This is a genomic window from Azospirillum griseum, from assembly GCF_003966125.1.
Lineage (GTDB): Bacteria > Pseudomonadota > Alphaproteobacteria > Azospirillales > Azospirillaceae > Azospirillum > Azospirillum griseum.
This window is the reverse complement of record NZ_RXMA01000033.1, coordinates 1-47,384: the sequence shown is the minus strand read 5'-3', so window position 1 is coordinate 47,384 and position 47,384 is coordinate 1. Positions and strand designations below refer to the sequence as shown.

The following is a 47,384-nucleotide window of genomic DNA, read 5'->3' as shown; positions in this document are numbered from 1 at the left end:
GGATAACCGGTTCTTTGCGTCGGGCCATTCAGGGTCTCCTTCTGCTTCAGGATAACCCCGCCGAGCACGAAATTCCGGATAGTCCCTGGAAATCGTCCTGCCCGACTGGTTCTATCGCGGCGTCATCGACCGCTCCCTGATCCTGAGCATCGATCCGGCCTATTTCCGCCTCACCGGCGGCATCGAACGCTGGCTCTACCGCGTCGCCCGCAAGCACGCCGGCCACCAGGCGCAGGGCTGGCGGTTTGACATCGCTCACCTGCACCAGAAATCCGGCAGCCTCGCCCGTTTGGCGGACTTCGCCTGCGACATCCGCCGCATCGTCTTGCGGCAGGCTCTGCCCGGCTATCGGCTCGGTCTGAAGCGCGATGGCCAGCGTGACGTGCTGCGCATCCTACCGACCGATTTATCCACAGGATCGGTGGATAACCCGGTGGACAAGTTTCGTGACCCTGTGGACGGCATCGGGACTTCGGGCGTGCGAACACCAGTTAACCCTCTGGCCTGATATGGGAATTCGCCCTCGTAATATAGAATCTAATACAGAGTCTAATAAGAGTCTTTGTTGTGGTCCGGTCGAACGCACGCCCGGAGATACGGAATGACCGGCCAAACCCTCTCCCATCCGCAGGATGCGACCACGCCACCGGATCGTCTGACGCATGTCAACCTGATCTGGATCGAACAGCGGGTCGAACACTGGATCCGATTTGGCGACGAGGCCGAGGAACGGATCATCGACCGCCGCCGCCGCGTCCTGTCCTTCTCCCCGGACAGCGTCTTCGCCTTCGTCCACTGGGTCGCCAACGAGCATGGCTCCGTCCTGTCCCGCGTCACCATCCTGCGCGCCGTCACGCCCGGACAGCCCTATCAGACCGTGCCCTCGGTGCGGCCCGGCGGCGAAATCCTGCTCGCCATCGGCGGCTGGCCGAAGGTCGAGCGGGTGCTGCAAGCGATCGACGCCATCGAAGCCATCGGCATCGATCCGACCGAGGTTTCCCTCGATCATTGGCGGCATCTCCACAACCGCCTGACCGCTGGTCAGGAGCCGCGCGCCTACAGCCGCCTCCAGCACCGGGCCTTCCTCCTGCGCCGGAGGGCCGCGCCATGACCCGTTTCGGTTATGCCGTCACCACGTGTCTTTCCGTCCTCGCCATCGGCGGCCTGTCTCCGCTGTCGGTGACGCCCCGGCTGCTGTGGAACGCCACGGCCAGCGCGCCGGTCGGTCTCTACGCCTTGAGACCGGATGTCACTCCGGCGCTCGGCGATCTGGTCGCCGTCCAACCGACCGAACCGCTGGCCGCTTTCCTCGACCAGGGCGGTTATCTGCCCCATGGCGTGCCGCTGCTGAAGCGGATGGCGGCGTTGCCGGGACAGACCGTCTGCCGCACCGGCGTCACCGTCACCATCGACGGAACCACCGCCGCCACGGCGCGGCACCACGACCGTCTCGGGCGCCCGCTGCCGACCTGGAGCGGCTGCCTGACGCTGCGGCCCGGCGACGTTTTCCTGCTCAACCGTCATCCCGACAGCCTCGATGGCCGCTATTTCGGGCCTGTCCCGGCGGCCACGCTGCTCGGTCGCGCGCAACCGCTGCTCACCGACCAAGCTGGAGACGGCGCCTTCCACGGACAGGCGGCGGCGCACTGAACGCCGCCCCTGTGGCGTCCGCCCATCCCCATCCCCCCGTCATCACTGTCGCATCAGGAGCACGCGTCATGTCCCAGATCGGTCACTTCACCCGCAGCCCATCCGGCTTCGACGGTCGTTTGCGCACGCTCACCCTCGACGTCTCCTTGGTCCTGGTTCCGGCGACGGCGTCGGACGCCGAGAACGCGCCCGACTACCGCGTCCATCTCGACACGGAAGACGGGCCGGAGGTCGGCGCTGGCTGGAAGCGCAGCAGCGAAAAGGCCGGACACTTCGTCTCGCTGCTGCTCGACGACCCCGCCTTCAGCCAGCCGATGCGCGCCAATCTGTTCCAGTCGCCCAACGACAAAACGCTCTGGACGCTGCACTGGAACCGTCCGTCCAAACGCGACGACCGGGGGTGACGTCATGCCATCGCCATCCCATCTCCTCACCGCCAAGCGGGCCGCCGTCAACCGTGCCGTGACGTGGTCGCGCACCGCCCGGCGCTCCCTCCCCTTTCTCCTTTCCGGCCTGACCTGCCTGCTCGGCCAGCCCGCCTTCGGCCAGGCGGGCGACGCCGCGCAAACGGCGTCCATGGCGCCGCTGGACCGCCATCCGCCGGACGATCCGGTGGCCGCCGCCATCGCCGAGGCGTCGCGGCGGTTCGGTCTTCCCACCACCTGGATACGCGCCGTGATGCGGGCGGAAAGCGGCGGCGATCCGCGCGCCGTCTCGCCCACCGGGGCCATGGGCCTGATGCAGATCATGCCCGCCACTTGGGAGGAACTGCGCGTCCGCCATGCCCTGGGCGACGACCCGTTCGATTCGCGCGACAACATCCTGGGCGGGACCGGCTATCTGCGCGACCTGCAGGACCGCTACGGATCACCGGGCTTCCTCGCCGCCTACAACGCCGGTCCCGGACGCTACGAGGAGCGTCGCAGCGGACGTCCCTTGGCGGACGAGACGCGCGCCTATCTGGCGACGCTTGCCCCTCTGCTTGACGGCGCCGGGCAGCCGGTCCCGATGGAAACAGAAGGCGCGACGCATCCCCCGACCTGGACCGCCGCGCCGCTGTTCGTCGTGCTGGCGGACCGCAGACCGACCGTCAATCCGGCGCGGTTTGGCCAACCGTCCAACGGCCTGCCAGCGGTCTCCGCCGCGCGCGATCCGTCCGCCATCCCGCCGCAACCGGAGGGGCTGTTCGTCGTTCTGTCCCGTGCCGATCTGTCCGCAAGCCGTCCCCGCGCCCTGGCGAACCCTGGCGCGCCACCGGATGGGACGGACGGTCAGGCGGGAGGATCGGACGACCACGACCACCGGACGGCAAGATAAAAGCCGGTCGCCGCGATCATCGCAAGCCCTTGACAGGACTTGCAATTTCGCGAGCCGGTCGGTTGGAGCGGGGCCGCTTCCGCCAAATTTCCCCATGATGTCAACGGCCCAACCGGCTCCCGGCGAGCAAACCGAAGCGAAAGCCCCCCGATGAACAAAGACGACGGTGGCGTCAATGTCCGCCCAGGACGCATCCGCTCCACCCGCTCGCCGCAAGCCAAGAGCTTTCTCAATCAGGTGCTGCACGCCGCCAAAACGGCGGGGCATGTCTCCGGCCAGACGGGCGGCGGCAAAGGCTCCGCTGGGCGTTCGGGCTTCGGGCGCGGACGGATCCGCTTCAGCCGATCCCGCCTGTTCACCCCAACCCGGCGCGTCGTCGTCAAGGCGCGCGTCGTTCGCCACCAGGGCAAAGCCTTCCGCTCGGCCCCGCTCACCGCGCATCTGTCCTATCTCAAGCGCGAGGGCGTCACCCGGGACGGCGAAAAGGGCGTGATGTTCGACGCCGGGTCGGAGCGCGCCGAGGACGCCGCCTTCGCCGAGCGCTGCCAGGACGACCGCCACCATTTCCGCTTCACCGTCTCGCCCGAAGACGCCGGCGAGATGGTCGACCTCAAGGCCTTCACCCGCGATCTGGCGCGGCAGATGGAGGCCGATCTGGGAACCACACTGGATTGGGTCGCCGTCGACCACTGGAACACCGACAACCCGCATGTCCACCTGCTGGTGCGCGGCGTCGATGATGCCGGGGCCGATCTGGTCATCGCCCGCGACTACATCAGCCACGGCCTGCGCTCGCGCGCCGAGGATCTGGTGTCGATTGAACTCGGCCCACGCCCCGAACACGCCATCCGCCACGCCCTGGAACGGGAGGTCGGCGCCGAACGCTGGACCCGCCTCGACGCCGAGATCCGCTTCGCCGCCGACGAGTTGGGCGGCATCGACCTGCGGCCCGACGCCTCCGGCGAATCCGATTCCGACATCCGCCGCCTGATGGTCGGTCGGCTTCAGCGCCTGGAACGGATGGGGCTGGCCACGCAAAGCCGCCCCGGCGAATGGGTGGTGGCGCTGGAGGCCGAGCAAAAGCTCCGCGACCTCGGCCTGCGCGGCGACATCATCAAGACCATGCACCGCGCCTTCACCGAACGGGGCCAGGACCGTGGCGTCGCCGATTACGCCATCGACTGGATCGGCGGCGACACGCCGATCATCAGTCGGCTGGTGGACCGGAGGCTGCACGACGAACTGACCGGCGAAGCCTACGCCGTGATCGACGGCATCGACGGTCGCGCCCATCATGTCCGCTTCCCCAGCGTCGCGGCCTTCGCGCACGCCCCGCCGCCGGGCGGCATTGTGGAGGTGCGCCGCTTCAGCGACCCGGAAGAGGAACGCCCCACCCTGGTCCTGGCCCACCGCTCCGATTTCGATCTGGACCGCCAGATCGCCGCGCCCGGCGCCACCTGGCTCGACCACCGTCTGTTCGAGCGCACGGCGACGCCGCTGGCCATGGGCGGTTTCGGCGCCGAGACGCGCGCGGCGCTGGATGCCCGCGCCGAGCATCTGATCGCCGAGGGATTGGCCCGGCGCCAGAAGGACCGGATCGTCTTCCAGCCCAACCTGCTGGCCACCCTGCGGCGACGAGACCTGGACGCGGCGGGCGCCGAACTGGCCGCCAAGACCGGACTCCCCCACCAGAGCGCCGACGCTGGCGCCCCTGTTTCAGGCGTCTACCGCCAACGCCTGACGCTGTCGTCCGGGCGCTTCGCGATGATCGACACTGGACTGGGCTTCCAACTCGTCCCCTGGTCGCGCGAGATCGAAACCAAGCTCGGCCAGCGCGTCTCCGGCGTCGCCAAAGCCGGTGGCGGCATCGAATGGAGCATCGGGCGGAAACGCGACCTGGGACTTTGAGGCTCAGAAAATGGCGATGCGGCAGCGATCAAGAACCGGCGCCAGTTCGGGACAGGCGGACAGCTTGCGCCGTGACCCGGCGGCGAGCTTGAACAGAGCGCGGTCATAGACCGCGATGTTGTACCGCCGAACATCGCGTTGCGCAGCCCGTCCCCGTCCTTCTCCTGTATCTGCGCCCTCCTGCATCCGGTTCCACGACACGCGACCGTCACGGCTTGAAATCACGGTTTCCTTCGGTCGATGTCATGGTCTGTCGTGATGGAGGCGATCATGTCCGCCACCAAGATCCTTTGGGGTCAGATCATCGCCGTCCTGCTGATCGTGCTGGCCGCCACCTGGGGCGCCAGCGAATGGACGGCGTGGCGGCTCGGCTTTCAGGCTGAACTCGGCTCTCCCTGGTTCACCCTGCTCGGCTGGCCGGTCTATCACCCGCCGATCTTCTATTGGTGGTGGTACGCCTACGACGCCTACGCGCCCGATGTCTTCACCGAGGGGGGCTGCATCGCCGCGTCGGGCGGCATCCTGGCGGTCATCGTCGCGATCACCATGTCGGTCTGGCGGGCGCGGGAAATCAAAAAGGCCGAAACCTACGGCTCCGCCCGCTGGGCCGACCGGAAGGAGGTGAAAGCCGCCGGTCTTCTCGGTCGGGACGGTTTGGTGCTGGGAAGGCTGGAGCGCGCTTATCTGCGCCATGACGGGCCGGAGCATGTGCTGTGCTTCGCGCCCACACGCTCCGGCAAAGGCGTCGGCTTGGTGGTGCCCTCGCTGCTGACCTGGCCCGGATCCGCCATCGTCCATGACATCAAGGGCGAGAATTGGCAGATCACCGCCGGTTTCCGCGCCCGCCACGGTCGGGTGCTGCTGTTCGATCCGACCAACCCGCGCTCCGCCGCCTACAACCCATTGCTGGAGGTGCGGCGCGGCGCTGGGGAAGTCCGCGACGTGCAGAACGTCGCCGACGTCCTGGTCGATCCCGAGGGATCGCTCGACAAGCGGAACCACTGGGAGAAGACCAGCCATTCCCTGCTGGTCGGCGCCATCCTGCATGTCCTTTACGCCGAGGCGGACAAGACTCTGGCCGGTGTCGCCGCCTTCCTGTCCGACCCCAAACGCCCCATCGAGAAAACCCTGCGGGCGATGATGACCACCCGCCATCTCGGCGAAGTCGGGCCGCACCCGGTGGTCGCCTCGACGGCGCGGGAATTGCTCAACAAATCGGACAACGAACGCTCCGGCGTGCTGTCCACCGCCATGTCGTTCCTCGGCCTCTACCGTGACCCGGTGGTGGCCGACGTCACCCGGCAGTGCGACTGGCGGATCGCCGATCTGGTCGCTGACCGCGCCCCGGCCACCCTCTATCTGGTGGTGCCGCCGTCCGACATCAGCCGCACCAAGCCGCTGATCCGTCTGGTGCTCAACCAGATTGGCCGCCGTCTGACCGAGGATCTGCACGCCAAGGACCATCGCCACCGCCTGCTGATGATGCTGGACGAGTTCCCCGCCCTGGGCCGTCTCGATTTCTTCGAAAGCGCCCTGGCCTTCATGGCGGGCTACGGGATCAAGGCGTTCCTAATCGCCCAGTCGCTCAACCAGATCGAGCGGGTCTATGGCCCGAACAACGCGATCCTCGACAACTGCCACGTCCGGGTCAGCTTCGCCACCAACGACGAGCGCACCGCCAAGCGGGTCTCCGACGCGCTGGGCGCCGCCACCGAGATGAAGGCGATGAAGAATTACGCCGGCAGCCGCCTGTCGCCCTGGCTGGGCCATCTGATGGTGTCGCGCTCCGAAACCGCGCGGCCCTTGCTCACCCCCGGCGAGGTCATGCAATTGCCCCCCACCGACGAGATCGTCATGGTGGCCGGCGCTCCGCCGGTGCGGGCAAAGAAAGCCCGCTATTACGAAGACCGACGATTCGCCGAGCGCGTTCTGCCTCCGCCCGATCCCCGATCTTGCGGAGTCTCGTCACGGGGCGATGGCTGGTCGCCCCTGCCGCCGCGCAACCCCGATCCAGGCTTGTTGGCCGAAATCGAGAAAGTCGAGGAAGACGGCGCCAACGGCGGCCTGCGCCGCGAGCCAGACCTTCCCGAGCATGTCGACATCGCCGCGAAACCGCGTGACACAAAGCCCGTGAACGAGTTCGCCCTGGTCCAGGACGACGCCCCGGAAGACGCCGCCCGACAGCGCCAAGCCCTGCGCCGACGCCTGCAAGGGGTGGTTCGCCAAGCCGCCCTCGATCCCGCCGATGATCTTGGCCCAACGATCTAGGAGTGTGAGGCCCCATGCGCAGCCGATTGAACGTCTCTTTTCCCCCGGCCACGCTGCGCGAGATCGGCGAACTGGCCGACCGCCGCAAGCTCTCCCGCTCGGCCATCGTCGAGGCCGCCGTCGCCTCTTTCCTCTCCCCCGATGGCGCCGACCGGCGGGAGGCGGCCTTCACCCGCCGCCTCGACCGGCTGTCGCGTCAAGCCCAGCGGCTGGAACGCGATCTCGGCATCACCGCCGAAACCCTGGCGCTGTTCGTCCGCTTCTGGCTGACCGTCACCCCACCCTTGCCCGAGGACGCCCAGGCCAGCGCCCAGATCAAAGGCCGGGCGCGTTTCGAGAATTTCATCGAGACCTTGGGGCGGCGGCTCCAGAAGGGCCAAAGTTTCCTGCGGGAGATTCCCGAGGATGTTGACGGGTGGGGGTCGGAACTGAATGAGCAAGGGGGCGAGGGTGAAGCTTAACGTTCGTTCCTGGCTTCACCGTTGCCCACCCTCGCACGTCCTCAACCGTCAGCAATTCCGCCAATCCCCTGTCTTTGCGCGCCAAAGCCCTACTACGCCCAAGCCCTTGTTGCGCCTGACTGAATCCTGGTTCTTCTAATCATCCTCGTCACCGATCCCACCCTCACGGGATCGGCCCAGACCGGGGATGATCATGACCCCTGCCGCCACCCAGTCCGAAGCCTTCGCCCGCAGCACCCGCATGCTGCGCACCGCGCTGGGATCAGCCATCACGGCCTTCCTCGAAGACCCGGCGGTCGTCGAGGTGATGCTCAACCCCGACGGCAAGCTGTGGGTGGATCGGTTGACGGACGGGCTGGCCGACACCGGGGCCACCCTGCCCCCGACCGACGGCGAGCGCATCGTCCGGCTGGTGGCGCATCATGTCGGCGCCGAGGTTCACCCCGGCGCCCCCCGCGTCTCCGCCGAACTGCCGGAAAGTGGGGAGCGCTTCGAGGGACTGCTGCCGCCGGTGGTCGCGGCCCCCTGCTTCGCCATCCGCAAACCGGCGGTGGCGGTGTTCACCCTGGACGACTATGTCGCCACCGGCGTCATGGTCGCCGGGCAGGCCGAAACCCTGCGCCGGGCGGTCGCCGCCCGCAAGAACATCCTGGTGGCGGGCGGCACATCGACCGGCAAGACCACCCTGACCAACGCGCTCCTGGCCGAAATCGCCAAGACCGCCGACCGGGTGGTGCTGATCGAGGACACCCGCGAGCTGCAATGCCGGTCGCCCAATCTGGTGGCGCTCAGGACCAAGGACGGCGTCGTTTCGTTGTCCGATCTGGTCCGTTCCGCCCTTCGTCTGCGCCCCGACCGCATTCCCATCGGCGAGGTGCGCGGGGCCGAGGCGCTCGACCTGTTGAAGGCCTGGGGCACCGGTCATCCCGGCGGCGTCGGCACCATCCACGCCGGGTCCGCCCTCGGCGCGTTGCGTCGTCTTGAGCAGCTCATTCAAGAGGCGGTAGTCGTCGTGCCCCGCGCCCTGATCGCCGACACCATCGACCTCATCGCCGTTCTGTCCGGTCGGGGACGGAACCGCCGCCTGGTCGAACTGGCCGAGGTCGCCGGTCTCGATCCCCTCACCGGCGACTACCGCGTCCTGTCCCTCACCGCCACCGGAGACGTCTCATGAGCCGATTCGCCCTGCGCGTCCGCCGCCATCTGGCGACCGCCGCCGCCGTCTCTTTTGTTGCCCTGGCCTGGACTCCCGCCGCCCACGCCTCGGGATCGTCGATGCCGTGGGAGACGCCGCTGCAACAGATCCTCGAATCCGTCCAGGGGCCGGTCGCCAAGATCATCTCGGTCATCATCATCACCGTCACCGGCCTGACGCTCGCCTTTGGCGATACGTCGGGCGGCTTTCGGCGGTTGATCCAAATCGTCTTCGGCCTGTCCATCGCCTTTGCCGCCTCCAGCTTCTTCCTGTCCTTCTTCTCCTTCAGCGGCGGGGCGCTGGTCCGATGACCGGCGCCGATCCCGTTCCCGGCTTCCACGTTCCGGTCCACCGGGCGCTGACCGAACCGATCCTGCTGGGCGGCGCGCCGCGCGCCGTGGCCATCGCCAACGGAACCCTGGCCGCCGCCATCGCGCTGGGGCTGCGGCTGTGGATCCCTGGCCTGATCCTCTGGGTCGTCGGGCACGCCGCCGCCGTCTGGGCGGCCAAACACGACCCGCAATTCGTCGAGGTGGCCCGCCGCCACCTCCGTCACCCGGCCCATCTCGGGGTGTAGGCGATGCTGAACCTCAGCGAATACCGCCATCGCCCGGCCAGCCTTGCCGATGTCCTGCCCTGGGCGGCGCTGGTGGCGCCGGGCGTGGTGCTCAACAAGGACGGCAGCTTTCAGCGCACCGCGCGCTTTCGCGGGCCGGACCTCGACAGCGCCACCCCGTCCGAACTGGTCGGCGTCACCGCCCGCCTCAACAACGCCCTGCGCCGCCTTGGCTCCGGTTGGGCCTTGTTCGTCGAGGCCGACCGGCGGACGGCGACGGACTACCCGGACAGCCGCTTCCCCGATCCCGCCTCGGCCCTGGTCGATCTGGAGCGGCGGGACGGTTTCGAGCAGGACGGGCTGCATTTCGAGAGCCGCTGTTTCCTCACCATCCTGTGGTTGCCGCCAAGCGACGAGGCCGGACGGGCTGAAGGCTGGCTCTTTGAGGGCAAAGCGGCGCGCGGCGTCGATCCGTGGGACTGGCTGCGCGGCTTCATCGACCGCACCGACCGGATGCTGCGCCTGATCGACGGCTTCGTCCCGGAGGTGGCCTGGCTCGACGACGGCGAAACCCTGACCCACCTGCATTCGACCATCTCCACCAAAACGCAGCGCGTCCGGGTGCCGGAGATCCCGATGCATCTCGACGCGCTGCTGGCCGACCAGCCCTTGACCGGCGGGCTGGAACCCAGGCTCGGCGCCGCCCATCTGCGCACCCTGACGGTGACGGGTTTTCCCACAGCCACCCATCCGGGGATTCTCGACGACCTCAACCGGCTCGCCTTCCCCTACCGCTGGTCCACCCGCGCCATCCTGCTCGACAAGACCGAGGCGGCAGCGCTGTTGACCCGCATCCGCCGCCAATGGTTCGCCAAACGGAAATCCATCGCCGCCATCCTGAAGGAGGTGATGACCAACGAGGCCGCCGCCCTGGTCGATTCCGACGCCGCCAACAAGGCCGCCGACGCCGACGCGGCCTTGCAGGAGTTGGGCGCCGACGATGTCGGGCAGACCTACGTCACCGCCACCGTGACGGTCTGGGACGAGGATTCCGGTCTCGCCGCCGAAAAGCTGCGGCTGGTCGAGAAGGTCATCCAGGGCCGCGACTTCACGTGCATGCCCGAATCCCTGAACGCGGTGGAGGCCTGGTTGGGATCGCTGCCCGGCCATGTCTACGCCAACGTCCGCCAGTCGCCGGTCAGCACCCTGAACCTCGCCCACATGATCCCGCTGTCGGCGGTGTGGGCCGGGCCGGAACGGGATGAGCATGCCCAAGCCCCGCCGCTGTTCTTCGCCAAGACAGAAGGTTCGACGCCGTTCCGCTTCGTCCTGCATGTCGGCGATGTCGGCCACACGCTGGTGGTCGGCCCGACCGGGGCCGGAAAGTCGGTGCTGCTGGCCTTGATGGCGTTGCAGTTCCGGCGCTACCCCGGATCGCAGGTCTTCGCCTTCGATTTCGGCGGGTCGATCCGCGCCGCCGCGCTTGGAATGGGCGGCGACTGGCATGATTTGGGCGGAGACGGCGGCGTCGCCCTCCAGCCGCTCGCCCGCATCGACGATCCGGCCGAACGGGCGTGGGCCGCCGCGTGGGTGGCCGGGATTCTCAGCCGGGAAGGGGTGACGGTGGACGCCGCCGTCAAGGAGCGTCTGTGGTCGGCGCTGGGATCCCTGGCCTCCTCCCCAGAGCAAGAGCGCACCCTCACCGGCCTCGCCGTGCTGCTGCAATCCACCACCCTGAAACAGGCCCTTCAGCCCTATTGCGTCGGCGGCCCCTTCGGGCGGCTGCTCGACGCCGAAAGCGAACGGCTGGGCGACGCCGACGTTCTGGCGTTCGAGACCGAAGGGCTGATCGGCGGCGGCGCGGCCCCCGCCGTGCTGACCCATCTGTTCCACCGCGTCGAGGGGCGGCTCGACGGTCGCCCCACCCTGCTGATCATCGACGAGGGCTGGCTGGTCCTCGATGATCCCGCCTTCGCCCAGCAGCTCCGCGAATGGCTGAAGACGCTGCGCAAGAAGAACGCCAGCGTCGTCTTCGCCACCCAGTCGCTCTCCGACATCGCCGACAACCCCATCGCCCCGGCCATCGTCGAAAGCTGCCCGACCCGCGTCTTCCTGCCCAACGACCGCGCCATCGAACCGCAAATCACCGCCATCTACCGCCGCTTCGGCCTCAACGACCGCCAGATCGCCATCATCGCCCGCGCGACGCCGAAGCGCGACTATTACGGACAATCGCGCCAGGGCAACCGGCTGTTCGAGCTGGGTCTGGGGCCGGTGGCCCTCGCCTTCTGCGCCGCCTCCGGCAAGGCCGACCACGCCGCCATCGAGCGGGTGATCGCCGAGCATGGGCGCGGCGGTTTCGTCGCCGCCTGGCTGCGCGAGCGCCGCCTTGGCTGGGCCGCCGATCTCATCCCCGACCTGACCAATCTGGAGGCCGCGCCATGACCAAGCGCCGTTCCCTTCCGTGCGTCCTGCTGCTGACCGCCGGACTGACGCTGTCGTCCGCCCAGGCCCTGACGGTCTTCGACCCGAGCAACTACGCCCAGAACGTCATCCAGGCCGCCCGCGCCCTGGAGCAGATCAACAACCAGATCACCTCCCTGACCAACGAGGCCCAGATGCTGGCCAATCAGGCCAGGAATCTGGAACGCCTGCCGACCTCGACGCTGTCCGGCCTGCTGACTTCGGTCCAGCGCACCCAGCGCATGATCGCCCAGGCCCAGACCATCGCCTACGACGTCGAGCGGATCGAAACGGCGTTCTCCGGCCCCTACGGCCCCGCCGCTCCGTCCTCTTCCGACGCCGCCCTGATCGCCGACGCCCAAACCCGCTGGAAGACCTCCGTCGGCGCTTTCGAGGATTCCCTGAAGACCCAGGCCGTCGTGGTCGGCAACATCGACGACGCCACCGACGCCATGACCGCGCAGGTCTCGGCCAGCCAGTCGGCCAGCGGCGCGCTCCAGGCCGCCCAGGCCGGAAACCAGCTCCTCGCCCTGCAATCCCAGCAGCTCTCCGACCTGACCGCCCTGCTGGCGGCCAAGGCGCGCGCCGACGCTCTGGAACAGGCGCGGACCGCCAGCGCCGAATCCCAAGGCCAGGTCCAGTACCGGCGTTTCTCCACCCGCAGCGGCTACGTCCCCCACGCCGTGACCATGTTCGGGGAGTGACCCGCGATGAACAACGTCGGCGTCATCGACCTCTTCCTCGCCACCTTCACCACCTACATCGACAGCGGCTTCGGTTTGCTGAAGGGGGAGATGGCCTCTCTGTCGTCGACGCTGATCGCTCTCGACATCACGCTGGCGGCGCTGTTCTGGGCCTGGGGCGCCGACGAGGACATCGTTCAGCGCCTCGTCAGGAAAACCCTCTCCATCGGCTTCTTCGCCTATCTCATCGGCAACTTCAACGGCCTCGCCAAGCTGCTGTTCAACAGCTTCGCCGGTCTCGGCCTGCTGGCGGGCGGCTCCTCGATCGGCGCCGCCGAGTTTCTTCGGCCCGGCCGCCTCGCCCAGGTCGGGCTGGACGCCGCCCAGCCGCTGCTGGACGCGGCCAGCACCATGATGGGCGTCACCGCCTTTTTCGCCAACTTCGTCCAGCTCGCCGTCTTGATGGTGTCCTGGCTGATCGTTCTGGTCGCCTTCTTCCTCCTCGCCGTCCAGCTCTTCGTCACCCTGATCGAATTCAAGCTGACCACGCTGGCCGGCTTCGTGCTGATCCCCTTCGCCCTGTTCGGCAAGACGGCGTTCCTCGCCGAGAAAGTGCTGGGCAACATCGTCGCCTCGGGCGTCAAGGTGATGGTGCTGGCGGTGATCGTCGGCATCGGAACCGGCCTGTTCGGCCAATTCACCGCGGGTTATGGCTCCAGCCAGCCGACCATCGAACAGGCGCTCTCCGTGGTTCTGGCCGCCCTGGCCATGCTGGGTTTGGGGATCTTCGGCCCCGGCATCGCCACCGGCCTGGTCTCCGGCGCGCCGCAGCTTGGGGCCGGGGCGGCTGTCGGCACTGGCCTCGCCGTGGCCGGGGTCGCCGCCGGAGCCACCGCCGCCGTCGCGGGAGGGGGAGCCGCCCTGGCTGGCGTCGGCCGCGCCACCGCCGCCGCAGCGCAGGGAACCGCCCGCACAGTGGGCGCGGCCTCCAGCGCTTACGCTCTCGGGTCCGCCGGACAATCGGGCGTGGCCGGGGTGGCCTCCGGTCTGGCCGGGGTTGGCAAGGCCGCTGGACAGGCCGCCGCCGCTCCGATCAAACACGCGGTGAAGAGCGCCGCCGACAGCCTGAAAGAGCAGCATCAGGCGGGCGCCCGTTCCGCCGTCGCCACCACCGGCGGCGGTTCGACCATGGGCGCCGTCGCCGACGCTGACGGCGCCACAGCCACGTCCGCCCCCGACACGGCCACATCCCCGCCGGACTGGGCCAAACGCCTGCGGCGCAGCCAAACCATGAGTCATGGCGCTTCCGCCGTCGCGCACGCCATCCGCTCCGGAGACAGCGGTGGCGGTGGTCATTCCGTCGATCTCTCCGAAAGGGACCGCTGATGACGCCCTTCCATCGCGCCTCGGCGCGCTACGGTCGCACCCCCGAACCGGAAACCCCCTACCAGAAGGCCGCCCAGGCCTGGGACGAGCGCATCGGCTCGGCCCGGGTCCAGGCCCGGAACTGGCGGCTGATGGCCTTCGGCTGCCTGTCGCTTGCCGCCGGGTTGGCCGCTGGGCTGATCTGGCAGTCCGCGCGCGGCAGCGTGGTTCACTGGGTGGTCCAGGTCGACACGCTGGGGGAGGCTCAGGCGGTCGCTCCCGCCGAGGCCGATTACCACCCCACCGATCCGCAGATCGCCTGGCATCTGGCCCGTTTCATCGACGAGGTGCGCGGCATCCCGGCGGACCCCGTGATCGTCCGCCAGAACTGGCTGCGCGCCTATGATTTCACCAACGCCGCCGGCGCCGCCGCCTTGAACGATTACGCCCGCGCCGAGGATCCCTTCGCCAAGGTCGGCCGCCAGCAGATCGCCGTCGACGTCTCCAGCGTCATCCGCGCCTCCCCCACCAGCTTTCGCGTCGCCTGGACGCAGCGCCGCTATCAGGACGGGGCCTTGGCCGACACCACCCGCTGGTCGGCGATCCTGTCGGTGCTGATCCAACCCCCGCAAGACGCCGACCGGCTGCGCAAGAATCCGCTCGGCGTCTTTGTCACCGCCATCAACTGGTCGAAGGAGTTGGGACCATGATCCCCGTCCGCGCTGTCGGCTTGCCTGTCCTGCTGCTGCCCGGCCTGCTGCTCGCCGCGTGCGCCGGAACGGCGCCGCCGCCGGACATCCGTTACGACGACGCCACCCCAGCGGCGCCGATCCTGGATCCGCCGCCGCCCGTCACCCTGGTTCCAATCCCGGAACCCCTGCCCTTGCCAGGCCAACTGAAGCGGGTTCCCAGCGGCGCAGCCCCACCGGAACCCGGAACCCCAGCCCTCCGCGTCGAGCAGGCCAACGCCGCCGCCCGTGTTCAGCCGGTCCGCGACGGCTTCGTCAACGCGATCCAGGTCTATCCCTATTCCAGCGGCGCCCTCTACCAAGTCTACGCCGCCCCCGGGCGGATCACCGACATCGCCTTGCAGGAGGGAGAGCGGTTGGCGGGGGCCGGTCCGGTCGCCGCCGGCGACACCGTGCGCTGGATCATCGGCGACACCGAGAGCGGCGCCGGGGCCGCGACAAGACTCCACATCCTGGTCAAGCCGACACGGCCCGACATCCAGACCAACCTCCTCATCAACACCGACCGCCGCACCTACCATCTGGAGCTGCGCGCCACCGCCGCCACCTACATGGCCTCGGTGTCCTGGCAATATCCCGAGGATCAGCTCATCGCCCTGCGCCGCCCGAACAAGGAGGCGGACGCCCGACAACCGATCGCCACAGACGTCGACATCGCCTCGCTCAATTTCCGCTACGTGATCGACGGCGACGACGCGCCATGGAAGCCGCTGCGCGCCTTCGACGACGGAGCGAAGGTCTACATCGAGTTCCCCTCCGGCGTCGCCCAGGGCGAGATGCCGCCCCTGTTCGTGGTCGGTCCGGCTGGCGGCCCGGAGCTGGTGAATTACCGGGTGCGGGGCCACCACATGATCGTCGACCGCGTGTTCGCCGCCGCCGAACTGCGCATGGGCGACGAAAACAGCCAGCGCCGCGTCCGCATCCGCCGCATTGATGGAAGGCGGCCATGACCACGCCAACCGCCGATCCGGCTCCCCCCGCGCCGCAAGCGCCGACGGCGGAACCAAACCTGCGCCTGCGCGCCGAACATCCCCGCGTGACCCGGCTGTCGCGCCGTGCGCTGGTCGTGCTGGGCGGGATCTCCGCCCTGGCGGTCGCCGCCACGCTGGGGTACGGCCTGCAAAGCCGAAAGAACGCCGGACCATCGCCGGCCCTGCTGGGAGCGCAGGGCCGACCTGCGGCGGAGGGCTTGGCCGGGCTGCCGCAGGATTACGCCACCGTGCCGAAGCTGGGACCGGCCCTGCCCGGCGATCTCGGCAAGCCGATCCTGAACGCTCAGAACCAGGGCAAGCCGGTGAGCGTTCCAACGCAAGGCCCCTCCCCAATCGAGCAACGCCTGGCCCAAGAGACCGAGGCGGCCCGCGTCAGCCGCCTGTTCGCCCAGACCGGCCAGAGACGGGAAAACGCCGCCACCCCGCCGCGAGCCGTCGACACGGAAACCGTCAGGGCGAACGGCACGCCTCCCGTCGAGGCGGACATCCCCCAGACCCTGCAGGACCGCAAGCTGGCCTTCGTCACTGGCGGCGTCGACCGCCGCGCCGTCGCGCCCGACCGCCTCGCCGATCCGGCGTCACCCTATGCGCTCCAGGCCGGGGCCGTCATTCCAGCCGCCCTGATCACCGGCATCCGCTCCGACCTGCCCGGCCCGATCATCGCCCAGGTGACCGAAGCGGTCTATGACAGCCCAACCGGCCGACATCTTTTGATTCCCCAAGGCGCGCGGCTGATCGGCCAATACGACAACTCCGTGGACGTCGGCCAAAGCCGAATTCTGCTGGTGTGGACCCGCCTCATCCTGCCAAACGGCAAATCCATCATGCTGGAGCGCCAGCCCGGCGCCGACCCGCAGGGCTATGCCGGGCTGGAGGACGGTGTCGATCACCATTGGGGGGCGCTGCTCAAAGGCGCGTTGCTCTCCACCCTGCTGAGCGTTGGCGCCGAAGCCGGATCCTCCGGCCAGGACGACGCCATCGTCCGCGCCTTGCGCCAGGGGGCCTCCAACAGCGTCAGCCAGACCGGCCAGCAGATCGTACAGCGTCAGCTCAACATCCAGCCGACCCTGACCATCCGACCCGGCTTCCCCGTTCGCGTCATCGTCACCTGCGATCTCGTTTTGGAACCCTATGGAGGCTGACCCATGGACAGGCTGAAGCTGACCGTCATCCCCGACGACAAGCCGGTGAAACTGACCATCGCGATGCCAGCGGCGGTGTTCCGCGACCTCGCCGCTTACACCGAGGCGATCCGCCGGGAGGGCGGGCAAGCGGCGGGGCCGGAACCGGCGACGCTGATCGTCCCGATGATCCAGCGCTTCATGGCGACAGACCGGGCGTTCGCCAAGGCTCGCCGCAAAAAGGTTGGCCCGCTGGATTCTCCGGGTGGGTCGTAGAGCAGGGCTTGGCCCAACCTCACTCCATCGGAATATTGCGCAACAGGCAATCGACGCAGCGTTTCGACAGGATCCGGCCCAAATGCTCCTTCAGCACGGCAGCCCGATCATGGCTTGCGGCGCCCGCTTCGGGTTTACCATCCTCTTGCGGTTCGGAGCGATCCATCCGGGCCACGCAGTCTGCGCAAGGTTTCGCCAGCCCCCTGGCCAGACTGAGGAAACGCCGCAAGGCGGGATTGTCGTTCTCGGGCAGCCACACGGCATGAAAGAACAAGCTTTCACTGCGGATCGGTCGGTACACCACCCCACGAAACGGTTCGGTCGCCCGCGCCTCGCCCACCACCGTCACATCCGCGCCGTCCGCCACCACATGCATCACCGTGTCCCGGTAAACCGCCAACAGAGCGACGTTCGCCTGGACGCCAAGACCCATGAGCCGCTTCGTCACACACTGTTGAAGCTCCGGCCCGGGAGGCGTCGCGCTGAAGATCAGACGCCGCCCGTCGAGATCCCCCCATTCAACGCTCTCCCGATGGCAAAGAGGATTGTTCGCCGCCATGGCGACGAAGACCCGCTCGCTCCACAGGCGGACGCTGTCACACCCCTCGCCCTCAACAGCGTGAGCCAGAAAAGCGATGTCGAGCCGATTCTGGCGGATGGCGAGAATATGGTCGACCGTGCTCGCCTCGGCATAGACGGTTTCCACATCGGCATAAATCGCCCGATGGACGTTGATCATCATCGCCGGAAACGCGCTGGTCAGCGACGACAGAACCCCGATGCGCAGGATTCCCTCCCGCCCGGCGCCAGCAATCCCGGCTTCGTGCAACGCCTCATTGAGGTCGGTCATCAGCCGACTTGCCCGCTGGATGAATCTCTTTCCCGCGAAGGTAAGCTGCACACCATGGGAACGCCGATTGAACAGGGAGGCGCCGATCCTGTCCTCCAAATCACGGATGCAACGGCTCAGGGCCGAAACCTGGATTCCCAGGATCGCTGCCGCGCGGCGGAAGCTCCCTTGTTCCGCCGCCGCGATGGCGTACCGGAGATGGCGCAATTCGATCCCGCTGTCCATCGCCCCCTCTCGCCAGAACATTCACGCTGACGCTCCCTTTGGCAGCGCTGGGAGAGCGCAGATTGAAGCATACCTCGACTATCGACAGAGTTTCCTGATGAGATGCGACCATTAGGGAGACTTACCAATTGGCATAATAAAGTGATTTCGCCACAGCCATTGGGACATTTTTGATGAATCTGAGCAGGTGAGCGTTGGAGCTATGCGGGAATCTGGGTGATGACGACCTGAGAAGGGCCAGATCAGCAAACTGAAGACGATCAAGCGCACGAGGAACGGACGCGGTAGCTTCGATCTTCTGCGCCATCGTGTCCTCGAAGCCGCCTGAATGGCCCGGCTCGAGTTCATCCTCTGCACCGGGAATGCGGATGGACCAAGTTTATCCCGCCAGCGAAACGTATTCGCCAGCGTTCGGCACCGGACGCTGTCGAAGGAAACCGCCCAACTGATGGCTTTCAAGTTGGTCACCGCCGCAGCAAAAATCTGGCGCCGCCTCCAGGGTAAAAACCTATTGCTCAAGGTGATCCAAGGCACTACGTTCCGCGATGTTATCAAGGTCACCAACACCGCGTCACAGAACGCCGCCTGACCAGCCCGTCACCCAATTTCCCGCATAGCTTGCCGCCCACTACAAGACGTGCTCGTCTTCGTGCTCGAATACCATCCGCACCGAGCGTTCGCGGACTTCAGGGGCGTACTTGGGTGATGCCTGCTCCGTGGTGATGACCCCATTCTCTCAAGAAATGGGACCTCCATGAAACCCGGAACGGTTCACCCCCCGTCCAGTTCTGCGGACATGGCGACGAAGCCCTCATGATCCGTCACCCACATCCGGGCACCGGATGCGGTTGGGACCGCGCAGAGGGTCAAGGGGTGGATGTCGAACAGGGGCCGTTTGGCGCGAAAGCGAAAGCCGGTGATCCATGCCCCCGGATTGTGGCGCAGGTAAAGATCGACCAGCAGGGTGGCGCTGAGGGGGCCGTGGAACACCAAACCCGGATAGCCTTCGACCTCCCGGCAATAGCGGCGGTCGTAATGGATGCGGTGGCCGTTGAAGGTCAGCGCCGAATAGCGGAACAACAGCACCGGATCGGGCACAAGCGACCGTTTCCACACCGGTTCCTCGGTGGGCCGCTCCCCCACCGGAACAGGGTCGTCGGGCCTGGCCGCGTCCCGATACACGATGTCGTGGATTTCGGTGACGGCGGGGCCGGTGGCGGTGGCGATCTCGTGCCGCACCGACACAAACACCATCCGGCCCGAGCGGCCCTGTTTCGGCACGACATCGTCAATGACGGAGTGACGGCTGATGGCCTCGCCGCTGCGAATGGGCTGGTGGAAAGACAGGCTGCCACCCGCCCACATCCGTCGCGGCAGTTCGACCGGCGGCAGGAACCCGCCCTTGTGGGCGTGGCCATCCCCGGCCAGATCGCGCTGCGGCGCGCGCGGCAGGAAGTACAACCAATGGCCCAGCGGCGGCACCTCGCCCGCGCGCCAGGGCGGGGCGTCATGGTCCAGCGTTGCCGCCAACCCGGCCAGAGGGGCCAGAGTGGCGATGTCCTCGGCGCGCTCCGAACGGCCGATCCAATTCCGCAGATCCTCAAAACGCGCCATGCCGTCCCCCCTGTCGCGCGCCGCATCATCCCCCCGTTGGCAGCGGGCGGCGTGGTGTCTTGTCAGGAAATCGCGTTGACCACCCGTCCGGCCAGATAGCCGACGAGGTTGTCCTCGGCGATCGCCATCATGCGCCGCCGGGCTTCGGTGGTCGACCACGCCATATGGGGCGTGACGATGCAGTTGCGCGCGGTCAGCAGCGGGTTGTCCGGGCGCGGCGGCTCCTCGCACAGCACATCGAGCGCAGCCCCGGCGATGCGACCGGCGTTCAGTGCATCGGCCAAATCCTGTTCCACGATCAACGGCCCCCGCGAGGTGTTCAGCAGCAGGGCCGTGCGCTTCATCCTGGCGATGGCCATGCTGTTGATCATGCCCCGGTTGGAGTCGAACAGGGGGCAATGAAGGCTGATGACGTCGGATTCGGCGTACAGGCGATCAAGCTCCACACAGCGCAGCGTCTCGCTTTCCAAACTCCGGTCCGGGTGGGCGTCAAACGCCAGAACGGACATGCCAAGTGCCTGCCCAACCCGGGCAAAGGCCTGCCCGATCCGGCCGAAGCCGACGACGCCCAGCGTCTTGCCGCTCAGCTCGATGGACGGGGTCAGCCAATAGCACCAGTCGGGCGAACGCGCCCAACCACCGGCCCGCGCGTCGTCGCTGTGCCGCCCGACGTGATGGCACAGCTCCAGCAGCAGCGCCGTGGCGTATTGGGCCACCGACGCCGTGCCGTAGGTCGGGATGTTGCAAACGGTGACGCCATGGTCCCGAGCCGCCGCCACATCGACGATGTTGTAGCCGGTCGCCAGAACGCAGACGAAGCGCAGCGCCGGGCAGCGTTCGAACACCGACCGCGCCAGCGGTGTCTTGTTGGTGAAAACCACGGCGGCGTCGCCGATGCGTTCGACAATCTGGTCGGCAGCGGTGCGCTCATACACGATCAGATCGCCGTGCCGTTCGATACCGCTCCAACTCAGATCACCCGGATTCAGGGTCCAGCCGTCGAGCACCACGATGTTCATGAGCGTGTCCTTAGCAAGATGATCGCCGCCCTCAAGGACGGTCGATGAGGATGGCGCGAAAATCGTTCACGTTGGTCAGGGTCGGCCCGGTGACGAGGCTGTCGCCCAACGCCCCGAAATAGCCGTGCCCGTCGTTGTCGGCCAAACGGTCCTTTGGATTCAGCCCAAGCGCCCAGCCCCGCCGCAGGCTGTCGGGGCCGAGACTGGCTCCGGCGATCTCCTCGACGCCGTCCACCCCGTCGGTGTCCGCCGCCAGGGCGTGGATGCGGGGATGCCCGTCAACCGCGACGCCGAAAGCCAACAGGAACTCCACATTGCGGCCGCCCCGCCCCTGCCCGCGCACGGTCACGGTGGTTTCCCCGCCGGAGAGCAGAACGCACGGCGCGGCGAACGGCTGGTCCCGCTTGGCCACCTGCAGGGCGATTCCGGCCAAGGTGGTCCCGACATCCTTGGCCTCGCCCTCGATGGCGTCCCCCAGAATGTGGACGGGGTAGCCCGCCGCCCGCGCGACGGCGGCGGCGGCGTCCAGCGCCATGGCCGGGGTGGCGATCATGCGGGTTTCGCTGCGGGCAAGACGCGGATCGCCCGGCTTGACGCTTTCCCCCCGCCCGCTTACCAAAGCCGCCCGCACCCGTGGCGGGCCATCAATGGCGAAACGGTCAAGGATGGCCAGAGCGTCGGCGCAGGTGGTGGCGTCGGCCACCGTCGGCCCGGACGCGATGTCGCCCGGATGGTCGCCCGGCACATCGGAGATCAGCAGGGTGACGACCCGCGCGGGATGGCAGGCCGCCGCCAACCGCCCGCCCTTGACGGCGGACAGGTGACGTCGAACGCAATTGATCTCGGAGATCGTCGCCCCGGACCGCAGCAGCGCGCGGCTGACCGCCTGTTTGTCCTCCAACGTCACCCCGTCGAGCGGCAGAGCCAACAGGGCCGATCCGCCGCCGGACATCAGGCAGAGCACGGTGTCGTCCGCTGTCAAGCCGCGCACCGTCTCCATCACCCGGCGGGCGGCGTCCAGACCCGCCGCGTCCGGAACCGGATGGGCCGCCTCGACAATCTCGATGCGGTCGCACGGAACCGCGTAGCCATAGCGCGTCACCACCAGCCCCGACAGGGGACCGGGCCAATGGGATTCGACCGCGCGGGCCATCGCGGCGGACGCCTTGCCCGCGCCGATCACCACCAGCCGCCCCTTGGGCGGTTCCGGCAGATGCGGCGGCAGGCAATGGTTGGGCTGGGCGGCGTTCACCGCCGCGTCGAACAGACGCCGCAGCAGCGCGCGGGGGGAATCGGCGGGCGAACTGGTCATGATCGGCAGGATCCGTGATCGGTCAGTCGAAGGAAACGCGTTGATGCCGGAACCCTCAACCAGGGTTGGCGCGGATGACGTCGATCACCGTGCCATCCCGGTATTGGCCAACGGCGAGAATCCGGCCTTCCGCCGGGTTGACCGGCGGTGGCGGCGTCACGCCGTCGCAGCAGGACGCCTTGTGCTGAAGCTCTTCGATGGACACCACCGGCAACCCGGCGTCGCGCAGCCGCTCGCGCAGATCCTCCCGCAGGGGATTGACGGCGATGCCCGCCTCGGTCACGACGGCGTCGATGGTTTCACCGGGGGTGGTGACGAAGGACACCCGTTCGACGATCTTGGGATGGGTGTTGGTGGCCAGCGCGGTTGTCACCAAGGCCAGCTTGGCCCCCGCCGCCGTGTCGCTGTGGCCCCCGGAGCCGCCCAGGATGACGCCGTTGTTGCCAAGCGTGACGTTGACGTTGAAATCCAGATCGACTTCCGCCGCGCCCAGCATCATGGCGTCGAGCTGGTTGACGACCGCCCCGCAAGCGTGGGGGTTGCCATATTGCGACGCCGACATGGATTGGTGGGCCGGGTTGCGGCGGTAGGAATCGACCGCCTTCAGATCAAAGCATTGGACATCGAACAGGGTGCGGAACAGCCCGGCCTCCAGCATCTCCACCAGGGTTCCGGTGATGCCGCCCGCCGCAAAGCTTCCCACGATGCCCCGTTCGGACATGATGGTTTTCAGGGTGTCGGCGACGGCCAACGACACGCCGCCGGCCCCCATCTGAAAGGAAAACCCGTCTTTCAGCAGACCCGACGCGTCGATGACCGCCGCCGCCATCGCCGCGATCGCCTTGCCCTCCGGCTTGGTGGTGACGCGGGTGATGCCCGACACGATGCGCTGCGGGTCGCCGATGCTGTCGACGGGCACGACGAAATCAACGTCCTCCTGCGAGATGTCGATGGGACAGGCGGGGTACGGCACAAGATGGTCGGTGATGGCGACCACGCGGTCGGCGCAACGCGCGTCCACCATGGGATAGCCCAGGGTTCCGCACGCCGATTTGCCCTGCACGCCGTTGATGTTGCCATAGGGATCCGCCGTGGGGGCGGCGACGAAGGCGACGTCGATGCGGATATCCCCCGCCTCCACCGCCCGCGCCCGCCCGCCATGGGTCAGCAGAACCGCCGGGGTCGGTAGCGCCCCGGCGGCGATCGCGTCGGCGACGGGGCCACGGATGTAAGTGGCGCTGATTCCGCTGACAACCCCGTTGCGGATGTGGTCGGCCAAGGGGGCATGGACCGGAAACAGCGAGGTGGCGGCGACCGTGATGTCGCGGAACCCCATCGCCGCGATCTCCGCCATCACCGCGCGCAGCACGTCGTCGCCGTTGCGCAGATGATGGTGAAACGACACCGTGGCCCCGTCCTTCAGACCGCAGGCTTCAATGGCGGCCCGGATGGAGGGCAACAGCTTGCCCTGTCCGGGGCGAACGGGATGCCGGGTCACGGACCGCCGGGTGGCCGGTCCCAAACGGGCAAAGGCCCCGGCGAAGGGTTCGACCGGCCCATAGCCCTCGATGAAAGCCGGAACGGAGCGGATCATGGGTGGTTTCCTTCGGCTGTGTCTGTGCCGGGCATGGGATGGCGTCAGGCCACGGTTCCGTCCGCCGCGTCGCCATCGACGAAGGCAGCGCTCAGGATGCGTTCAGCCAGTTTCAGATGGGGACCGTCGAGCATCCGACCATCCAGGGTGAGGACACCCTGTTGCGGGTTGCCCGCGAACAGATCCCGCACCGCGCGCGCCCAGGCGATGCGGTCCGGCGATGGGGTGAACAGCGCGGCCACCGGCGCGATCTGGTCGGGATGGATGCATTGCTTGCCGGAAAAGCCGTCGCTGACCGCCGCTGCGGCTTCGGTCCGCAGGGCGTCGGGCGCGCGGGTGTCGGGGAATGGCGTGTCAATCGCCGGAACCCCGGCGGCGGCGGCGGCGGTGAGCAGGGCGGCGCGCGCTGCTGCAATCGGCGCGGTCCATCGCCCATCGGGGTGCCTCGGCGCGATGCCGAAATCGGCGGAAAGATCCTCCGCCCCGAACAACAAGGCGCGCAGACGGGGCGTCACCCCCCGGTAATGGAGGTTTTGCAGGGCCAGAGCGGATTCGGTGGCCAGCGCCAGCACGCCGATGCCGCCGACCGCCCGACCCGCCGCCGTTTCCAGCGCTTCCAAATGATGGTCGAGCCGCCGCAGATCGTCCGGCCCGTTGCATTTGGGCAGCAGGATTGCGTCCGGCCCGGCGGCGACCACCGCCGCCAGATCGGCGAGATGCCAGGGCGTGCCATAGGGGTTGACGCGCACGATCACACCCGGCGAAGGCCCCGCCGACCGTTCCCCCAACCCTTCCCGATGGGCGTTGATCGCCGCCACCGCCACCAGACGCGCCGTCTCCTTGGCGGCCACCGCCACGCTGTCTTCCAGATCAAGGATCACGGCGTCCGCCGCCGAGGCCAGCGCCTTTTGGATCTTCCGCTCCGAATCCGCCGGAGCGAACAGCGGGTTTCGCAATCTCATCACAGCCTCTCCCCATTGCCGCACCGCCATACCCGCCATTCCATCCGATCAATCCAACCGGATCGTCAGCCCGTCCGCATCCTCGGCAACCCGTGGATGGCGCGCCATCACCAACGGATCATGACCGGGAATGACCAGGGCGGGATCGGACGACAACCGGCGCAGGCGGTCATAACCGTCCAGCAGGGCCGGAAGATTGGTGACGAGCGGAAACACCTCGTTCCGTTCCAGATGGCGGTAATAATGGCAGGCGTCGGACGCCAGAACCAGCCAGCCCCGGCGCGTGTTGACCCGGACGAATTGCAAACCGGCGGTGTGGCCCGCCGCCAGATGCACGGACAGCCCTGGTGCCAGAACATCATCCCCGTCGTGGAAGGCGACGCGCCCCTTGAAGACGTTGCGCACCAGTTCCACCACATCCTCGGGTTCGTAGGCCGCGCACAGGCAACGATGCCGCATCATCCGCCCGGTGGCGAAGGCCATCTCCTTGTCCTGGATGTGGAAGGTGGCGTTTGGAAACAGCGCGTAGTTTCCAACATGGTCGTAGTGGAGATGCGTCACGATGACGTCCGTCACCCGGGCCGGATCCACCCCGAGCCGCGCCAACCCCTCCCCCGGGCAGCGCAGAAAGGCCCGCCGCCGACGTTCCCCAACCGCACGGGTGAAGCCCATGTCGATGACGATGGCCGTGCTGCCGGACCGGACCACCCAGACGAAGTAATCCATATCCACAGCCGGGTCGTGCGGATCGCTGCCCAGAAAAATGTCGGTCGAAGGCCGACCTTTCAGTTCGGCGTATTTGACCGCGTACACCTCGTATTCCGGAAGGCCGGTCGGTGCGGCGGCGTCGGCAGCAGCGGTCATGGCGCGTGATCCTCAAACATCAGGAATGAACGGGGGTGTTGGTCGCCAGCCCCGGTGACGGGCGGGACACCCGCCAAATCAACAGGACGCCAAGGGTCGCGCAGACGGCGATGGACCCCAGCCCCCCTTCGAAGCCGCCGAAACGGTCACGGAACTGGCCCATGATGGTCGGCTGGATGAAGCCGGACAGATTGCCCACCGCGTTGATGGCCGCAATGCCGGCCGCAAAGGCCGCGCGCGGCAGAACGGTGGGCGGCAGCGACCAGAACAGCGGCAGGGCGGAGAAAATACCGGCACTCGCCACACACAGAAAGGCCAGCTTGACAACCAGCGTGCTGGAAAACGCCGTACCGATCAGACCGACGATGGACACAAGCACCGCCGAACAGATGTGCAGACGGCGTTCGCCCAACCGATCAGACCGCGCCCCCCACAGGATCATGGCGATCCCGGCGCAGGCGAAGGGCAGCGCGGAGAGCAGACCAACCGTCAACTTGGACCCACCAAACCCGGACACGATCTGCGGCATGAAAAAGCTGAGGCCGTAATTGATGCCGGTCAGGCCGAACCACGCCACCGCCAACAGCAGAACAGCGGGGGTGCGCACCACGCTCCAGAAGCCGACATGCGCGGTGGCCACGCCCTCGTTCTGCGCCAGCGCCTGGCTCAACCACGTCTTCTCATCCTCCGCCAGCCAGGCGCAATCATCGGGCTTGTCGGACAGCACGAGATAGACAACCGGGGCCAACAGGATCGCGGGCAGCGCTTCGATGATGAACAGCCATTGCCAGCCATGCAGGCCCCAAACGCCATCCATGCCCAGGATCAGACCCGACACCGGCGAACCGATGACGCTGGCCACCGGCATGGCGGCCATGAACGCGCCGATGAAGCGGCCGCGATAGGCGGGCGGAACCCAATGGGTCAGGAAGAAGATGATGCCCGGAAAGAACCCGGCCTCCGCCGCGCCCAGCAGCAAGCGCACCACGTAAAAGCTGGTGGCTCCCTGCACAAAGGCGGTTCCCGCCGACAACAGCCCCCACGTCACCATGATCCGCGCGATCCACAGCCGCGCGCCGTAGCGCTCCAGCGCCAGGTTCGATGGAACCTCCGCCAAGACGTAGGTGATGAAAAACAATCCCGCGCCAAATCCAAATTGTGAGGCAGACAGCCCAATGTCCGCGTTCATCGTCAGCGCCGCAAAGCCGACATTGACACGGTCAAGAAATGACACGACGAAGCAGATGAACAAAATTGGCAGAAATCTCCTGGTGATTTTTGCCATGGTCCTTGTGGAAACGGCATCGTTCATTGTTTTTTCCTCCCGATCCGAACGTCATGTGACGCGATTGGATGATTTGTTTGTTTTTCCAGCAATCATCATGCAATCGGATGCGGGTTCAAGTGGCGGATCGCGATTGCCGCCATCGTGATCCGGGATGGCGGCAATCGTGTCGTGCTCAATCCCCCCGCCACCATCCATTCCTTCACATCATCCCGAGCGTCCGGGGCAACCAAAGCGACAAAATGGGCGCATAGGTGATGAGAACGAGAAAGCCCAGCATCGCCAGCAACCATGGCCACACCGCCACCGTCAGTTCGGTGATGCCCATCTTGGTGATGCCGCTGGCGACGTAGAGGTTGAGACCAACCGGCGGATGGCACATGCCGACCTCCATGTTGACCACCATGATGATGCCGAAATGGACCGGATCGACGCCCAGCGTCACCGCCACCGGAAACAGGATCGGGGCCATGATGAGGACGATGGAGGACGGCTCCATGAAATTGCCCGCCATCAGCAGCAGAAGATTGGTCACGAGCAGGAAGGCGACAACGCCAAAGCCCTGCGACACGATCCAATCGGCCACATGCTGCGGGATGTTTTCCGAGGTCAGGACAAAGGAGAACAGCACAGCGTTGGTGATGATGTAGAGCAGCATCGACGACATGCTGGCCGACGACAGCAGCACCTTGGGCACGCCCAACAGCGGCATGTCCTTGTAAACAAAGACCGCGATGACAAAGGCGTAGACCGCGCTCATCGCCGCCGCTTCGGTCGGGGTGAACGCCCCGGTGTAGATGCCGCCGATGACGATGACGATCAGCAACAGGCCCCAGATCGCCTCACGAAACGAACGCCAGCGTTCCCCCGCGCTGGCCTTGGGCATGCGCGGATAGCCGAACTTGCGCGCCCGGTGCCAGGTCACGCCGCCCAACAGCGCGGCCAGCATCAACCCCGGAATCACCCCGGCCATGAACAACTGCCCGACGGAGGCCGAATGCTGGCTGCCGCTGGTCGCCACGGAATACATCACCATCACGATGGACGGCGGGATCAGAATGCCCAACGCGCCCGACGTGGTGATGACGCCCGCGCCGAACTGACGGGGAAAGCCCTGCTGCACCATCGCGGGCAACACGATGGAGCCGATGGCGACCACGGTGGCCGGGCTGGACCCCGACACCGCCGCGAACAGGGCGCAGCCCAACACACCGGCCAACCCAAGCCCGCCATGCCAATGGCCGACCATGGCTGTCGCAAAGTTGATCATGCGGCGGGCCACCCCGCCATGCGTCAGGAAGTTGCCCGCCAGAATGAAGAACGGGATCGCCATGATCTCGAACTTCTCGATGCCGGTGAACAGCTTCAGCGCCACCGCCTGCACCGGAACCTCGGTCATGGTGAACAGGAAGGTCAGAACGGTCAGACCCAGCGAAATGGAAATCGGCATGCCGGTCAGCATCAGGACCAGCAGAAGGCCGAAAATGATGGCCGCGCTCATGGCGTGCCCCCTTTAGGAACGGGTGATGTCGGTGGGCGATGGGGTGGCGACGCCGAGCGGCGGTCCATCCTCCAGCCCGTCGACATGGCCATGATCGTGATGCGGCAACACGCCGGTGCGCAGAAACGCGACCATGACCTGAAGAAAGCGGAAGCACATCAGATAGGACCCCAGCGGGATCGCCAGATAGACGATCCACATCGGCCATTCCAGATCGGCCGAGGTCTGTTCGGTCTGCGCCATGTGCCAGACGAAATTGCTCCCCAGAGAGCCGACGGTGCCGGTGAACAACGCCCCCGCCAGCAGACCGATCACGATGAAACGGCCCCGCGCGGCGGGTTCCAGCCGGTTGACCACAACATCGACGCCAACATGAATCCCGGTGCGCACGCCATAGGCCGCCCCGAATTTGGCCATCCACACGAACATGTAGATGCACAGCTCCTGCGCCCAGGCGAAATCCCAGTGCAGGATGTAATTCTGGATGACCGGCAGACCCGAGGCGTAGCGGTGCACCACCGCCACAAAGATGATCGTGGTCGCGCCCCCCATCAGCGTCGCGATGAGGATTTCCTCCAAGCGATCAAGGCATTTCAACAACATGAGGTCTCCGTAGCGCGGCATCGCGCAGGCGGTTGGAACGGAACGGGGGAAACCGACGCTTCCCCCGGAGCGCGTCGGATCAGAAGCGGGAGGGGTCGAATCCGGTCGCTTTGTAGATGCTTTTAATCAGCCCATCACCGACGCGGGCCGCCATCATCTTGTGAACCGGCAAAAGCGCCTTTTTCAAACCGGCCTTTTCCTGGGGCGTCAGCTCAACGATGTCGGTCTTGCCCGATTTGCGGATGGCGTCCAGCGCCGCGTCATCGTCCTGCTTGGCGATGCTGTTGAAATAGGCCGTGCTGTCCTTGATCGCGGTGGTCAGCACCCCACGCAACTCGACGGGCAGTTCATCCCAAAAGCGCTTGTTGGTCAGCAACAGATAGCCGTGATACCCGTGGTTGGTGACGGTCAGCGCCTTTTGCACCTCGTGGAACTTCTGGGTGTAAATGTTGGAAAAGGGGTTTTCCTGCCCATCGACCACCCCGGTCTGCAACGCCTGATACACTTCGGAAAAGGCAAGAACCTGCGGCAGCGCGTTCAGGGCGCGCATTTGGGCGTCCAGAACCTTGGACGATTGGATGCGCAGTTTCAGCCCCTTGAAATCCTCCGGCGTGCGCAGCGGCCGGTTGGCCGTCATCTGCTTGAAGGAATTGTCCCAAAAGGCCAGGCCGGTGATGCCACGGGATTCAGCCTTCTTCAAAAGCTCCTGCCCGATGGGGCCTTGCGTGACCTTCTGGGCGTCGGCCATGCTGTCGAACAGATAGGGAAGATCGAACACCTCGAACTCGCGCAGCCCCATCGATCCCAGCTTGGCGTAGGCGGGGGCGAGCAACTGCACCGCGCCCAACTGCAGGGCCTCGATCTCCTCCTTGTCCTTGTAAAGCTGGCTGTTGGGGTAGACCTCGACCACAACGCGCCCGTTGGTTCGTTCTTCGACCAGCCTCTTGAAATACTCGGCGGCCTTCCCCTTTGGCGCGTCGGCGGTCACGACATGGCTGAATTTGATGGTGATGCGGTCCTGGGCAACCGCCGGAAGCGCCATGGCCCCCAAGGCGACAGCCCCCAGAATGACGGCGTGCGACAGCGAACGAAGGAACATGGCGATGCCCCCTTCAGAAATCGGAATATGGGTTGGAATGTGGGCTTGAAACGGAAGACGCGACGGGGCCGCGCACAGGCTTACGGCACGGTGAAGCCGGTTTCCTTGTGGATGGCCTCAATCAGATCCCGGCCCACCCGTTGCCCCATGTCCGCGTGCATCGGCGCCAAGGCCTTACGCCATGCGGCTTCCTGTTCGGGCGTCAGAGTGTGGTAGGTCGATTTGCCGGACGCCTTCATCGCCGCCAACGCGTTGGCGTTGTCGGTCTGGGCGATCTGGTTGACATAGGCGGTGGCGTCGCGCATCGCCCCTTCCAGGATCGGCCGCAGGTCCGTCGGCAAGCCCTCCCAGAAGGTCTTGTTCACGATCACGACGTAGCCGATGTACCCGTGGTTCGACAGCGTCGTGTGCTTTTGAACCTCGTCGATCTTCTGGGTCATCTGGTTGGACGGGGTGTTTTCCGTGCCATCGACCACGCCGGTTTGCATGGCCTGATACACTTCGGAAAAGGCCATCACCTGTGGCAGCGCGCCCAGCGCCCGGAACTGCGCCTCCAAAACCTTGGAGGACTGGATGCGCATCTTCAGGCCTTTGAAATCCGCCGGCACCAGCAACGGGCGGTTGGCGCTCATCAGCTTGAAGCCGTTGTCCCAATAGCCCAGGCCGATGATCCCCTTGGATTCCAGCTTTTTCAGCAACGACCGCCCGATGGGCCCCTCCGTCACCTTGCGCAGCGCTTCGGTGTTCGGGAAGATGTAGGGCAGATCGAACACCTCGAACTCTTTGGCCCCGAGCGGGCCGAATTTCGACAGGGCGGGGGCCAGCATTTGGACGGCCCCCAGTTGCAGCGCCTCGATCTCCTCCTTGTCCTTGTAAAGCTGGCTGTTGGGGTAGACCTCGACCTTCACCTTGCCGCCGGAGCGCGCCTCGGCCAGTTCCTTGAACTTCTCCGCCCCCTTTCCCTTCGGGGTGTCCGGCGTGACGACGTGGCTGAATTTGATGATGATGGGCGATTGCTGCGCCGCAGCCCCTCCGGGGGTCAGCGCCAACGACGACACGCCGATGGCCAAAGCCATCAGCCAAGACTGAATCTTCATGCATTCCTCCCAAATCGGTCGATGAATTGGCGGCTGTGCGCAACACCACGCCGATCCCGCCGGGCGAACCGGCGTCGATTGTTCTTTTTGCGGATGATCGGCGACGCCTTCGATAAGGCCACGCCACCCGACCCAGCGGAATCACTGTTTGGGAACGCGCGGCATCGCGTTTGGCGATGACGGCGGATCAGCGGCGCACAGCCATCGCCGTTGACGATGACATTCGCGCCGAATGACGAATTGCATGATGGCAAAGGCGGGGACAGGATGAGTCGGCGCGCGTTGTGCCCGGCCCTCGCCGTCGCCTGGACGCACCGCGCGGCGACCGGCAGGGAGGCCCAACATGGTGCGCCACGATCTTTTGACGCTTCAACTGTTCACAGCCGTGGCGGAGTGCGGGAACATCGCCCAAGCCTCGGCGCTGCACAACATCGCGGCGTCGGCGGTCAGCAAGCGGATCGCCGATCTGGAATACGGGATGGGCGTGCCCCTGCTCTACCGCCGCCACCGGGGGGTTGCCCTGACTCCGGCGGGGGAGGTCCTGTTGCGCCACGCCCGCGCCATCACGCACATGACCGAACGCATGTCCGCCGACATGAGCGAATTCGCCAGCGGCGTGCGCGGCCATGTCCGCATCGCCGCCAACATCTCCGCCATCGCGCAATTCCTGCCCGACGATCTGGCCAGCTTCGTCAACGCCAACCCCGATGTGCGGATCGAACTGCGCGAAGAGAACAGCGACACCATCCTGGCGCTGGTGCGCGACGGTTTGGTCGATTTGGGCATCTACAACGGCGTCATGCCCGCCGACGATCTGGAAACCCTGTCCTACCGGCGGGACCGGCTGGTCGTCATCGTGCCTTGTGGCCACCCGCTGGAGGGAGCGGAGGCGGTCGCGTTCGCCCGCGTGCTCGACCATGATCTGGTTGGGCTGCAAACCGGCAGCTCGTTGCAGGCGATGTTCCGGGCGAAGGCCGCCGAGCACGGGCGCAGCATCCGCGTGCGGGTGGAGGCCATGAGCTTTGACGGCGTGCGGCGGATGGTGCGCGCCGGGTTGGGCATCGCGATCCTGCCCGATGGGGCCGCGCTGCCCTACGCCGAAACCTCGCGCTTGAGCGTGGTTCCCCTGGCCGAGCCGTGGGCGGCGCGCGAAATCCGCATCGCCGCGCGCGAGATGTCCAGCCTGCCCAAGGTGGTGCGTGTGCTGATCGACCATGTGCGGGGCCAACGCGCCGAGTGATCCCCCGCCACGGGGCCATCGGAACGCGTCACCCCCGCCACGGCCGTCAGGCCGCCACCACCCGATGGCGGGGCAACGCGCGAACATGCCCCCCCACGCACGCGCCGGGAAGGACCACCGCCCGGTCGGCGACCGCCAGCAGACGGTTCAGATCGATGCCGGTGCGGACCCCCATGTTCGCAAAGGTGAAGACCAGATCCTCCGTGGCCGTGTTGCCGGTGGCCCCTGGCGCGAAGGGGCAACCGCCCAATCCGCCGGTCGCGGCGTCGAACACGCGGATGCCCGCGTCATAGGCCGCCAGCGCGTTTGCGATTCCCAGCCCATAGGTGTCGTGGCCATGAAAGGCGAAGCCGACCTCCTCCGACCCGTATTGGCTGCGCAGCCGCCCCATCAGGCGGCGGACATGGTCGGGAAAGGCCCGCCCGGTGGTGTCGCACACCCCGAATTCCAGCGCGGGCGTCAACGCCAGCGCCTGTTCGACGAAGCGGCACACCCGATCCTCGTCCACCCGCCCCTCAAACGGGCAGTCGAAACAGGTCGCAAGGTTCAGGCGAAGCCGGAACGCGCGCGGCGCGGTGCGCAGCAGAACGGCCAGGTCAGCGAAGGACTCCTCCGTGCTGCGCGCCACGTTGGAACGGTTGTGCGCTTCGGACACCGAAATCACGAACACGATCTCGTCCACCCCGGCCGCCAGCGCCAGCAGGCCACCCTTGGCGTTGGGGGCGAGAACCGATATCCGCCGCCCCGTCGGCGCACCAATGGCGGCCAGAACCTCCCGGACATCGGACATCTGCGGAATGGCCTTTGGGCTGACGAAGGCCCCCGCCTCCAACCGCGTGACACCGGCGTCCAGCAGACCTTGGCACACGGCGATCTTGTCCGCCGTCGGGATGATGGGAACAACGGCCTGGAAGCCATCGCGCGGCCCAACCTCGACAATCTCCACGACGCTCATATCACCCCCTCCGCCGCAAGCTGTTCCATCATGGTCTGGGACAGGCCCAGCAAACCGCCATACACCTCGGCGTTGTGCGCGCCCACCTCCGGGCCGGGCCATCGGATGCCCCCGCTGGCCACGCCGCCGCTGAACATCGGCAGGGGTGCCGGATGCAGCACGGTTCCAAAGGCCGGATCCTCGACCTCCCGGATCATGCCGCGTGCCAGGAACTGCCGGTCGTTGGCGATGTCGGCAACCGAATAGATCTTCGTCGCCGGAATGTTCACAGCGTTGAGGCGTTCAACCGCATCATCGACCGTCAGGCCGCCGGTCCACTCCCCGATGATCGCGTCCAGCGCCTCGGCGTGGCGCACCCGGTCCGGGTTTTCGGCAAAGCGTGGATCGCGCGCCAGAGCGGGCCGATCCATCAGCGTGGCCAGCGCCACGAACAGCGGGGTTGAGTTTGCGGCGATCAGCACCCATTCGCCGTCCTTGCAGCGGTAGGCGTTCGACGGCGCGTTGGTGGGCAGGGTCGAGCCGGTCGGTTCGCGCACCTTGCCCAACAGCCCATATTCCGGCAGGCACCCTTCCATCAGGCTGAGAACCGATTCGGTCAGCGCGACATCGACCACCCGCAATTCCGGGGTTTGCCGCGCGCGCTGGTCCAAAATCGCGGCCAGCGCGCCGAACGCGCCATACAGGGCGGCGACGCTGTCGCCCAGGCTGACGCCGGTGCGGGCGGGCGGCAGATCGGTGACGCCGTCGGGAAAGGCGGTCAACCGACGGATGCCGCCAATCGCCTCGCCAATCACGCCAAAGGCCGACCGATCCGCGTAGGGGCCGCTCTGGCCATAGCCCGAGATCCGCACCAGCACCAAACCGGGTCGGGCGCGTTGCAGGGCGTCGTGATCCAGGCCCCAGCGTTCCAACTGGCCCGGCCGGTAATTCTCGACGAGAACGTCGCATTCCCGCACCAGGTCGAGCAGCAGCGCTTTCGCGCGCGCGCTCTTCATGTTCAGGGTGATCGACCGCTTGTTGCGCCCGTGCACCGACCACCAGATGGACGACCGCCCACCCTGCATCTCGCCCCAGCCCCGCACCGGATCGCCGCGACCGGGGGCCTCCACCTTGATGACGTCGGCCCCGAGATCGGCCATCAGACGGGTGCAGAAGGGTCCGGCGATGAAATGGCCCAGCTCCAGCACGCGCAGGCGCGTCAAAGGACCTTCGGCCAACGGCGGGGTTGCGGGGGGTGCGGCGGTGGGCTGCGCGCTCATGACGGTCGTCCTTGCACAGGCGAATGGCGGCGGGGCGCTGATGCACCCGCAATGTCAACCCGGACGGCGGTCGATGACGGCTGTCGATCCGGCATGACAGCGTCGCATGGTCACGCACACGCGCTGAAGACGCCCCTTGCGGGTTCAAACATCGCCATCCGCGATGCCCCCCCCCTGCATCGCCATGCCTTGAATTTCCATCGCCACACATTGGATTCCCATAGGAATGGCGAACCATCTTCGGTGGCGATGGTTGCCGTCGCCAACGGTTGATGGCGTCGCGGCTTTCCCCGCTTCATCGTTCATCCATCGTCGAACACGGCGGCAGTGGTCCACAAAGCCACCAAACCCGCCCAGCGCGTGTGGCGCGCCCGCATCGACAGACGATCCAGATGACTGGGCAAAACAAGTGGGGAAACGACATGAAGGTCGGATTTATCGGGCTTGGCCAGATGGGCAAGCACATGGCGCTCAACCTTGCCGGTTCGGGCCACCCGTTGACGGTCAGCGATCTTCGCCCGGAGTCCTTCGCGGCGTTTGACCGGGCGACGGTGCGGACGACGACGGACGCCCGCGACACCGCCGACGCCGATGTGATCTTCTTCAGCCTGCCCAACGGCGATGTGCTGAAATCCCTGCTGTTCGGTGACGATGGGCTGGCCGCGCGGTTGCGCCCCGGCCAAATCCTGGTCGACACCAGCACCATCACCTATGGCGCGGCGGTGCAGGTGGGCAAAGACCTTGGCGCGCGCGGCATCACCTTCCTCGACGCCCCGGTGTCGGGGATGGAGGCGCGGGCGAAGGACGGAACGCTGACCTTCATGTGCGGCGGCCCGCGCGACGCGTTCGAAACGGTGCGCCCGCTGATGGCCGTGATGGGCAACACCATCCTGCACATGGGCGGATCGGGCAGCGGGCAACTGACCAAGCTCATCAACCAGCTTCTGTTTGACATCAACATGGCCGCGCTGGCCGAGATTCTGCCGATGGCGGTCAAGATGGGGTTGGACCCGGTGCAGGTCGGTCAGGTGGTCAACAGCGGCACCGGCCGTAGCTACGCCTCCGAATTCTTCATTCCCAACATTCTCCAGGACCGTTTCAGCGCCGGATACCCGATGCGCGCCGCCTACAAGGATCTGGTCAGCGGGGCCGACATTTCGGCCAGCGTCGGCATTCCGCTGCCGGTTCTGGCGGCGGCCACAGCCACCTATCAACAGGCTCTGCTGCGGGGCCACGGCGACAAGGACAAGGGCGGCATGATCCTCGTGTTCGAGGAGCTGCTGGGCGTCCGCTTCCGCCAAGGTGATGCCGCCCTTTGAGCCGCGTTCAACGCGTTCCGCCCCCTTCGACCACGGATGTTTCACCATGACCAGCCCCAAGGGTCTTGATCGCGGCCTGACCAACTACGGCGACCGTGATTTCGCGCGCTTCCTGCGCCGTTCCTTCGCCCGTTCCACCGGCCTGTCGCCGGATCTGTTGAGCAAGCCCATCGTCGGCATCGCCATGACGCCGTCGGGCTTCAACAACTGCCATCGCCACATGCCCGATCTGGTCGATGCGGTGTCGCGCGGGGTTCTCGCCGCTGGGGCGCTGCCCATGGCCTTTCCGACCGTGTCGTTGGGCGAGGTGTTCCTCAACCCCACCAGCATGATGTACCGCAACCTGATGGCCATGGACACCGAGGAGATGATCCAGGCCCAGCCGATGGACGCGGTGGTGATGATCGGCGGCTGCGACAAGACGGTCCCGGCCCAACTGATGGCCGCCGTGTCGGCGGGGCTGCCCGCGATCCAGTTGGTGACGGGGCCGATGTCCACCGGACGCCACCGGGGCGTGCGGCTGGGGGCCTGCACCGATTGCCGGGGTTTCTGGGGCAAATACCGGGCGGGGACCGTCGATGCCGAGGAAATCGCCACCGTGGAAGGGCGGTTGTCGGTGACGGCGGGAACCTGCGCGGTGATGGGCACGGCCAGCACCATGGCCTGCATCGCCGAAACGCTGGGCATGTCGCTGCCCGGCACGGCGGCCATCCCGGCGGTGCATTCCGCCCGTCTGGTGGCGGCGGAGGAAAGCGGCAAGGCGGCGGTGCGCCTGATCGCCAACCCGATCACCCCGACGCAGATCATCACGCGGGAATCGGTGGAAAACGCCTTTCGGGTGCTGATGGCGCTGGGCGGCTCGACCAACGCCATCATCCACTTGACCGCCATCGCCGGCCGGGCGGGCATCCGCATCCCGATGGAGCGGCTGAACGCCATCTCCGATGAAACGCCGGTCCTGGTCGATCTCAAGCCGGTGGGCGAAGGCTATATGGAGGATTTCTTCGCGGCGGGCGGCGTCGGCGCGGTGCTGCGCGAACTGCGCCCGCTGCTGCACCTCGACACCATCGACGTGGAGGGCCGCACCCTGCGCGAACGGTTGGAAGAGCCGTTGGACTGGGTGGATCCGGCGGTGATCCGCCCGGCGTCCAACCCGGTGTCCCCGGTGGGCGGCCTGATCGCCCTTCAGGGCAGCCTCGCCCCGGACGGAGCCATCTTCAAACGCGCCGCCGCCACCCCGGCCCTGTTCGAAACCGAGGGCCGCGCCGTGGTGTTCGAGGATCTGGAGGATCTGAGCCGCCGGATCGACGATCCCGACCTCGACGTCACCGCCACCGATGTGCTGGTCCTGAAAAACGCCGGACCGCACGCGGCGGGCATGCCCGAAGCGGGCTATCTGCCCATTCCCAAGAAGCTGGCCCAGGCCGGGGTCAAGGACATGGTGCGGGTGTCCGACGCCCGCATGTCGGGCACGGCCTTTGGCACCATCGTTCTGCATGTGGCCCCGGAGGCGGCGGCGGGCGGGCCGCTGGCCGCCGTGCGCAACGGCGACCGCATCCGCCTGTCGGTGGCGGAAAAGCGGATCGATCTGCTGGTCGATGAGGCCGAAATCCGCCGCCGTCTGGCCGACCATCGCCCGCCGCCCAAGCCGGTGCGTGGCTACAAGGCGCTCTACCGCCGCGAAGTGACCCAGGCCCCGGACGGCTGCGACTTCCGCTTCCTGATGCCGGACGCCGATTGATCCCCGACGACGATTGACCGGGTGGCGGCGGTCCAAGCGGTCGCCTCTCCCCCTCCCCCACCAACGACACAGGGCGCGGCGGTCGTTTCGCCGCGCTGGAGGTCCATGCATGAATCTGTTCAGCAAGTTGCGTGAACGCGACGCCGCCGGAAATCCGGTGCGCGTCGGTTTGATCGGGGCCGGAAAGTTCGGCACCATGTATCTGTCCCAGGCGCTGCGGACGCCGGGCATCCAGGTGGTCGGCGTTGTCGATCTGTCGCCGACCCGCGCCATGGAGAATCTGGCGCGGGTGAACTGGCCCAAGGAGCGCTATGCCGCCGCATCGCTCGACGACGCGGTGAAGACCGGCGGCACCCATGTCGGCGACGACTGGCGCGCGCTGGTGGCCCATCCAGGCGTTGACATCATTCTGGAATGCACCGGCAACCCGATCGCGGCGGTCGATCATTGCCTGGCGGCCTTCCGCAACGGCAAGCATGTGGTGAACGTCACCGTCGAAGCGGACGCCTTTTGCGGCCCGTTGTTGGCGCGCAAGGCGCGCGACGCCGGGGTGATCTACAGCCTAGCCTATGGCGATCAACCGGCGCTGGCCTGCGATCTGGTGGATTGGGCGCGCACCTGCGGCTTTCCCATCACCGCCGCCGGGCGGGGCCACAAATGGCTGCCGCATTACCGCGAATCCACGCCGGACACCGTTTGGAATTTCTGGGGCCTGACCGCCGAACAGGCGCGGGTCGGCGGTCTCAACCCCAAAATGTTCAACGCCTTCCTCGATGGTTCCAAACCGGCGATTGAAAGCACCGCCATCGCCAACGCCACCGGCCTGGAGGCCCCCGACGATGGCTTGGCCTTCCCACCCGGCTCGGTGGACGACATCCCCACCCTGATGCGTCCGGCCGCCGAAGGCGGCGTTCTCGCCCGCAAGGGCATGGTGGAGGTGATTTCCTGCCTGCGCACGGACGGAACGCCGATTCCCTACGACATCCGCAAAGGAGTCTGGGTCTGCTTCGAAGGCGACACCGAGTATCTGCGCCGGTGTTTCGAGGAGTACAAGGTCGTTACCGACCCCAGCGGGCGTTACATGTGCGCCTACAAGAAATGGCACCTGATCGGGTTGGAGCTGAGCGTGTCGGTGGCATCCGTCGGGTTGCGCGGCGAGCCGACCGGCGTCGCCACCTGCTTCAACGCCGATGTGGTCGCCACGACCAAACGCGCGCTGGCCCCCGGCGAGATTCTGGATGGCGAAGGCGGCTACACCGTGTTCGGCAAGCTCGCCCCGGCGGCCAAATCGGTGGCGCAGGGCTGTGTTCCGCTGGGCTTGGCGCACAATCTGAAAGTCGTGCGCCCCATCGCCAAGGATCAGGCCGTGACCTGGGACGATGTGGAGATCGATCCCTCGCTGGCCGCCTTCACGCTGCGCCGGGAAATGGAACAGCTCCACTTCGGCGCTGCCGCCCAGTAACATCGCCCATCACGCGCCTCCTCGGAAAACCACACCGTCCTCCCCCAACCGGGGGATGACGGGCCATCATGTGGAGAGTGTTCATGATTGTCCGCCTTGACCATTTCGTTTTGACCGTCGCCTCCATCGAACGGACCTGCGCGTTTTACGAACGCGTCCTGGGCATGGCCTGCGTCACCTTCGGCAACGGCCGCAAGGCGCTGGCTTTCGGTCAGCAGAAAATCAACCTGCATGAGGTTGGCAAGGAGTTCGAACCGAAAGCCCATCGTCCAACCGCCGGATCCGCCGACTTCTGCCTGATCACCGAAACGCCGCTGGCCGAGGTGATTGCGCATCTTCAACGGCAGCAAGTGGTCATCGAAGAAGGCCCCGTCGCCCGCACAGGCGCGATCGGCCCCATCCAATCCGTCTACATCCGCGATCCCGACGACAACCTCGTCGAGATCGCCAATTACCCGTAACGCCACCCATTTGAACATTGGTGAACGCCCCAGACGCCTTGCGGATCGCCAAAGCGCTTTTGGCAGCGTCGGTATCAGCGTCTGGGTGCCGCCTCCCCCTTGTCAGGCTTGCGGTTGAAAACCGGGCGGTCGAACGGGAGGCGAACACTGGCCTCCTTTTCAGGGTGGGAACTCCAAAGACTCCGCCTTTCCATGGGTCGGCTGACCGCCATTCCTGCCCTCTTCGATGAAAACCTCGCGGCGCTGCGCGTACACGCTGCGCAGCGTGGCGTAGTAATCCACCGAATTTCTCTCCAAATCCTCGGTCACAGGAAGCATACGGGCGCGCCCATCAACCATCCCGGCAGCGGCGGCCGAGAGTTGGACCACCTGCGCGCCCGGAACATAGCCGACCGGATCGCCGAAGAACCCCAAAGCCGTTCCAACTGAATCCCGCACATTGGAGGATCCAAACAGAGGAAGCTGGACATCCGGGCCGGATCCGACGCCCCAGACTCCCAGGGTCTGCCCGAAATCAGCCTGGTGCATCGGCAAATCCCAGTCGCTCGCCACATCGAACAGCCCAGCGGCACCCACCGTGCTGTTGACGGAAAAGCGTTGGGTCGTGATCCAGGCCCGCCCCATGTTGCCCTGGAGCATGTCGTTCACCAGCACGGCGGGCGCTTGCAGATTTTGGCTGACATTGCGCAGGCCGTTGCGGGCCGCGTCTGGAACATAGGTCTGGTAGGTTCGCGCCACGGGTTGCAAGGCGTTGCGGTCAATCCATTGATTGCCCTCAAAAATGATGCGGTTCATCGGCTCGGCGGGATCATTCCCCCCATCATGGCCGACGCGCGCGGTCGGATCGACCGGCGTTCCTGCGCAGGCGGCAACAGCCACAAGGCAGGCGAGCGCAACTGCCCGCCCCGGAAAAAATGTGCGATGCAACAAAACGGCTTTCATTGGCTCGCTCCTATATCCGCTTTCCATCATGTGGATTGCTCTGACTGACTGCTTCAGGCCGCGTTGTTCAACGCGATGGCGCGACGGTCTGGACGCTCGAGGCGACTGTCGCCGGTCGGGGCGGCGGCGTCCCCGGCAGACGCAAGTGGACGAGCAAACCACCCAGCGCCCCCGGCTCCAACCGCTCCACGGGCACGCCCATGCGCTGACACAACTCGGCGACGATCGAAAGGCCAAGCCCCACCCCCTCGTCGCCGGACCGCCCCAGCCGCTGGAAACGCGCGAACGCCCGTTGAAACGCCTCCGGCACCAGGCCGGGGCCATCATCCTCCACCAGCAGATCAAAGGCGGTCGGATCGGTGACGACGGTGTCGGCGACGGGAGTGATCGTGACGACGACGCGGCCCGGCGTTCCGGCATATTTGAGCGCGTTTTCGACAATGTTGCGCAGCACGATGGCAAGCAGTTCCGGGCGCGTCGTGACCCAAGCGGAACGCGGCGATTCCAGAACGACCTCCACCTTCCGCCTGTTCGCCAATGGAACCAGATCGGCGACGACCGACTGGACCAGCCCAACCAGATCCACGCGGTCGGCGGGATTCTGCGTCAGATCAACCGACTGGGAGCGGGTGACGTCGAGAAGCTGCGAGATCAGCCGTCCGGCCCGATCCGTGGCTTGCAATATGTTCGCAAAGCGGGGTCGGCTGTGGTCAGGTAGTTCCTCTCCAAGGGCTTCGACCTGCGCTCGGATCGCGGTCAGCGGCGTGCGCAGTTCGTGCGCTGCGCTTGAGACGAAGTCACGCTCACGCGCCAGCACAACCCGCAGTCCCGCCATCAGGGCGTTGAGCGCACGGGCCACCCCCCGCAATTCGTCCGGCGCCTCCATCTCGTCCAGCGGCTCTAGATTGTCCTCGCCACGCTCGCACACCTGTTCGGCGAACGCGCCGAGCGGCACCAGACCAGAACGGACGCCGACGCCAAGAGTGATGGCGATCAGGACCGTGCTGACCAGCACATAGGCCGCGACCAACCCCGCCACATGGAGCGAAGAGAACAACGGATCGAACAGATTGACGCCGATCACCACCCGCGTGCCGCTGCGCTCGTCCTCGAAACCATGGAAGATCCGTGTGGTGTCGCCGACATCAGCCTCACCGTGCATTGGCAAAGCCAGCAGCCGATCCGACGGCAGCGCCTCCGAACTGTAGAGAAGCCGCCCATGGCGGCTGACGACAACCAAATAATCGCCAAGATCGGCATCCGGTCCACGCCACCCTTCCAGGCGCGGCATCGTCATCGGCGGAGTTGCGACGGTTGGCGTCGGCTGGCTCGACGCGAAAGCCAGGATCAGTTGCGCCGTGTGGGCGGTTCGATTGTGGATCGACTGCCTGTATTCCAGCGCGACCGCGATGATGATCAGGGCGGATGCCGGTGCCCACACCGCCGCGATCAGCCAAGCCAGACGACGTTGCAGCCGTGCGCGGATCGACAGCATTCTATTCTCTCGGCAGCATGTAGCCGACCCCACGGATCGTCTGGATCAGATCGGCTCCCAGTTTGCGGCGGATCTGCGACACGAAGACCTCCAGCGTGTTGCTCTCGGCCTCGCCGTTCCAACCGTAAAGATGCTCCTCCAGCGCGTTGCGCGTGAGAACGCGCCCCTGATTTTCGACGAAACGCAACAGCAACGCGAACACCTTCGGCGTCAGCGCGACGCTCTCGCCGCCGCGCCACACCATCAAGGAAGCGGGGTCAATCCTCAGATCCCGGTATTGCCGAACTCCCGAAAGAGAGTTGCCGCGTCGGCGTGCCAGCGCCCGGCAGCGAGCCAGAAGCTCCTCCATCTCAAAGGGTTTGACCAGATAGTCGTCAGCGCCCAAATCCAAGCCCCGCACCCGGCTGTCCAGTTCGTAGCGCGCGCTCAGGATCAGGATCGGCGTTCCCGACCAATCAGCCCGCCGTTCGCGCAGGATCTCAAACCCGTCCCGGTCGGGCAGGCCCAGGTCAAGGATCATCAGATCAAAGCCCGCCAATTCCGCGATTCCATCGAGGCTCGCCCCGTCCTCAAGCCAATCAACGGTTATTCCAGCCCGGGTCAGCCGCACGCGAATCGCGTCGCCGATCAGCGGGTCATCTTCGACAAGCAAAATCCGCACGGCTTGCTCCCAACTGCTTGACGCCAGAGTTGCCGCGAAAACCTGAAGCCAGCCTGAACCATCCTGAGGAATCAGGATGGCTCTGCCGCCAACGGGGGAACTGCGGGTGGACCGCCCACCCACCGGATCGCGGTCGCCGCAGGAAGGATGATCGTCCAGGTGGAACGGCGCGTCAGTCGAGGCCGACCTTCCCCTCGGCCCAATAGGCCTTGGTCAGAATGCGATTCGGGGTGACGCCGTTCTCCCGCAACGCCCGCAACAGGCGTTGGATCGTCCGGGCGCACCCGGCAAGGACAAAGCCGGTGTCCTGATCCCACGCATGGAGCAAAGCGTCGATCATTCTGTCGAGATGGCCGTCGTCCGACTGTCGGGCGATCACGGTGGCGGGCAGCCCCAGCCAATCGGCGACGCCTTGCACGGCGTTCCTGTCGTTGACCTCGAAAAGAGCATGAGCGGGTCGCCACGCGGCGGCGAGGCCGATCACGGTTTCGTCGCCAACAAGCATCCCGGTCCGCGCGTCAAGCCGGGACAGGTCCAATGACTTGCGTGGACCGAACAGACGGACCAGTTGGCCGGGCCGGGCGTCGCGCGCCCACACCCCGCCAGGTCCGGGGGCCAGTGCGTGGGCGAAAAGCCGGGTGCGCCCCTGTTCGGCGTCCCATTCAATGGGGGTGTAGGTTCGTGTCGTCATTCCCCCACCAAGCTTGACCTGGAGCTTGTCGCCGGGTCTCCAATCAAGTCCGCGCAGCGCCGCTCCCTCCAGCGTCAGAAGATGCAGTCCCGGCGCCAGTTCGCGGTTGTCGGCGACCACGGCGGATCGGAACAGAAACTGTGTCAAGAGACGCGACACCACGCCATCGACGTCGCCGCTGGGTGAGGTCTGACCTGGCGTTGGGCTGAAGGAGTCATTCATCATGGAGGCCATCGGAAGCGCGACCGCCGAAGCGGTAGCTGGAAACGGTGACAAAGCCCATCAGCCGGTCGCGGTAGACGCAGCGCGCCGGATCGTCCCACCCGGCGCCGGCGGCCACCATCAACGGCAGAAGATGGTCTTCGCGCGGATGAACGACCCGGGCGTGGGGCGCTCGCTCCCACATGCGCAAGGATTGACGGCGGGCGACCGCGTCCTGGTCACACACGACCCGCTGCAACCAGTCGTCAAAGGCGGCGGAGGGCGCCGCCATGTCGGGGCCACGCTCGTGACAGGTCATGCCGCTGCCGATGATCAGAACGCCTTCGTCCCGCAGCACCGCCAGCGCTCGACCGGCCTGCAAATGCTCGTCCGGGTCCAGCGAACGGCGCATCGACAGTTGCACCACCGGGATGTCGGCAGCCGGCACCAGGGTCTGCAAAACGCTGTAGGTTCCATGATCATAGCCACGGGTGGCGCTTCCGGCGGCGGGCAGACCTGCGGCCTGCAGCAGGTTGACCACCCGCGCCGCGAGCGACGGCGACCCCGGACAGGCATAGCGGATGGCGTACATCTCGGGCGGGAAGCCTGTGTAGTCATAGACCATGCCGGGGGCTTCGGCGGTCGTCACCGTGAAAGCCCGCTCCTCCCAATGGGCCGATATCACGAGGATGGCGGTGGGCTGGGCGGGCCACTGGGCGGGGACGTTCAGAAGCCCCCGCTCCAGTTCCGCAAGAATCCGCCGCAGCGGACCCTGCATCCACGGCCAAGGGCCGCCACCGTGGCACAGGAAGTATGTGGGCATGCGCATGGCGATCAACCGGATAGGGTCGGAGCGGAATGGAAGCGGGGCTGGCTGCGGTCAGCGGGGTTGAATCGGCAAGGCGCGACCGCGTCCCCACAGGACGAAGGCCGTCAAGGCCACCAGCACCACGTTCATAGGAACAACCGCCGCTTCGCCGCGCGTCAGATGGAACAGCAGAGCCAACACCTGCAACACGATGATGCCGATCGCGGCGAGCGTCGTCAGGCGCGGTTGGATGCGCGTCAGCGACGGCAACAGGACGCCAAGGCCACCGAGCAGGTCCGCCACGCCCGTCACCAGCGCCAGTCGCGGATAATCCCCTGTCCAGGGGATCATCGCGGCAAGTTGGTCCGCCGACATGGACAGCTTGGTTCCGCCGGCATAAACGAAGAAGAGCGCCAACAGGCTTTGAACGGTCCACAGTCCGGGACCAAGGAGGTTGCGGCGGGGGGCGAGGGTTGCGCTGCTCATGGGAAGATCCTTTCGCTTTGGTCATTAGAGCGTTGTCGGCGGCATCGTTGCCGACCACCACATTGCCGGTCGAAAAACATCTTCGGAAGCGATATGATTTCGATGAAAACCATCTGTAAAGGAGATGGAACGTGATCGGTGCTTTAACGCTGGACCAATTGCGCGTGCTCGTCGCCATCGAGGATGGCGGGCAGCTTTTCGGCCGCCGGACGCAAGCTCAGGCGCGTGCAATCCGCCATAAGCCATGCGATTCAGACGCTTGAGGACACGCAAGGACTCCAGCTCTTCGACCGCAGCGGTCGGACGCCACGCTTCACCGAGGCTGGCCGCGTGCTGGCCACACAGGCGCGGCAGGTGCTGCGCCAGGCTGAGGCCTTTGAGCGCGCTGCGCAGTCGATCGCGGCGGGATTGGAGCCTGAGCTTTCGATCGCCGTCGACAGTTTCGTACCGACGGGTCCGGTGATCCGGGGGCTGGCCAACCTGCAACTCGCCTTTCCCGATCTGACGGTGACGCTGTTCACCGAGGGAATCGGGGCTGCGGAACGGCGCGTGCGCGATGGCGGCGCCACACTGGGACTGTGCGCGCTGCTGCCGTCTACCACGCAGGATTTGCAGGCAACGGCGCTGACACAAGTCACGCTGGCACCGGTCGTGGCACCGACGCATCCCCTGGCGAGCGAAACGCGCCCATTGACACGGGACATCCTGGCCGAGCATGTGCAACTGATCCTGACCGATCCGCTGCAACGCCCTGGCCCCAGTTTCAGCGTCGTCAGTCCCCGCGTGTGGCGTTTCGTCGACATCGCCAGCCGTCTGGAGTTCCTGCTGGCGGGGTTCGGTTGGGGAACCATGCCGCATCATCTCGTGGAAGCGGCTTTGGACTCCGGTCGGCTGGTGCGCCTGATGATCGACGACCCGGCGGTGCTGCCGGGATCAATCGGATTGTTCGCCATCCACGACCGAAGGCGTCCGCTTGGAATTGGTGCCCGCTGGCTGCTTGAAGAACTGCAACGCCAGGGCTGGTGTGCCAAGTCCTGACGGACGACGGCGGGTTTCCTACCAACGATAACTGAGACCGACGAACGCGCTGAATTGATCCGTGCTGCCCTCCTGTTTGACCAGGGGACTGTCGGCGGCGTCGCCGAGCATACGGGAATAGCCCAACCGGCTCATGGCTTGGATCGAGTCGGTCATGGCATAGCCGACGCCAACAGCGACGCCCACATCCTTGAAACCAGCGCCCGCGTCGTAGCGGGCAAATCGGCGGACGGATCGGGCGGATTGGGCGGCGGTTATGCCGAAGCTGTTGCTCATGTAATGGTCGTCGGCCCAGGTGAGGTGCGGCGATACGTTCAAACGGGTCCGGTCGCCGAACAAACGGATCGAATACTCCGCTTCGGCGGTGGCCACGAGGCCATCACGGTCGCCACCCAGGTCGCGGGCGACTTCCAAACCGAGCCCCACCGGCCCCATTTCATAGCCGAGCCGAACAACGCCCACCGCGCCGCCGTCCAGATTGCCCAACCCCTTCAGGGCGTTGTTGCTGCTTTCCTTGCGTCCCATATCGTAGCGGAGACCAAGATCGACCTTCACAGCATCGGTGGCGAACGGAGTGACCAGGATTCCCGGTCCCCCCTTTGTGGTGAGGCGCGCCCGGTCCCGCCAGGACACCTCGACAATCGGGATCGGCAGCAGCTTGTAGTCGTTGGAACCCTCGTAATCCGGCGCGTACATGCCGCCGCCGCCCAGCATGAAGGACCAGTCATTGGAAGGCTTGCCTCCCTCGTTTTCCGCCGCTTGCGCCGCGTTGCCCGCCATGTTCGCGCAGAGAATCGCCGCCAGGGCTATCCCGCAGTCGAATGATGTTTTCATGATGATGGAGTGCGCCTTATGCAAAAGTAGGTTCGGTGCCGACCTTGTCATCGCTTGCTGAATGGGACCTGAACGGAGCGAATCAACCATCTGGATCACGGAAAAACAGACAGACGTCCCAACGGATTCCCACCAGCGATGTGCGGTCCGCCCCTTCTGGCCGATTCAAGCCTCTTCTTGGAATCAGAGCTGAAGACGGCGTCGTTCAGGATCACCTTGGATAGCGCCCGTCAAGGTGGTGAAGAATCGGTCAGGCTCTGAGGTGGCCTTTGTTCAGGCGGATAACGTCCCGCCGGTCATGTACGATGCCCAGCAGCAGTCCCACCGACATCAACCGAACCACCACCTGTGGGGCTACGCCAGGGCCGCCCGTTTCTGTGCTGTGACCGCCAACCCGGTCGACACCAAGGGGCAGACGTCAGAACTTTCTGACCCTGGTATACCCTGTTCTTCGAGGTGCCCCCTCTGCCACAGCACTCGCAGAGGAGTAGGATTTGCCAACTTTTGTTATGCGCTCCTTGCATTTCAGCTATCGCATTGGGACAGCCCCCTCCGCATCTATCCTAAAGCATTCCTCCTGTCGCTTCCACGAGGCTTCCACGGAGCGGGTTCGGAGGCAGAGCACGGATATCAAAAAGCCGCTGATCCATGTTTTGGATCAACGGCTTTATGACTTGGTTGCGGGGGCAGGATTTGAACCTGCGGCCTTCAGGTTATGAGCCTGACGAGCTACCGGGCTGCTCCACCCCGCGGGCGATGGGT

Annotated in this window: 47 protein-coding genes, 1 tRNA gene and 1 pseudogene; 26 read left to right on the top strand and 23 right to left on the bottom strand. The window is 66.3% G+C overall.

Going from position 1 to position 47,384, the window contains the following annotated elements; all coding sequences use genetic code 11:
• The first annotated feature begins 85 nt into the window (after window positions 1-85).
• From EJ903_RS22940 to EJ903_RS22850, 18 genes are all read left to right on the top strand, one after another.
• Entirely contained in the window at window positions 86-508 is a 423-nt protein-coding gene (locus tag EJ903_RS22940; RefSeq protein WP_425455516.1) for a replication initiator protein A, read from the top strand.
• A 93-nt stretch (window positions 509-601) separates the two neighbouring features.
• The gene (locus EJ903_RS22935) at window positions 602-1,111 is read left to right on the top strand and encodes a DUF2840 domain-containing protein (RefSeq protein ID WP_126619842.1); all 510 of its coding nucleotides are present in this window, start codon (window positions 602-604) and stop codon (window positions 1,109-1,111) included.
• Window positions 1,108-1,650 (top strand): S26 family signal peptidase, encoded by a 543-nt coding sequence (locus tag EJ903_RS22930; RefSeq protein WP_126619839.1) that lies wholly within the window; start codon window positions 1,108-1,110, stop codon window positions 1,648-1,650. The genes EJ903_RS22935 and EJ903_RS22930 overlap by 4 nt, the downstream gene beginning before the upstream one ends.
• A gap of 68 nt (window positions 1,651-1,718) precedes the next feature.
• Entirely contained in the window at window positions 1,719-2,054 is a 336-nt protein-coding gene (locus EJ903_RS22925; RefSeq protein WP_119830180.1) for a DUF736 domain-containing protein, read from the top strand.
• A 4-nt stretch (window positions 2,055-2,058) separates the two neighbouring features.
• Window positions 2,059-2,967, top strand: coding sequence for a lytic transglycosylase domain-containing protein (locus EJ903_RS22920; protein WP_126619837.1), 909 nt, complete (start codon window positions 2,059-2,061; stop codon window positions 2,965-2,967).
• Window positions 2,968-3,117: 150 nt separating this feature from the next.
• The gene (locus EJ903_RS22915) at window positions 3,118-4,875 is read left to right on the top strand and encodes a relaxase/mobilization nuclease domain-containing protein (RefSeq protein WP_126619835.1); all 1,758 of its coding nucleotides are present in this window, start codon (window positions 3,118-3,120) and stop codon (window positions 4,873-4,875) included.
• A gap of 270 nt (window positions 4,876-5,145) precedes the next feature.
• Window positions 5,146-7,143 (top strand): conjugal transfer protein TraG, encoded by a 1,998-nt coding sequence (locus EJ903_RS22905; RefSeq protein WP_126619831.1) that lies wholly within the window; start codon window positions 5,146-5,148, stop codon window positions 7,141-7,143.
• 14 nt (window positions 7,144-7,157) lie between these two features.
• On the top strand, window positions 7,158-7,604 hold the full coding sequence (locus tag EJ903_RS22900; protein ID WP_126619829.1) for a ribbon-helix-helix domain-containing protein: 447 nt from the start codon (window positions 7,158-7,160) through the stop codon (window positions 7,602-7,604).
• 193 nt (window positions 7,605-7,797) lie between these two features.
• Window positions 7,798-8,778, top strand: a complete 981-nt coding sequence (gene trbB, locus EJ903_RS22895; RefSeq protein WP_126619827.1) for a P-type conjugative transfer ATPase TrbB — start codon at window positions 7,798-7,800, stop codon at window positions 8,776-8,778.
• A complete protein-coding gene (locus tag EJ903_RS22890) occupies window positions 8,775-9,110 on the top strand; it encodes a TrbC/VirB2 family type IV secretion system protein (RefSeq protein ID WP_119830185.1) in 336 nt (111 codons plus the stop codon). Before trbB ends, EJ903_RS22890 begins: the two co-directional genes overlap by 4 nt.
• Window positions 9,107-9,376 (top strand): VirB3 family type IV secretion system protein, encoded by a 270-nt coding sequence (locus EJ903_RS22885; protein ID WP_119830186.1) that lies wholly within the window; start codon window positions 9,107-9,109, stop codon window positions 9,374-9,376. Before EJ903_RS22890 ends, EJ903_RS22885 begins: the two co-directional genes overlap by 4 nt.
• Before the next feature lie 3 nt (window positions 9,377-9,379).
• On the top strand, window positions 9,380-11,800 hold the full coding sequence (trbE, locus tag EJ903_RS22880; RefSeq protein WP_126619825.1) for a conjugal transfer protein TrbE: 2,421 nt from the start codon (window positions 9,380-9,382) through the stop codon (window positions 11,798-11,800).
• Window positions 11,797-12,522: a P-type conjugative transfer protein TrbJ gene (gene trbJ / locus EJ903_RS22875; protein WP_126619823.1), complete on the top strand. Its 726-nt coding sequence runs from the start codon at window positions 11,797-11,799 to the stop codon at window positions 12,520-12,522. The genes trbE and trbJ overlap by 4 nt, the downstream gene beginning before the upstream one ends.
• A 6-nt stretch (window positions 12,523-12,528) precedes the next feature.
• A complete protein-coding gene (gene trbL, locus EJ903_RS22870) occupies window positions 12,529-13,887 on the top strand; it encodes a P-type conjugative transfer protein TrbL (protein WP_126619821.1) in 1,359 nt (452 codons plus the stop codon).
• A complete protein-coding gene (trbF, locus tag EJ903_RS22865; protein WP_126619819.1) occupies window positions 13,887-14,576 on the top strand; it encodes a conjugal transfer protein TrbF in 690 nt (229 codons plus the stop codon). The genes trbL and trbF overlap by 1 nt, the downstream gene beginning before the upstream one ends.
• Window positions 14,573-15,565 (top strand): P-type conjugative transfer protein TrbG, encoded by a 993-nt coding sequence (gene trbG, locus EJ903_RS22860; protein ID WP_126619817.1) that lies wholly within the window; start codon window positions 14,573-14,575, stop codon window positions 15,563-15,565. Before trbF ends, trbG begins: the two co-directional genes overlap by 4 nt.
• Window positions 15,562-16,749 carry a TraB/TrbI/VirB10 family type IV secretion system protein gene (locus tag EJ903_RS22855; RefSeq protein WP_126619815.1) on the top strand — a complete coding sequence of 396 codons (1,188 nt, stop codon included), beginning with the start codon at window positions 15,562-15,564 and terminating at the stop codon, window positions 16,747-16,749. Before trbG ends, EJ903_RS22855 begins: the two co-directional genes overlap by 4 nt.
• Before the next feature lie 3 nt (window positions 16,750-16,752).
• The gene (locus EJ903_RS22850) at window positions 16,753-17,004 is read left to right on the top strand and encodes a DUF2274 domain-containing protein (RefSeq protein ID WP_126619813.1); all 252 of its coding nucleotides are present in this window, start codon (window positions 16,753-16,755) and stop codon (window positions 17,002-17,004) included.
• Window positions 17,005-17,023: 19 nt separating this feature from the next.
• Here EJ903_RS22850 and EJ903_RS22845 read toward each other — a convergent pair whose 3' ends face one another.
• The gene (locus EJ903_RS22845) at window positions 17,024-18,079 is read right to left on the bottom strand and encodes a LysR family transcriptional regulator (protein WP_126619811.1); all 1,056 of its coding nucleotides are present in this window, start codon (window positions 18,077-18,079) and stop codon (window positions 17,024-17,026) included.
• A 394-nt stretch (window positions 18,080-18,473) separates the two neighbouring features.
• On the opposite strand from EJ903_RS22845, the pseudogene EJ903_RS22840 reads away from it, so the two are divergent.
• Window positions 18,474-18,668 (top strand): annotated as a pseudogene (locus EJ903_RS22840) (IS256 family transposase); the annotation flags it as partial.
• A gap of 182 nt (window positions 18,669-18,850) precedes the next feature.
• Here EJ903_RS22840 and EJ903_RS22835 read toward each other — a convergent pair.
• The 7 genes from EJ903_RS22835 to EJ903_RS22805 form a co-directional block, all read right to left on the bottom strand.
• Window positions 18,851-19,693 carry an HTD2 family dehydratase gene (locus EJ903_RS22835; protein WP_126619807.1) on the bottom strand — a complete coding sequence of 281 codons (843 nt, stop codon included), beginning with the start codon at window positions 19,691-19,693 and terminating at the stop codon, window positions 18,851-18,853.
• A 62-nt stretch (window positions 19,694-19,755) separates the two neighbouring features.
• Window positions 19,756-20,712: a D-2-hydroxyacid dehydrogenase gene (locus EJ903_RS22830; RefSeq protein WP_126619805.1), complete on the bottom strand. Its 957-nt coding sequence runs from the start codon at window positions 20,710-20,712 to the stop codon at window positions 19,756-19,758.
• Between the two features lie 31 nt (window positions 20,713-20,743).
• Entirely contained in the window at window positions 20,744-22,024 is a 1,281-nt protein-coding gene (locus EJ903_RS22825; protein ID WP_126619803.1) for a glycerate kinase type-2 family protein, read from the bottom strand.
• Window positions 22,025-22,079: 55 nt separating this feature from the next.
• Window positions 22,080-23,618: a citrate lyase subunit alpha gene (gene citF, locus EJ903_RS22820; protein WP_126619801.1), complete on the bottom strand. Its 1,539-nt coding sequence runs from the start codon at window positions 23,616-23,618 to the stop codon at window positions 22,080-22,082.
• Window positions 23,619-23,662: 44 nt separating this feature from the next.
• The gene (locus EJ903_RS22815; RefSeq protein WP_126619799.1) at window positions 23,663-24,580 is read right to left on the bottom strand and encodes an HpcH/HpaI aldolase/citrate lyase family protein; all 918 of its coding nucleotides are present in this window, start codon (window positions 24,578-24,580) and stop codon (window positions 23,663-23,665) included.
• 48 nt (window positions 24,581-24,628) lie between these two features.
• The gene (locus EJ903_RS22810; RefSeq protein WP_126619797.1) at window positions 24,629-25,444 is read right to left on the bottom strand and encodes an N-acyl homoserine lactonase family protein; all 816 of its coding nucleotides are present in this window, start codon (window positions 25,442-25,444) and stop codon (window positions 24,629-24,631) included.
• A gap of 19 nt (window positions 25,445-25,463) precedes the next feature.
• Window positions 25,464-26,678: an MFS transporter gene (locus EJ903_RS22805; protein WP_210211525.1), complete on the bottom strand. Its 1,215-nt coding sequence runs from the start codon at window positions 26,676-26,678 to the stop codon at window positions 25,464-25,466.
• Between EJ903_RS22805 and EJ903_RS27415 the strand changes: the two genes are divergently transcribed.
• Window positions 26,572-26,877, top strand: a complete 306-nt coding sequence (locus EJ903_RS27415; protein WP_210211526.1) for a hypothetical protein — start codon at window positions 26,572-26,574, stop codon at window positions 26,875-26,877. The two genes, EJ903_RS22805 and EJ903_RS27415, sit on opposite strands and share 107 nt — an antisense overlap.
• Before the next feature lie 54 nt (window positions 26,878-26,931).
• Here EJ903_RS27415 and EJ903_RS22800 read toward each other — a convergent pair whose 3' ends face one another.
• The 4 genes from EJ903_RS22800 to EJ903_RS22785 all read right to left on the bottom strand — a co-directional run bounded on the left by EJ903_RS22800 (window position 26,932) and on the right by EJ903_RS22785 (window position 31,029).
• Complete coding sequence (locus tag EJ903_RS22800; RefSeq protein ID WP_126619793.1) at window positions 26,932-28,230, bottom strand: TRAP transporter large permease; 1,299 nt, start codon at window positions 28,228-28,230, stop codon at window positions 26,932-26,934.
• A 12-nt stretch (window positions 28,231-28,242) separates the two neighbouring features.
• Complete coding sequence (locus tag EJ903_RS22795; protein ID WP_174237351.1) at window positions 28,243-28,833, bottom strand: TRAP transporter small permease; 591 nt, start codon at window positions 28,831-28,833, stop codon at window positions 28,243-28,245.
• A gap of 79 nt (window positions 28,834-28,912) precedes the next feature.
• Window positions 28,913-29,932, bottom strand: coding sequence for a TRAP transporter substrate-binding protein (locus EJ903_RS22790; protein WP_126619791.1), 1,020 nt, complete (start codon window positions 29,930-29,932; stop codon window positions 28,913-28,915).
• 80 nt (window positions 29,933-30,012) lie between these two features.
• Window positions 30,013-31,029 (bottom strand): TRAP transporter substrate-binding protein, encoded by a 1,017-nt coding sequence (locus tag EJ903_RS22785; protein ID WP_126619789.1) that lies wholly within the window; start codon window positions 31,027-31,029, stop codon window positions 30,013-30,015.
• Between the two features lie 343 nt (window positions 31,030-31,372).
• Here EJ903_RS22785 and EJ903_RS22780 point away from each other — a divergent pair, with 343 nt between their 5' ends.
• Window positions 31,373-32,269 (top strand): LysR substrate-binding domain-containing protein, encoded by an 897-nt coding sequence (locus EJ903_RS22780; RefSeq protein ID WP_126619787.1) that lies wholly within the window; start codon window positions 31,373-31,375, stop codon window positions 32,267-32,269.
• A gap of 46 nt (window positions 32,270-32,315) precedes the next feature.
• On the opposite strand, the gene EJ903_RS22775 is transcribed toward EJ903_RS22780, so the two are convergent.
• The 3 genes from EJ903_RS22775 to EJ903_RS27070 all read right to left on the bottom strand — a co-directional run bounded on the left by EJ903_RS22775 (window position 32,316) and on the right by EJ903_RS27070 (window position 34,789).
• Window positions 32,316-33,224 (bottom strand): hydroxymethylglutaryl-CoA lyase, encoded by a 909-nt coding sequence (locus EJ903_RS22775; protein WP_126619785.1) that lies wholly within the window; start codon window positions 33,222-33,224, stop codon window positions 32,316-32,318.
• Entirely contained in the window at window positions 33,221-34,483 is a 1,263-nt protein-coding gene (locus EJ903_RS22770) for a CaiB/BaiF CoA transferase family protein (RefSeq protein WP_126619783.1), read from the bottom strand. The genes EJ903_RS22775 and EJ903_RS22770 overlap by 4 nt, the downstream gene beginning before the upstream one ends.
• A 144-nt stretch (window positions 34,484-34,627) precedes the next feature.
• A complete protein-coding gene (locus EJ903_RS27070) occupies window positions 34,628-34,789 on the bottom strand; it encodes a hypothetical protein (protein WP_158627990.1) in 162 nt (53 codons plus the stop codon).
• 116 nt (window positions 34,790-34,905) lie between these two features.
• Between EJ903_RS27070 and EJ903_RS22765 the strand changes: the two genes are divergently transcribed.
• From EJ903_RS22765 to EJ903_RS22750, 4 genes are all read left to right on the top strand, one after another.
• Window positions 34,906-35,802 carry an NAD(P)-dependent oxidoreductase gene (locus EJ903_RS22765; RefSeq protein ID WP_126619781.1) on the top strand — a complete coding sequence of 299 codons (897 nt, stop codon included), beginning with the start codon at window positions 34,906-34,908 and terminating at the stop codon, window positions 35,800-35,802.
• Between the two features lie 46 nt (window positions 35,803-35,848).
• On the top strand, window positions 35,849-37,543 hold the full coding sequence (locus EJ903_RS22760) for an IlvD/Edd family dehydratase (protein WP_126619779.1): 1,695 nt from the start codon (window positions 35,849-35,851) through the stop codon (window positions 37,541-37,543).
• A 109-nt stretch (window positions 37,544-37,652) separates the two neighbouring features.
• On the top strand, window positions 37,653-39,005 hold the full coding sequence (locus tag EJ903_RS22755) for an NAD(P)H-dependent oxidoreductase (protein WP_126619777.1): 1,353 nt from the start codon (window positions 37,653-37,655) through the stop codon (window positions 39,003-39,005).
• A gap of 83 nt (window positions 39,006-39,088) precedes the next feature.
• Complete coding sequence (locus EJ903_RS22750; protein WP_126619775.1) at window positions 39,089-39,466, top strand: VOC family protein; 378 nt, start codon at window positions 39,089-39,091, stop codon at window positions 39,464-39,466.
• A gap of 159 nt (window positions 39,467-39,625) precedes the next feature.
• Here the strand turns inward: EJ903_RS22750 and EJ903_RS22745 are convergent, their stop codons facing one another.
• The 6 genes from EJ903_RS22745 to EJ903_RS22720 form a co-directional block, all read right to left on the bottom strand.
• Window positions 39,626-40,408 carry an MlaA family lipoprotein gene (locus EJ903_RS22745; RefSeq protein ID WP_158627989.1) on the bottom strand — a complete coding sequence of 261 codons (783 nt, stop codon included), beginning with the start codon at window positions 40,406-40,408 and terminating at the stop codon, window positions 39,626-39,628.
• Between the two features lie 67 nt (window positions 40,409-40,475).
• The gene (locus EJ903_RS22740; protein WP_126619771.1) at window positions 40,476-41,903 is read right to left on the bottom strand and encodes a sensor histidine kinase; all 1,428 of its coding nucleotides are present in this window, start codon (window positions 41,901-41,903) and stop codon (window positions 40,476-40,478) included.
• Window position 41,904: 1 nt separating this feature from the next.
• Window positions 41,905-42,687, bottom strand: a complete 783-nt coding sequence (locus EJ903_RS22735; RefSeq protein WP_246015865.1) for a response regulator transcription factor — start codon at window positions 42,685-42,687, stop codon at window positions 41,905-41,907.
• A 49-nt stretch (window positions 42,688-42,736) separates the two neighbouring features.
• Window positions 42,737-43,402 carry a siderophore-interacting protein gene (locus tag EJ903_RS22730; RefSeq protein WP_158627988.1) on the bottom strand — a complete coding sequence of 222 codons (666 nt, stop codon included), beginning with the start codon at window positions 43,400-43,402 and terminating at the stop codon, window positions 42,737-42,739.
• Between the two features lie 67 nt (window positions 43,403-43,469).
• The gene (locus tag EJ903_RS22725) at window positions 43,470-44,234 is read right to left on the bottom strand and encodes a DODA-type extradiol aromatic ring-opening family dioxygenase (RefSeq protein WP_210211524.1); all 765 of its coding nucleotides are present in this window, start codon (window positions 44,232-44,234) and stop codon (window positions 43,470-43,472) included.
• A 102-nt stretch (window positions 44,235-44,336) separates the two neighbouring features.
• On the bottom strand, window positions 44,337-44,750 hold the full coding sequence (locus tag EJ903_RS22720) for a DoxX family protein (protein WP_126619765.1): 414 nt from the start codon (window positions 44,748-44,750) through the stop codon (window positions 44,337-44,339).
• A 183-nt stretch (window positions 44,751-44,933) separates the two neighbouring features.
• On the opposite strand from EJ903_RS22720, the gene EJ903_RS22715 reads away from it, so the two are divergent.
• Window positions 44,934-45,788: a LysR family transcriptional regulator gene (locus EJ903_RS22715; RefSeq protein ID WP_246015864.1), complete on the top strand. Its 855-nt coding sequence runs from the start codon at window positions 44,934-44,936 to the stop codon at window positions 45,786-45,788.
• Between the two features lie 18 nt (window positions 45,789-45,806).
• Here the strand turns inward: EJ903_RS22715 and EJ903_RS22710 are convergent, their stop codons facing one another.
• A complete protein-coding gene (locus EJ903_RS22710; RefSeq protein ID WP_158627987.1) occupies window positions 45,807-46,622 on the bottom strand; it encodes a MipA/OmpV family protein in 816 nt (271 codons plus the stop codon).
• Window positions 46,623-47,297: 675 nt separating this feature from the next.
• Window positions 47,298-47,374, bottom strand: a tRNA-Met gene (locus tag EJ903_RS22705).
• Window positions 47,375-47,384 lie beyond the last annotated feature (10 nt).

Coding starts and splice junctions, on each gene's coding strand:
- EJ903_RS22935 (WP_126619842.1), top strand. CDS start 602: ATGACCGGCCAAACCCTCTCCCATCCGCAGGATGCGACCACGCCACCG.
- EJ903_RS22930 (WP_126619839.1), top strand. CDS start 1,108: ATGACCCGTTTCGGTTATGCCGTCACCACGTGTCTTTCCGTCCTCGCC.
- EJ903_RS22925 (WP_119830180.1), top strand. CDS start 1,719: ATGTCCCAGATCGGTCACTTCACCCGCAGCCCATCCGGCTTCGACGGT.
- EJ903_RS22920 (WP_126619837.1), top strand. CDS start 2,059: ATGCCATCGCCATCCCATCTCCTCACCGCCAAGCGGGCCGCCGTCAAC.
- EJ903_RS22915 (WP_126619835.1), top strand. CDS start 3,118: ATGAACAAAGACGACGGTGGCGTCAATGTCCGCCCAGGACGCATCCGC.
- EJ903_RS22905 (WP_126619831.1), top strand. CDS start 5,146: ATGTCCGCCACCAAGATCCTTTGGGGTCAGATCATCGCCGTCCTGCTG.
- EJ903_RS22900 (WP_126619829.1), top strand. CDS start 7,158: ATGCGCAGCCGATTGAACGTCTCTTTTCCCCCGGCCACGCTGCGCGAG.
- trbB (WP_126619827.1), top strand. CDS start 7,798: ATGACCCCTGCCGCCACCCAGTCCGAAGCCTTCGCCCGCAGCACCCGC.
- EJ903_RS22890 (WP_119830185.1), top strand. CDS start 8,775: ATGAGCCGATTCGCCCTGCGCGTCCGCCGCCATCTGGCGACCGCCGCC.
- EJ903_RS22885 (WP_119830186.1), top strand. CDS start 9,107: ATGACCGGCGCCGATCCCGTTCCCGGCTTCCACGTTCCGGTCCACCGG.
- trbE (WP_126619825.1), top strand. CDS start 9,380: ATGCTGAACCTCAGCGAATACCGCCATCGCCCGGCCAGCCTTGCCGAT.
- trbJ (WP_126619823.1), top strand. CDS start 11,797: ATGACCAAGCGCCGTTCCCTTCCGTGCGTCCTGCTGCTGACCGCCGGA.
- trbL (WP_126619821.1), top strand. CDS start 12,529: ATGAACAACGTCGGCGTCATCGACCTCTTCCTCGCCACCTTCACCACC.
- trbF (WP_126619819.1), top strand. CDS start 13,887: ATGACGCCCTTCCATCGCGCCTCGGCGCGCTACGGTCGCACCCCCGAA.
- trbG (WP_126619817.1), top strand. CDS start 14,573: ATGATCCCCGTCCGCGCTGTCGGCTTGCCTGTCCTGCTGCTGCCCGGC.
- EJ903_RS22855 (WP_126619815.1), top strand. CDS start 15,562: ATGACCACGCCAACCGCCGATCCGGCTCCCCCCGCGCCGCAAGCGCCG.
- EJ903_RS22850 (WP_126619813.1), top strand. CDS start 16,753: ATGGACAGGCTGAAGCTGACCGTCATCCCCGACGACAAGCCGGTGAAA.
- EJ903_RS22845 (WP_126619811.1), bottom strand. CDS start 18,079: ATGGACAGCGGGATCGAATTGCGCCATCTCCGGTACGCCATCGCGGCG.
- EJ903_RS22835 (WP_126619807.1), bottom strand. CDS start 19,693: ATGGCGCGTTTTGAGGATCTGCGGAATTGGATCGGCCGTTCGGAGCGC.
- EJ903_RS22830 (WP_126619805.1), bottom strand. CDS start 20,712: ATGAACATCGTGGTGCTCGACGGCTGGACCCTGAATCCGGGTGATCTG.
- EJ903_RS22825 (WP_126619803.1), bottom strand. CDS start 22,024: ATGACCAGTTCGCCCGCCGATTCCCCCCGCGCGCTGCTGCGGCGTCTG.
- citF (WP_126619801.1), bottom strand. CDS start 23,618: ATGATCCGCTCCGTTCCGGCTTTCATCGAGGGCTATGGGCCGGTCGAA.
- EJ903_RS22815 (WP_126619799.1), bottom strand. CDS start 24,580: ATGAGATTGCGAAACCCGCTGTTCGCTCCGGCGGATTCGGAGCGGAAG.
- EJ903_RS22810 (WP_126619797.1), bottom strand. CDS start 25,444: ATGACCGCTGCTGCCGACGCCGCCGCACCGACCGGCCTTCCGGAATAC.
- EJ903_RS27415 (WP_210211526.1), top strand. CDS start 26,572: ATGAAAAACAATCCCGCGCCAAATCCAAATTGTGAGGCAGACAGCCCA.
- EJ903_RS22800 (WP_126619793.1), bottom strand. CDS start 28,230: ATGAGCGCGGCCATCATTTTCGGCCTTCTGCTGGTCCTGATGCTGACC.
- EJ903_RS22795 (WP_174237351.1), bottom strand. CDS start 28,833: ATGTTGTTGAAATGCCTTGATCGCTTGGAGGAAATCCTCATCGCGACG.
- EJ903_RS22790 (WP_126619791.1), bottom strand. CDS start 29,932: ATGTTCCTTCGTTCGCTGTCGCACGCCGTCATTCTGGGGGCTGTCGCC.
- EJ903_RS22785 (WP_126619789.1), bottom strand. CDS start 31,029: ATGAAGATTCAGTCTTGGCTGATGGCTTTGGCCATCGGCGTGTCGTCG.
- EJ903_RS22780 (WP_126619787.1), top strand. CDS start 31,373: ATGGTGCGCCACGATCTTTTGACGCTTCAACTGTTCACAGCCGTGGCG.
- EJ903_RS22775 (WP_126619785.1), bottom strand. CDS start 33,224: ATGAGCGTCGTGGAGATTGTCGAGGTTGGGCCGCGCGATGGCTTCCAG.
- EJ903_RS22770 (WP_126619783.1), bottom strand. CDS start 34,483: ATGAGCGCGCAGCCCACCGCCGCACCCCCCGCAACCCCGCCGTTGGCC.
- EJ903_RS27070 (WP_158627990.1), bottom strand. CDS start 34,789: ATGAACGATGAAGCGGGGAAAGCCGCGACGCCATCAACCGTTGGCGAC.
- EJ903_RS22765 (WP_126619781.1), top strand. CDS start 34,906: ATGAAGGTCGGATTTATCGGGCTTGGCCAGATGGGCAAGCACATGGCG.
- EJ903_RS22760 (WP_126619779.1), top strand. CDS start 35,849: ATGACCAGCCCCAAGGGTCTTGATCGCGGCCTGACCAACTACGGCGAC.
- EJ903_RS22755 (WP_126619777.1), top strand. CDS start 37,653: ATGAATCTGTTCAGCAAGTTGCGTGAACGCGACGCCGCCGGAAATCCG.
- EJ903_RS22750 (WP_126619775.1), top strand. CDS start 39,089: ATGATTGTCCGCCTTGACCATTTCGTTTTGACCGTCGCCTCCATCGAA.
- EJ903_RS22745 (WP_158627989.1), bottom strand. CDS start 40,408: ATGAAAGCCGTTTTGTTGCATCGCACATTTTTTCCGGGGCGGGCAGTT.
- EJ903_RS22740 (WP_126619771.1), bottom strand. CDS start 41,903: ATGCTGTCGATCCGCGCACGGCTGCAACGTCGTCTGGCTTGGCTGATC.
- EJ903_RS22725 (WP_210211524.1), bottom strand. CDS start 44,234: ATGCAGGGTCCGCTGCGGCGGATTCTTGCGGAACTGGAGCGGGGGCTT.
- EJ903_RS22720 (WP_126619765.1), bottom strand. CDS start 44,750: ATGAGCAGCGCAACCCTCGCCCCCCGCCGCAACCTCCTTGGTCCCGGA.
- EJ903_RS22715 (WP_246015864.1), top strand. CDS start 44,934: ATGGCGGGCAGCTTTTCGGCCGCCGGACGCAAGCTCAGGCGCGTGCAA.
- EJ903_RS22710 (WP_158627987.1), bottom strand. CDS start 46,622: ATGAAAACATCATTCGACTGCGGGATAGCCCTGGCGGCGATTCTCTGC.